Source organism: Bacillus sp. M5A3_1b (assembly GCF_053345335.1).
In genome coordinates, this window is sequence record NZ_JBKEZY010000005.1 from 1 (window position 1) to 57,671 (window position 57,671).

Below are 57,671 nucleotides of genomic sequence, written 5' to 3' on the forward strand. Positions count from 1 at the left end.
GATTATAGGAAAGAAAGTAGTTCATATTCAGTCTATTGGAGAAGTGAAAACAAGCCAACAACTACCAAGAAACAAAAAACCATCCAATCCAAGAGTTACATTTGATGGTCGTCACTGGTGGATTAGTGTAGGATTCCAAGAAGACTTTGAATCACAAGAACTAACCAATGAATCGATTGGTGTGGACATTGGTTTAAAAGAGTTGTTTGTAGCTTCTAATGGTACGAAAGAACGAAATATAAACAAAGATGCCAAGGTTAAAAAACTTTTGAAAAGGAAAAAGTCAGCTCAAAGAGATATGTCTAGGAGATTTAAAAAAGGTGTAAAAATTCAATCTGCCGGATATGAAAAAGCGAAAGCTGAGCACCTGCGGTTATCTAGGAAAATTACGAATATCCGAAATAACCATATCCATCAAGCAACAGCTAAATTGGTGAAAACCAAACCAATGAGGATTGTTGTGGAAGACTTACCTATCTCAAACCTGTTAAAAAACAAAAAACTATCGAAAGCATTTTCATTTCAAAAATTACACTTCTTCTTTCAATGTTTATCATACAAGTGCGAGAAGTATGGCATTGCGTATGTAAAAGCTGATAAATGGTTCGCCTCAAGCAAGATTTGCTCATGTTGCGGCGTAAAATACGACCATTCAGTTCAACCAGAAGGACAGTGGAGTTTAAAAATACGTGAGTGGCGTTGTGTCGAATGCAATAGCCATCACGATAGGGATGTAAATGCTGCGATAAATTTATCAAGATGGGTAAAATAAATGCTTGATAATAGGAGGTAACGATACTGCCTCGTGTGGAGTGTTATACCCCTCGTCCCTTTGGGGTTGCGAGAACACGATGAAGCACTAACTCGTGTAAATTTGATTGAATTGTATAGATTTAGTTAAGTTTATCGTATCGGTCAAGCAGGAAATTTATAATAGCGAAAAATGATAAAAATAAGTTTGTTGGTCTGCAAGGAACGTTCCAAAGTTTAAATAAAAAGAGCATTTGTTCATTATGTCATGGACATGAAGAAGTAGGGATGTTTTTAGTTGAAATTAAAGGTGATGTACAAGGAACTTTCGTTAAAAAGGGAAACTATATTTGCAAAGATGGTGTAGCTTGTAATCAGAATATGAAATCACTTGATAAATTGAACGATTTTATTGAACGATTGAAGAAATAAAGAAGGGACCTCTAGTATTTAAACTGGAGGTTTTTATTTTTTGAAGAAATAATAATAGGCTTCTTTTGTAGCTGTAAATTTATAAAAAAAGTCGGGTCATTTATAATGAAATTAGATAAAAATATCTATTTGGATACAGTTGTTTATATGCAAGGAGGTAAAACATGAATTACATTTCACCGAAAGAAGAAATGTTAAAAGTGAAACGGTGGCCTAAAGATACGATAGCGGCAGGTCGTGGTCATACAGTTGCTCTTAAATCGGATGGCACAGTTGTGGCAGTGGGGCGAAATAAAGAAGGAGAATGCAATGTAAGCGGTTGGTGTGATATTGAAGCAGTCGCAGCGGGCAATGTTCATATGGCGACGAACACGGGTAATGCTCATACAATCGCTCTTAAAAGTGATAATACTGTGGAAGCGGTGGGGTGGAATAAGCATGATCAATGTGATGTAAACGACTGGCATAATATTGTATCGGTTGCGGCAGGGTGGCGTCGTACCATTGGTCTTAAACCGGATGGTACGGTAATAGCGATGGGCCGAAATAAAGAAGGAGAATGTAATATAAGCAGCTGGCGTGATATTGTGGCGGTCACGGCGGGTGACTGGCATACAGTCGGTCTTAAATTGGACGGAACAGTGACGACTGTGGGGAATAATCGATATGGCCAATGCAATGTAAGTGGATGGCGTGCTATGGTGGAGTTGGCAGCAGGTTATCTTCATACTGTTGGTTTGAAATCGGGTGGCAAAGTGATGGCAGTGGGTAATAATAAACTTGGTCAATGCGATGTAGGCAGCTGGAAAGATATTATGGCAATAGCGGCTGGTACGAATCATACAATCGGACTTAAATCAGACGGTACCGTGGTGGCAGTCGGCTGGAATGAGTATGGTCAATGTAATGTAAGCGATTGGCGTGATATTGTAGCGATAGCGGCGGGTTGTGCGCATACGGTTGGTCTGAAATTAGATGGCACGGTGGTAGCAGTAGGTGATAATACATACGGTCAATGCGATGTAGGTAGCTGGCGTAACATCCGATTGCCTGGCAAATAGTTAATTCACAACAAATCACTAGTAATATTATTCTATTTTAGGAGTAATCATGGAATAGGATATGTAGATAAGAACCCCTTTTTAAAAGAGGTTCTTATTCTTTTTCCATAAAATGAGTGTCTAAATGGAATTTTTGAACAAACTTTATTTCAAAGCTACAGTAGAAAGTATAAATTACAAATAAAGCATAGGAGAGCTGAAGAAATGCTTAAAAAGTTTTTGCTTTCTTTACCGGATGTTTTACTTGTATGCATTGTTATCTACATGACATACACAACTACTTTTAGTTTTGTACAGATGTTAGTAATTTCAATTGCAATCGGAATCGTCGGTGGTCTTGTTATAAAAATTTGTAAGGATGTATTCACGTATATAAGGTGGACAATGAAACAGAGGAAATCTTGAATATGTTGTATTTCTATTAGGAGGAGAGGAAATGAATAAGAAAAAGAGTAGAGTGAAAAATGAAATCGCACTTTGGACATTGACAGCGGTTGTTCTCATCATTGTATGGTACTTTTTTCAAAGATAAAAATGCATCGTACTTAAAAGGTACGATGCATTTTTATTATTTTTTTTGCCAATTTTCTTTTATAAAGTCTTCACGGCCAGATTCTTTTTGCTCAGTAGCATATTTCTCCGGATTTTTTTTATAAAAATGTTGATGGTATTCTTCAGCCTCATAAAAAGGTGCAGCCGGGCGAATTTCAGTTACGATTGGCTCTTTAAACATACCGCTTTCTGCAAGAGCCTGTTTTGATTTTTCAGCAAGCTCTTTTTGCGTTTCATTATGATAAAAAATAGCAGTGCGATAAGAGGGACCGCGGTCAAAGAATTGTCCGCCATCATCAGTTGGATCGATTTGTGGCCAATATAAATCTAGTAATTTTTCATATGGAAAAATAGAAGGATCGAATGTAATTTGTACAACTTCTAAATGACCAGATGTACCAGCTTTTACTTGTTCATATGTTGGGTTTTCTACATGACCACCTGCATAGCCAGAAAGTACTTTATGAATACCAGGAAGTTCATCAAATGGCTTTACCATGCACCAAAAGCAACCGCCTGCGAAGGTTGCGAGTTCGTATGTTTTTTCGGACATTGTTGTAATCCTCCTAAATATATATGTTTTATATAGTATTATACATTCTTTTTTATTGCGCAATAAAAAAGATTTAGAAGTAAAGAAAAATTGAAATATATTTCTTTATAAAGTCTTTAAAATTCCTTCAAAGTTTCTTTTTTTCTGAGTGTTATGATGTAAATCGAAGTGAATATGTGAGGTGATAGGCAATGAATCTACGTATGAAAATTAATAGTTTACAACAAAAAATGAAAGAGAGACTAATATGAAAAAGGAATTTATACAAAGCGATTTAAGAAATATATTGATTGCGGCATGCTTACTATTAGGGTTAGTTATTTTTGGATATTTTTTAATAAATAATTACCCAGGTACAAATGAAAAAAAGAAGTTAACAGATGCAACATCTACTTCAGAATCAATTACATCTATTGCTAATTCAGATGCCAAAAAAAGGGTTACAAAAACTTTTAATATTACGGCGAAAGTAGCCAGTTTAGATTTGGGAGATGGGAAAAAGGTAGATGCATGGACTTTTGATGGAACATCACCGGGTACTCAAATTCGAGTTAAACAAGGTGAACGTATTGTTGTAAATTTGAAAAATGAATTGCCAGAACCAGTTACAATCCATTGGCACGGATTAGATGTTCCAGCGGCGGTAGACGGTGTTCCAGGTGTTACGCAAAATGCTATAAAACCAGGTGAAACATATACATATGCATTTAATGCTGATCAGGTGGGGACATATTGGTATGATTCACATCAAAAAAGTGCAATACAAACGGAGCGGGGACTATTTGGAACCATTGTTATTGAACCGAATAAACCAGCTGTAAAATATGAAAAGGATTATACAGTGGCGATCCATGAATGGAAAACAGGAGCCATAAAAACCCGTAAGCATAATGGCGAACAAGATAAAGATTGGGATAGCTACCCTAGCAATCATATTCGAAATGAAAAGGCGCAAACTTTAGAAGGCCCGTTAATGATGCCAAGTAATGATCAACTCAAAGATTTATCTGATGGAGATGATTACGATGTATTTACATTAAATGATACAAGTGAGGGACTACGATTGGATGCAAAACCAGGTGAAACAGTACGCCTTCGCTTAATTAATGCTGGGAATAATACGCATTTAATGACATTAGTTGGGGCGCCATTTCAAATTATCGCATTAGATGGTCGTGATATAAAAGGTGGGGACGAGCTAGATAAAGCAATTCTTCCGATGGGAGCTGCACAACGTTATGACCTTGTTTTTAAAATGCCGGAAACAACGAGTGTAAAACTTATTAATGTGGATCCATCTAAGAAAATGAATCGAATGTTAACGGCGACTATTGGGAATGGTTCTTTGCCGAAAAAACCTATTGATATAAAGAGTTATCCATGGTTTGATTTTACGAAATATGGAGAAAAAGAAGTTGGCAAGTTTACGATAGATTCAAAGTTTACAAAGGTCTATGATATGGATTTGGCAGAAGGTGTGAAAGATGTAAATGGACAAGAAAAATGGGTGTATACGATTAATGGAAAGACATCACCTGATATTCCACCCATTAAAGTAGAGAAAGGAGATAAAGTTAAGATACGCTTTAAAAATAAGGGAGAGGAAATTCATCCAATGCATTTACATGGACATACATTCCAAGTTATTTCTAAAAATGGTAAACCAATGGAGGGAAGTCCGATTTACTTAGATACAGTTAATGTTTTTCCGGGAGAAGAATATGAAATTGCTTTAGAGGCAAATAATAGTGGACTATGGATGGTTCATTGTCATCATCTCGTTCATGCGGAAAAAGGAATGCATACGATGATGAATTATGAGGGGGTAACTACTCCATTTTCTACCGGAGATCACTCAGGTAATCATCCAGAATAATAATACGGAGGTTTTCATGCTTTATAGAATGATAGTATTTATGTTAACAAGTGTAAGTATATTTTTATTTTCTCATAGTAGTGTATTTGCTCATACAAGTGTTGTAGGAGCCACCCCTAAAGAGGGGGAGGTTCTTACAGTACAACCGGAACAGATTATTCTTGAATTTAGTGAACCAGTTACAGGAAATGTAGTCAATATTGAACTGCTAGATTCAAGTGCAAAGAGAGTGCAAGTATCAAAGGTTGAAATATTAGATAACCCAACAAAAATAAAAGTGAAATTACCAAACTTAAATAATGGTACTTACACAGTAAGGTGGTCTATGATTTCTGCAGACGGACATCCGAGTGAGGGAGGCTATCCCTTTTCAATTGGAGAAGAAGTACAAACTAATGTAGTGGTAGAGGGAAATGCGAGTGGGAGTGGCTCAGTATTTTCAGATGTTATGATAGTAGCACTACGCTATATTGTAGAGGGAATGATTTTAATTGGAGCAGGAGTAAAGTGGCTCGATATGTTTGTTAAACGTTATAAATTACCGTCCATATTGCAAAGAATGAAGAATATGAAAAAGATTTTCTTCTCTATACTTGTAGTAGGATTAATAACCGAATTAATAGTATATAAGTCAGTTATTCCGAAGGGAAGTTTACTTATTCATTCGCCATTTGCAGTTGTTATTATGATTCAACTGCTATTATTAGTTCTTATGTCTTTGCAACATATGGGGAACGAATGGTATGCGCTAGTTTGGGGATTTCTTGTTGCGAGTTTTTCTTTCACAGGTCATGTATGGATTACTAATCCAAATTGGGCAGCAGTTATAATTAGAATGGTCCATGTTATGAGTATTGCAGTGTGGCTAGGAGCACTTATTTATTTAGTTCTTGTTATAGCGTGGACAACATTATACAAAATTACATTTGATCAAAAGCGTTTCCGTAAGCATTTTAGCATTATTGCTGGTATTTCATTTATTCTAGCATTTCTTTCTGGGGAATTAATTGTGTTTCTACAGACAAGGAATTGGGTACTTTTTAATTTTAATTCAATATGGACGAACCTTTTAAATATAAAGATTCTTACTGTATGTATAATTACAATTGTAGCATGGAGACAAACGAAAACATGGGGTAACGATATGGGAACAGTTAATCGCCGTTTATTGCTCTTAGAAATTGTTCTAGCTATACTCGTATTATTAGCTGGTATTTGGATGAGTCAAGTTTCGTTTCCGGTGAATTCTGTAACAAGCTAAAATTATAATGTTTATAGGAGTTCTGTAATGTCAATCCGTATTAGATTGCTGTTGTCGTATGTTGCGATGGTAATTATTCCAATCGTTTTTTGCGGTATAGCAGTTATGTTAATTAGTGTTACTTTATTTGGTGATATTCGTATTGCAAAAGCAATCATTGGTCTTAATCAAAATAGTCATTCTCTCATTGATAAAGAGCAGGAGGGAGCTATTCGTACAAAAGAAGATGAAGATGATATTTTTAGTAGGTTGAAAATTCTTTCATCTTATGCTCCAGATAAATTAGAGGATATACATTTTTTAAAGGAAACTGATAAAGAATTAAACGATAATCAAGCAGGATTACTAATTCGAAAAAATGATGAGCTTACATATTCATCCCCATATTTTAAAATCTCTTCGTTTGATAAATACCTACCCGCATTTGAAACGGAAGGACAAAGAAAGGGAATGGATGTGAAAATAGAGGGTAATTCTTTTTACTATAAGCAATTTGATTACTACGATGAAGAGAAGGATAAGATCAGTATTTTTGTATTTGAGTATGTAAATCCTTTAGAAGAAATGATTAGAGAATTTTTCCCGTATTTCGTATTCTCTTTAATACTTGGGTTAATTATTACGAATGGAATATTAACATATTTTATATCACGGAGTATTATTAAACCATTGCATTCATTAAAGCAGGCAACGGAAAGAATTCAAAAGGGTGATTTAGATTTTCAAGTAAAGCCACTTGCGAAAGATGAAATAGGTGAATTAAGTTTATCGTTTGAAGAGATGCGTGGCAGATTGAAAGAATCGGTCGAGTTGCAAATGCAATATGAAAAGAATCGTAAAGAGTTGCTTTCAAATATTTCTCATGATTTACGGACGCCAATAACGGCTATTAAAGGGTATGTACAAGGAATTAAAGAAGGTATCGCTCGAACTCCAGAACAATTAGATAAATATTTAACGATTATTTATCATAAAGTGTTTGATATGGATCAATTAATTGACGAGCTTTTTCTCTTTTCAAAACTTGATTTGAAAGAGGAACCATTTCAATTTGAAGAGGTTGAAATTAACCAATACTTATCTGATTGCATAGAAGAACTACAGCTTGAATTGCAAGATAAGGGAATTACAGTGAGATGGGATGCTCAAAAGGATACTTCTATTTTGGTAAAAGGTGATCGTGAAAAATTACGTCGTGTTATTACAAATATCATTTGGAATAGTGTGAAGTATATGGATAAAGAAGAAGGATATATAGGAATTCGCATGACCGAATCTATTGATTATGTAACGATTTACATAAAAGATAATGGGGTAGGAATAGAAGAGAAGGCGTTGCCTCATATATTTGAAAGGTTTTATCGTGCAGATCATTCTAGAAATTCTAAAACAGGTGGAAGCGGACTTGGTTTGTCAATTGCACATCAGATTATCACACAACATGGTGGTGATATTTGGGTAGAAAGCAAAAAAGGTAAAGGAACGACGCTGGCATTTACATTACAAAAAATCAATTAGAAAAAGGAGAGCATCTTGAAAAGAATTTTAATTATTGAAGATGAAGCTATTATAGCAGAGTTAGAAAAGGATTATTTAGAGGTTGCTGGGTATACAGTAGATATTGATTACTCTGGCGAAAAAGGTTTACAAAGAGTTCTTCTAGAGGATTATGACTTGTTAATTTTAGACATAATGTTACCGGGAATAGATGGATATGAAATTTGTAAACAAGTTCGATTGGAAAAGGACATACCAATACTTATGGTGTCCGCAAAACAAGAGGAAATCGATAAAATTAAAGGGTTAGGTTTTGGAGCAGATGATTATATTATAAAACCGTTTAGCCCGAGTGAAATGGTGGCACGTGTAAATGCTCATCTAGCTCGTTATGATCGTTTAACAGGAAAACGAGAACTAATAAAAGATGAAATTCGTATTCGAGGATTGTTTATTGATAAATCGGCCCGACGTGTATTTGTAAATGGAACTGAGGTCATGTTAACAGGAAAAGAATTTGATTTATTAACTTGTATGGCAGAACATCCAAATCAAGTATTTAGTAAAGATCGTCTCTTTGAAACTGTATGGGGGATGGATGTAATTGGTGATGCAGCAACGGTTGCTGTACATGTGAAAAATATTCGTCAAAAAATTGAACTCGATCCATTCGATAAATCATACATCGAAACAATTTGGGGAGTAGGATATCGTTTTACACAGTGAAAAAGGCCAGCAAAAATGCTGGCTTTTTTTGCGTAAGTAGATTAAGAAATTACAAACAAGATCCTCCGCTCACATCAATTAATTGTCCAGTAACCCAGCGGCTGTCTGGAGAAGCGAGAAATGCCGCGGTATCGGCAATATCTTCTACTTCACCTAAGCGATTAAAAGCGGAAATGGTAGTAGCGTACTGTTTCATCATTGGGTCGCTCAAGAGTTCCGCATTCATATCTGTTTTAATAAATCCAGGAAGTATTGCATTCACTGTTATTCCTCGTGCTCCGAGCTGTTTTGCTAGTGTGAAAGTCATTGTATTAATAGCGCCTTTCGTCATACTATAGGCAACGAAATCAGGTAAAGAAATACGAGTGGCAGCGGATGAAATATTAATAATTCGGCTATTGTCACGTAAACGAGATAGAGCTTGTTGGATGATAAAGAATGGTGCTTTTGCATTAACTGAAACCATTCTATCAAAAAATTGTTCAGTCGTTTCTTCAATAAAAGCACCAGGACCAATTCCAGCGTTGTTTATTAAAATATCAAATTTAGTACTACCAGTTCTTTTTTGTAATTCGCTATCTAAAGAACTATAAAGAGTTTCTACACCATGTAAAGATTCAAGGTTTGCACAGATAGAAAAAGCAGATCCGCCATTTGATTGAATTTCATAAACGGTTTCTTCAGCACCTTCTTTTCGATTTCCGTAATGAATAGCAACTAATGCACCGTCGTTTGCTAAACGTTTTGCAATAGCACGTCCAATTCCTCGGCTTGCTCCTGTAACTAATGCCACTTTTCCTTTTAACATAGTTTTCTCATCTCCTCAAAAAATTTTATATGTTATTAAGTTGTTTTTCTTTATGTAGTAATGCGAACATACTTAAGTAATATATGAGTATGTATAAGAAGTTCATTCCGATTTTGTTTTGAGAAAAAATAAATAGAATTCTCTTGAATTGATTGAATTTTATTTTTTTTCGGAAAAACATGTTGACAATGAAAAGAACAACGTCCTATAATACGTTTAACAAATAAAAGTTAATTAAGAATCTTTCAACTTTATATGTTACATATGCAAAGAAGAGGAAAGTAGATGGTTATGATCGTTTCAGAGAGCTGCTCCTAGGCTGTGAGAGTAGTAACAATCGAATCATTGAATATCACCTCGGAGCATCGCTTGCGAAAGGGAAACTGAGTAGAGGGCGACGGCATCGTCTCCGGTAAAAGGACGGGGGTCTAATTGGACCTACAAAGCTTATATTTCGTGAGAAGTATAAGGAAGCTGAGTGGTACCGCGAAACTCTCGCCTCAGCAATCAAAGCTACTAAATTGTAGTAGTTGATTGCTGAGGCGAGAGTTTTTATTTTAAAAAATAGAATACGATAATGCGTAGAAGAGGAGAGTAAATGAAGAAAATTGTTTCAGAGAGCTGCCCAGAAGCTGTGAGGGTGGTAACAATTTCATCATTGAAAATCACCTCGGAGTACTACTTTTGAAAACTAGTAAAAAGTAGCGGAGTTGTTTCCGATAGAAAAACAAAAGTCTAATTGGACTTGCAGAGCTTATATTTCGTGAGAAGTGTAAGGAAGCTGAGTGGTACCACGATTCCCTCGTCTCAGCAATGGATTGCTACAAGTATGTATGTAATCGATTGTTGAGACGAGTATATTTTTAAAGTTTATATACTGAATATTCTGTTAAAATAACTCATCTCAGCAATCGATATAGAAATAGATTGCAAAAATAGAGAGAAAAAAGAGGAGCGATGTGAGATGGGAAACCAGTATATTTATATGAATGGGGAATTTGTAGAAAAAGAAAAGGCAGTTGTTTCAGTATATGATCACGGTTTTTTATACGGAGATGGTGTATTTGAAGGGATTCGTAGTTACGGTGGAAATGTATTTTGTTTAAAAGAACATGTAAAACGATTATACGAATCGGCAAAATCTATTTTGCTTACAATCCCACTGACAGTTAACGAAATGGAAGAAGCAGTTTTACAAACATTGCAAAAAAATGAATATGCTGATGCCTACATTCGATTAATTGTTTCAAGAGGAAAAGGTGACTTAGGGCTCGACCCTAGAAGTTGTGTGAAACCGAGCGTTATTATCATTGCAGAACAATTAAAGTTATTCCCACAGGAATTTTACGATAATGGACTAAGCGTTGTATCTGTTGCATCGAGACGTAATACGCCAGATGCATTAGATCCACGTATTAAGTCAATGAACTATTTAAATAACGTGCTTGTGAAAATTGAAGCGGCACAAGCAGGAGTGTTAGAGGCCCTTATGTTAAATCAACAAGGATATGTTTGTGAAGGATCTGGAGACAATGTTTTCGTTGTGAAAGATGGAAAAGTGTTAACACCTCCTTCTTACTTAGGGGCGCTAGAAGGTATTACGAGAAATAGTGTTATCGAGCTATGTGAACGACTTAATATTCCATGTGAGGAAAGGCCATTTACTCGCCATGACGTATATGTAGCAGATGAAGTGTTTTTAACAGGAACGGCAGCAGAATTAATTCCAGTTGTAAAAGTTGATTCAAGAGAGATTGGAGATGGAAAACCAGGAAGTGTAACGAAACAATTGACAGAGAAATTTAAAAAGTTAACGAGAGAAAGAGGAGTACGTGTTCCAGGACTGGCGGAGAGCTTACTGTAGGTAGGGGAGAGGAGTTAATTAAAATGGAACAGCATACAACACGTGAGAAATTACAGTGTGAAGATGTGACAGGTGCCGGACATGTTATTCAATGCTTGAAAAAATTAGGTGTAACGACTGTTTTCGGTTATCCAGGCGGAGCGATTTTGCCAGTGTACGACGCGTTATATGGAAGTGGTTTGAAGCACGTTTTAACTCGTCATGAACAAGCTGCCATTCATGCGGCAGAAGGATATGCGAGAGCTTCTGGAAAGGTCGGGGTAGTCTTTGCTACCTCTGGACCAGGGGCGACAAATTTAGTTACGGGTTTAGCAGATGCTTATATGGATTCGATTCCTTTAGTTGTCATTACAGGGCAAGTCGCAAAACCTCTCATCGGAAAAGATGGATTTCAAGAAGCAGATGTTGTCGGGATTACAGTACCTGTTACGAAGCATAATTACCAAGTTCGTGATGTGAATCATTTATCACGTATTGTACAAGAAGCTTTTTACATCGCCGAAAGCGGGCGACCAGGACCAGTATTAATTGATATTCCAAAAGATGTTCAAAATGAAAATGTAACAAGTTTTTATAATGAAGTAATTGAGATTCCAGGGTACAAATTAGAGCCTATGCCAGACGGTAGGAAGCTTAGAGAGGTAGCTAAAGCAATTTCCGAAGCAAAACGTCCCCTTCTTTATATTGGAGGAGGGATCATTCATTCGGGTGGTTCTGATGAACTTATTCAGTTTGCGAGGGAAAATCGTATTCCTGTCGTTTCCACTTTAATGGGACTTGGTGCATATCCGCCAGGAGATTCGTTATTTTTAGGAATGCTCGGCATGCATGGAACGTACGCTGCAAATATGGCAGTAACAGAATGTGATTTATTACTTGCGTTAGGTGTTCGCTTCGATGATCGTGTAACAGGAAAATTAGAACTTTTTTCTCCGTATTCGAAAAAGGTACATATTGATATAGATCCTTCGGAGTTTCATAAAAATGTAACTGTGGAATATCCGATTGTTGGAGATGTGAAAAAAGCGTTACACATGCTGTTACATATGCCGATTTGTACACAGGCAGAAAAATGGCTTACGAAAATCGAGGAATGGAAAAGGGAATATCCTCTTTCTTATCATCAAAAAGAATGTGAGTTAAAACCACAGCATGTTATTAGTCTAGTAAGTGAATTAACGAACGGTGAAGCGATTGTTACGACGGAAGTAGGACAGCATCAAATGTGGGCTGCTCATTTTTATAAAGCGAAAAATCCACGGACTTTTCTAACATCTGGCGGACTAGGAACGATGGGGTTTGGTTTCCCAGCAGCAGTTGGTGCTCAGCTTGCAAAAGAGGAAGAACTCGTCATTTGTATTGCAGGCGATGCTTCTTTTCAAATGAACATTCAAGAACTGCAAACAATTGCTGAAAATAATATTCCTGTAAAAGTATTTATTATAAATAACAAATTTTTAGGGATGGTAAGGCAATGGCAAGAGATGTTTTATGAAAATCGTTTATCAGAGTCGAAAATTGGATCGCCAGATTTTGTGAAAGTGGCAGAAGCATATGGAGTGAAGGGATTAAGGGCGACAAATTCAACAGAGGCGAAACAAGTGATGTTAGAAGCATTTGCTCACGAAGGTCCTGTCATAGTTGATTTTTGTGTAGAAGAAGGTGAAAACGTATTTCCGATGGTTCCGCCAAACAAAGGGAATAACGAAATGATTATGAAGAGGTGGGAAGAATGAGTCATACTTTTTCACTCGTTATTCATAACGAGCCAAGCGTCTTATTACGTATAAGTGGAATTTTTGCTCGGCGTGGCTATTATATTTCTTCTTTACATTTAAACGAAAGAGATACTAGTGGCGTTTCTGAAATGAAACTCACAGCAGTTTGTACTGAAAATGAAGCGACATTACTTGTTGGTCAGTTGAAAAAATTAATTGATGTACTGCAAGTAAATAAATTATAAGGAGTGTATCGAATATGAAAACGTATTATGAAAAAGATGCAAATGTAGAGTTATTACAAGGGAAAACAGTTGCGGTAATTGGTTATGGATCTCAAGGTCATGCGCAAGCACAAAATTTACGTGATTCTGGTGTAGAAGTTGTAGTTGGTGTTCGACATGGTAAGTCTTTTGAAGTAGCAAAAGCAGATGGGTTTGAAGTAATGTGTGTTTCAGAAGCGGTTCGAACCGCGCAAGTCGTACAAATGTTATTGCCAGATGAACAGCAAGCACATGTGTATAAAACAGAAGTAGAAGAGAATCTCCGTGAAGGGCAAATGTTACTTTTCTCACATGGATTTAATATTCACTTCGGACAAATTAACCCGCCAAGTTACGTAGATGTAGCAATGGTAGCACCAAAAAGTCCAGGTCATCTCGTTCGCCGTGTATTCCAAGAAGGGAATGGTGTTCCGGCGTTAGTCGCAGTACATCAAGATGCAACAGGCACCGCATTAAGTGTAGCACTTGCGTATGCAAAAGGTGTAGGTTGTACACGTGCAGGTGTAATTGAAACGACATTCCAAGAAGAAACAGAGACGGATTTATTCGGAGAGCAAGCGGTACTTTGCGGCGGGGTAACTGCACTTGTGAAAGCTGGTTTTGAAACGTTAACAGAAGGTGGATATCGTCCTGAAATTGCATACTTTGAATGTTTACATGAATTAAAGTTAATTGTTGATTTAATGTATGAAGGTGGTTTGACGAACATGCGCCATTCTATTTCAGATACGGCTGAGTTCGGAGATTATGTAACAGGATCGAGAATCGTTACAGATGAAATGAAGAAAGAGATGAAACGAGTACTTACAGAAATTCAGCAAGGTGAATTCGCGAAGAAATGGATTTTAGAAAACCAAGCTGGGCGTCCAACATATAATGCGATGAAAAAAGCAGAGCACAATCATCAGTTAGAAAAAGTAGGGGTAGAACTTCGTGAAATGATGAGCTGGATTCATGCGCCGAAAGAATTAGTAAAGAAATAGAGTAAGTGATTGTATGTGAAAAATACGTAAGAGGGGATTTGACAAGATGAGAAGTGACATGATTAAAAAAGGTTTTGATAAAGCGCCGCACCGTAGTTTATTAAAAGCAACTGGTTTGAAAGATGAAGATTTTGATAAACCGTTTATAGCTATCTGTAATTCTTTTATTGAAATTATTCCAGGTCATAAGCACTTAAATGAGTTTGGAAAACTTGTTAAAGAAGCAGTGCGTGCAGCAGGTATGGTCCCATTTGAATTTAATACAATTGGAGTAGATGACGGTATTGCGATGGGGCATATCGGTATGCGTTATTCGCTTCCGAGTCGTGAAATCATTGCAGATTCAGTAGAAACGGTTGTAAATGCACATTGGTTTGATGGCATGATTTGTATTCCAAACTGTGACAAAATTACACCCGGTATGATGATGGCTGCACTTCGTATTAACATTCCAACTGTTTTTGTTTCAGGTGGTCCGATGGCGGCTGGAAAAACTTCAAAAGGAGACGTTGTCGATTTAAGTTCTGTTTTCGAAGGAGTAGGAGCTTATCAATCTGGGAAAATTTCAGAAGAAGAATTAAAGGATATTGAAGATCATGGCTGTCCATCTTGTGGTTCTTGTTCTGGTATGTTTACAGCGAACTCTATGAACTGTTTATGTGAAGTGTTAGGTTTAGCTCTTCCGGGTAACGGGAGTATTTTAGCCATCGATCCAAGACGTGAAGAATTAATTAAACAAGCAGCAGAGAAATTAAAGGTTTTAATTGAAAGAGATATTAAACCGAGGGACATTGTAACAGAAGAAGCAATTGATGATGCGTTCGCGCTTGATATGGCGATGGGCGGTTCGACAAATACAGTGTTGCACACATTAGCTCTCGCGCAAGAAGCGGGTTTAGATTACGATATGAATCGCATTGATGCCGTTTCAAGACGTGTACCACATTTATGTAAAGTAAGTCCTGCTTCCAATTGGCATATGGAAGATATTGATCGAGCAGGCGGGATTAGTGCCATTTTGAAAGAGATGAGCCGAAAAGAGGGAGTACTTCATTTAGATCGTATTACTGCTACTGGGCAGACGTTAAGAGAAAATATTGCTGGGGCAGAGATTAAAGATAAGGAAGTAATTCATTCACTCGAAAACCCTCATAGTGAAGAAGGGGGATTACGTATATTAAAAGGAAACCTTGCGAAAGATGGGGCAGTTATTAAAAGCGGGGCAACTGAAGTAAAACGATTTGAAGGACCTTGCGTTATTTTTAATTCACAAGATGAGGCTCTTGCGGGCATTATGCTTGGGAAAGTGAAGAAAGGCGATGTAGTTGTTATTCGCTATGAAGGACCAAGAGGCGGCCCTGGTATGCCGGAAATGTTAGCACCAACTTCAGCGATTGCCGGTATGGGATTAGGTGCAGATGTTGCGCTATTAACGGATGGTCGTTTCTCGGGTGCTTCACGTGGTATTTCAGTTGGGCATATTTCACCAGAAGCAGCTGCGGGGGGAACGATTGCACTTCTCAAGCAAGGGGATATCGTTTGCATTGATGTTGAGGAAAGATTGTTGGAGGTAAGAGTTAGTGATGAAGAATTAGATAAGCGTAAAAAAGAGTGGAAACGACCAGAACCGAAAGTGAAAACTGGCTGGCTTGGACGTTATGCGCAGATGGTAACATCGGCGAATACAGGTGCAGTTCTAAAAATCCCGGATTTTGATTGAGCCAATTAAAAAGAGATAAGGATGATATGAAATGGTGCAAAAGGTAAAGGAGAGAGTGAAAATTGAAGATATCTTAATGGCACATAATTGTATGAAAGATATCGTTATTAAAACACCGTTACAACGTGATACAGTTCTATCTGAGAAATATGATTGTGACGTTTATGTAAAACGAGAAGACTTACAATTGATTCGCTCTTTCAAAATTCGTGGTGCGTACAATTTAATTCAAAGTTTATCAAAAGAACAATTACAAAACGGTGTTGTTTGTGCAAGTGCTGGTAATCATGCGCAAGGAGTTGCTTATACGTGTAATTTATTGAAGATTCCGTCAAAAATCTTCATGCCAACAACGACGCCGAAACAAAAAGTATCACAAGTACAATTTTTCGGTGGTGATTTTGCAGAAATTGTATTAGTTGGTGATACATTTGATAGCTCTTTCCAAGAAGCACAGTGCTATTGTGAAGAAAATAGAATGACGTTTGTTCATCCGTTTGATGATCCGTATGTAGTTGCTGGTCAAGGAACAGTGGCAGTTGAAATTATGCATGATATGGAGAAACCAGTGGATTATATCTTTACAGCAATTGGCGGTGGTGGATTAGCATCAGGTGTTGGTACATATGTAAAAGGTGTTAGTCCTGCTACAAAAGTCATTGGTGTAGAGCCAATGGGAGCTGCATCTATGAAAGAGGCTTTTCTTCAAAATGAAAATGTCGCGTTAGAGAAAATAGATAGTTTTGTTGATGGGGCAGCTGTCAAAAAAGTAGGGAAGTTAACATTTGAAACGTGTAAAGATGTAATTGATGACATTGTTTTAGTACCAGAGGGGAAGGTTTGTACGACGATTTTAGAACTATATAAGAAAAATGCAATTGTAGCTGAACCGGCGGGTGCACTATCTATTGCAGCGCTTGATTTATATAGAGATGAAATAAAAGGTAAAACAGTTGTTTGTACGCTAAGTGGTGGAAATAACGATATTGATAGAATGCAAGAGATGAAAGAACGTTCGCTCATTTACGAAGGATTAAAGCATTATTTTATCATTGAATTTCCGCAACGTTCCGGTGCGCTAAGAGAATTTCTTGATAAAGGATTAGGGCCAGAAGATGATATTACGCGCTTTGAATACATTAAAAAGCATAATAAAGAAAATGGTCCAGCATTAGTCGGGGTAGAGTTAAAACATAAAGAAGATTATGAGCAATTAATTACTCGTTTTAAAGAAAATAATATTCAATTTATGGAGCTTAATAAAAATCCTGTTTTGTTTGATTTGCTTATTTAATAGAAGGAAAGAGTTAGCATCCAAATAAAAAAGATAGATACAAGCAAGGGAAATTCTGCTTGTTCTATCTTTTTTATAGTTAAACTATATACTTTCCATATTCAAGAAGGATAAAGCTAGTTAACCAAAAGAGTATCGCAATACGAATGATTACATACAGAGTAAATTCAAAGGTAGTAAGTTTTCGTTCTCGTTTTATTCTTTTTAGAAGCCTAACAGAGAAAAGTGAACATAAAAGTAGAACGGCTATAGATATTTTATAAATATTCTCTAATAAACTTACATTTTCTAATAAGTCTTTCAGCATGTTCATCACCTATTCTGTAAAGTATGGTACAGAGAAATCGATCTTGTTCTATCTAGCTTCGTTTATTTTTTATATTCCCTGCATCATCAATTTCTACATCAGTTGAAATTGTTTGTAAATATTGTAGAGCTTTTCTCTTTTCCTCCTCATTCACAGGGGAAACTTGGTTGTTACGAATGATGTAAGGATTGAATGACATTTGGACATCCTTTCCTTTAAAAGTTAAAGTTAATATGCCAGTTTCGGCGCTTTTCCCACTTACATAACTTGGGAATAAAAAGTTTCCTAATGAGTAAGCGATAGGAACGTTATTATAATATTCAAACCCTTGTAACCAATGTGGATGGCTTCCGACAATCGCATCGGCTCCGGCTGTAACCATTTTATTTACATATTGTTTTTGATAATCTACCGGACGGTTTGATTTTTCAACGCCCCAATGCATATAGATGATTAAATAGTCTACATCTTTTTTTTGCTCTTTAATTGTTTTTGTTACGAGATTTAAATCATATCCGTTCGCAACGCCAGGTTTATTGTCACCAGCTACCCAATTCGTATCAGGCATAAATCGAACGAAGGAAAGAAATTTGAACTTTTTCCCTTTTACAGTCATTTCTCGTGCAGTATATGCATCCTTTGCATTCTTTCCAGCTCCAATGTAAGGCAACTTTAATTTTTCTACGTGAGAGATTGTATCTAATAATCCCTCTTGCCCATAGTCAAGTGTATGATTATTCCCGATATTTACGATGTCATATCCGGTTTTTTTTATAGCTTGAAGCGTGGATGGATCACTTTTAATCCAAAACAGTTGTCCAGGAGCTTTCTTTTCTTTCGTTGTAAATGCTGACTCTAAATTAACGAAAGAAATATCAGCTTTTGTTATTTCTTCTTTTACATGTTGGAATGGATAATCAGCCCCGTTTTTTTCAATTACAGGACGTAATTGCCAATCGAACATTGTATCACCAGAGAAGGTGAGTGTAATTTCCGGGTCCTCTATTTTCTTTTCACTTGTTGAAGCGGTTTTACTAGATTTGTTTTGCAAATCGGGTTTGTCTTTCGCCTTTGAAGTAAAAGAGTGGTTAATTAATACAACAATTGGTGTAATACAAAAGGCTATTAACAAAAATCGTTTTAGTAAAGTTTTCATAAATACCTTCCCTTTTGAATTTATACCGCAATTTTTAGGCAATAAGACTTATGTTAATTAAAGTTTCGCATTATGTATAACTACAAAAAATTGCGTTTATGTTGCGGAAAATATTTGTTAATATTCTCAATATTAAGTTAACATATAGATAACCTGTAAATCAATGAATAAACCAAAATATAGAAATAAAGAATTCGAAGGGTGAAGAATGAGAAATGGTTATATTAGGAGCAGTTGTAAATGGGGTTTGTATTATATTTGGTACTTTACTAGGAAAATTATTTAGTAGAATTCCAGAAAGTATGAAGGGAACAATTATGCATGCAATCGGTTTAGCGGTTACTGTGCTTGGACTTCAAATGGCATTGAAAAGTGAAAATTTTCTTGTTGTCATACTAAGTTTAGTGATTGGTACCGTCATCGGGGAATGGCTACAATTAGAGGGAAAGTTAAAACAGTTAGGAGATTGGCTAGAAAATAAAGTTGGATCGAAAGGAGAAGGGAGCATATCAGAAGGTTTTGTAACAGCTACTTTAATATTTGCAATTGGTGCGATGGGCATACTTGGTGCACTCGACAGTGGGATTCGCGGAAATCATGATATTTTATTTACAAAGGCGATTATCGATGGGTTTATTTCTATTATATTAACGACAACTTTAGGAATTGGCGTAGTATTTTCGGCGATTCCAGTTATTTTATATGAAGGAGGGATTGCGGTTTTTGCAACACAAATTAATAGTTTGGTCCCGAAAGAATTAATGAATCAATTTATAGTGGAAATGACAGCTACAGGTGGTATTATGATAGCCGCTATTGGATTGAACTTACTTGGTATTATTAAAATTAAAGTGGCAAATTTACTGCCAGGTATATTGGTAGTTGGAATAATTGTTTCACTTATTTACGGTTACGGTTTAATAGTAAAGTAGTAGGGGATGGATATATATATATGGAGGAATTTCAATATACAAAACGTGTTCATAACATATTGAAGATTGCAGCAGAAGAGGCGGGAAATAATATTATTCAATCAACTCATCTGTTTATCGGAATGAGTAAAGAAGGCACTGGAGTTTGTAGCGAGTTGTATATGTATTTGTTTCGTAACTTGGGTACGGATTTTTTAGAAAAATTTTCAATACGAAAACAATACGATTCACCGTATCAAGAGTATAAAAAAATAGGACAATATAAGGTATCTTATAAGGTGCTAGAAATTTTACAAATAGCGAAGAAACGTATGGAACGTTTCCAGCAAGTAATAATAAATGAAGGGCATGTTATATATGCGCTATTCTGCACGGATACGTTTATTGGAAATGCACAAATACAAAAAGATATATTACGTATTATAGCTGAGCCAAGAGATTTGGCGGTCGATCTAAAATATTTTGTTCCTACTTATAATCATTTAATTTGTACTGTTAGAAAGGCTAGCCCTTCTGATTTTGAAAAATTAGCAAGTTTTGTTAATGAGGAATTTGGTGAACGTTGGTTACATTCAATAGAGTATGGATTTCGTACATATAAAGAAAATGTCCCTATTTATATAGCAGAACAAGAAGAAGTGATAGTAGGTTTCGCTTGCTATGATGTAGTGAGAGGAAAGAAGGGATTGTTTGGTCCAATGGGCACAGCGAAACAAAATCGCGTGAAAGGTGTAGGGAAGCAATTGTTACATCGTTGTTTACATAGTATGAAGCAAGAAGGATATGAATACGCAATTATTGGACAAGCAGGTCCGATTGAGTTTTATGAGCGATGTTGTAATGCGCGTTTAATACCGTTAGAGAATAAGTAACCAACTCCATATATGGGAGTTGGTTTTTTTATGAAAATAATGTAGAGACGTAGTGGTTTTCACTAGAAAATAGCGGGTTTTGTAGTAAATCTTACAAATAAAGCAAATTACTAAACTTTTTACAAGAAAGGGTGTAGAATGGGTATCTAAAGAAAGAAGGTGTGAAAATGGCCAGCTGGAAACGAAATTTAATGATTTGTTGGCTAGGTTGTTTTACCACTGCAGCCGGTATGAGTTTAGTAATTCCTTTTTTATCTTTTTATATTGAGGAATTAGGAGTAACTGGCACTTCTAGTATTGCACAGTGGTCGGGACTTGCATTTGGTATAACATTTTTAATGGGTGCGATCGTATCACCAATATGGGGAAAGCTTGGTGATATACATGGACGGAAATTGATGCTGATTCGTGCGAGCCTTGGTATGGCGATTATTATGACGCTTATGGGGTTTGTAACGGATGTGTATCAACTAGTCGCACTAAGGTTTTTGATGGGAGCAGTATCTGGTTTCCTTTCAACGGCGATGACATTTATTGCAGCAGAAACTCCGAAAGAGCATTCAGGTTGGGCAATTTCCACAATTTCAACTGGGGGCGTGAGCGGTTCTTTACTTGGCCCGTTACTTGGAGGATACTTGTCTGAGTTAATTGGAATGCGCCATGTTTTTCTTGTTACAGGAGCTTTTTTATTCCTTTCTTTTCTCATCGTTTTTTTCTTCCTACATGAAGAGAATCACTTCGCTCAAGCAAAAAAAGTACAACCGAAAAAAGTATGGACAATGGTTCCAGCAAAGCATTTAATTATTAGTTTGTTTGTAACGACATTTATTATTCAACTTGCGAACATGTCAATTCAACCTATTATTACATTGTATGTAAAGAATTTAGAAGGACCAGGAACAGCTCATATTGAAATGATTGCAGGCGCAGTCATGTCTGCGACAGGTTTAGCTATTATTATGGCAGCTCCTAAGTTAGGGAGATTATCAGATCGTATTGGACCTCAAAAAACGTTAGTTGTGGCATTATTTGCGGCAGGAATTATTTTTATTCCGCAAGCATTTGTAACCTCAGCTTGGCAACTATTAATTCTTCGCTTTTTATTAGGTATCGCACAAGCAGGATTATTACCTTCCGTACAAACTCTACTAAAACAACATACACCAACCCATGTAACGGGAAGAATATTTGGGTATAATCAATCGTTTCAGTTTTTAGGAAATATGATTGGACCAGTACTTGGTGGACAAATTGCAGCTCATGCAGGCTTCCAATATGTTTTCTTCTCTACTTCATCACTATTATTTATTGCGTGCATTTGGGTTTATTTTCACAATAAGAACGAAGAGGTATCAGAGAAACGACATTTGGAAGTTAGTTAACTAAGTGAATGAAAAAGAAAAGGATGAAGCAATGATTGCTTCATCCTTTTCTTTAAAATTGGAGACAAAGATAGCTTAATGTACCAAGCTCGTAACTGCGGTGAATGACTTCACCGTTATTTTCACCGCTTCCCATAGCGATAAATAAAGGAACAAAATGCTCTGCTCTTGGTACTGCTAATTGTGTATGAGGGGCATTGTCCTCCCAATTAAATAATGCATCTTTATCAGTAGTCTGCATATGTTTAATAATCCAATCATCAAATTCAATTGCCCATTGTTGGGGTGTAGTTTGATTCCATTTTAAAGCTCGTAAGTTATGAACGGTAACACCGCTCCCGATTACTAAAATATCTTCTTGTCCAAGTCCTTTTAGTGCTTCGCCAATCTTAAATTGCTCTTTTGCAGCAAGGAATGGATTGACTGATATTTGGACAACAGGAATATTTGCTTCTGGATACATGCGATGCAGAAGAGTCCATGAGCCATGATCTAAACCTCTCGTCATATTATGATGGACTGGAATACCTTTGTTTTTAAATTTTGTTTCTAACATAGATGCAATGTTAGAAGAGCCTTTCGCACGATATTTGATTTCGTATAACTCAGGAGGAAAACCTCCAAAATCATAAATTGTTTCATATTCGTTATCTGATGAAGAAATCGTTAATACTTCGCTTTCCCAGTGAGCGGTGAAAATAACAATTGCTTTCGGTTTGTATGTTTCGCCAAGTGTTTTTAAAAACCTTGTATAGTCTGTATCTTGAATAGCGAGCATCGGTGATCCGTGTGCTAAAAATAATGATGGCATCATAATAGAAACCTCCCAAAAATATAATAATTACTTTATGTAAGTAACTATATAATTTTATTTTCTGTTCGTCAATATATTAGTTTAAGAGCTAATTGGAAAAGTGGGTTATTTGTCATAATGAAGGCAATTGCATATAATACATAATAAGAATAATGAATGGATATTCATTTTTTGATATACATAATAGAGTTGGGGGCTGACGAAATGAACGTACAGGAAAGTTTCGTTACGGCATTGGATGGATCGGAAATTTATTTGCGTAAGTGGTTACCAGAAGGAGATCTGCGAGGGATTATTCAAATTGCACATGGTATGACAGAACATGCAGGTGTTTATACAGACTTTATTGCTGCCTTATTAGAAGCAGGGTATGGTGTTTATGCGCATGATCATAAAGGTCATGGGAAAACAGTGAAAAGAGAAGAAGATTATGGTCATTTTGAACCAGATGTAGGTTGGAGTGAGGCTGTGTCTGATGTTATTTTTGTATCAGAAACGATAAGAAAAGAGCAGACATGTCCGTTGTTTTTACTTGGACATAGTATGGGTTCTTTTTTATCAAGACGTGCTGTACAACTTAAAGGTGGATTATATGATGGATTCCTTATTTCAGGAACTGGTGGGAACCCGGGATTGTTAGGAGTCATTGGTCATAAAGTAGCGACAATCGAGATGAAACTACGCGGGGAAAAAACGAAAAGTCCGATGCTAAACTTTTTATCTTTCGGAAATTTCAACTCACACTTTAAGCCAAATCGTACGAAATTTGATTGGTTATCTTCAGATAATAATCAAGTTGATAAATATATTGCGGATCCGTTATGTGGATTTATTTGTACAACAAGCTTTTATCGCGAATTGTTTTCCGGTGTATTAGAAGTAAATAAACTAGAAGAGTTTAAGAAAACACCGAAAAATCTTCCAATACATATTTTTTCAGGAGATCGTGATCCTGTTGGGGATATGGGGAAAGGTGTAAAAGAAGTATATGAAAATTATAAAAAATGTGGCGTGAAAGATGTAACGCTGCGTTTATATGAAAAGGGAAGGCATGAAATGTTCCACGAAGTAAATAGAGATGAAGTATTTCAAGATTTGATTTCTTGGTTAGATGGGCATATTGTATGAGAAGGAACCTCACTTTTTTCAAGTGAGGTTTCTTTGAGGAAATGGAGGAATAGTTATGAGTGAATTTGTAAATAAAGAGTATATAGAAATAGATTTTCAAGATGTTTTGATTAAAGAAGAGGAATTGAAAAATTGTACCTTCATAAAATGCTCTTTTAGAGGGGTAGATGCAACGGAAGTTTCTACTGAAAATTGTAATTTCATAGAATGTGATTTTACCGGTGCTCTATTTAACGCTTCTATCCATCAAGGAACTACATTTGCAAATTGTAAGTTTGTTGGTGTGAATTTATTCGTATCGAAGTTTGAAGAATGTAAAATGACTGGCTCTGATTTTGAAGAAGCGAATTTAGACGGAATAACTATAATATCGGGCGATTGGTCATATACGAATTTAAGGTTCGCGAACTTAAGTAAACAAATGTTAAAGGGTATACGTTTAATTGAAGCTGACCTATATGAATGTAATTTAGAAAAAGCAGATTTACGTGAAGCAGATTTAACAGGTGTACAACTAGGGAAGGCGAAACTTAGCGGTGCAAATTTAAAAGGGGCGATAGTTGATAGAATTGATTTTACAAGTTTTGATTTGAAAAATGTGAAATTAGATATAGCGCAGGCAGTTGCAGTAGCAAGATGTTATGGGGCTAAGGTGAACTAAATTGTTTGTAAAACCGTTCAAATTGTTGAACGGTTTTACAAATCATAATAGTAGTATAATAGTGAATGAGGTGTTAATAATATGGAAGATAAAACATTAGGTATACTACTAGATGTTGTTGGGGAATTATTTTCAGATGAAATATCAATCGCTGTTTCGAACACGAAAGAATATATTTACTATCGGCCAAGTAAACGAATTGATTTAAAGATTAGCGCCGGGAATCCCATTAAGGAAGGAACGATTGCTCATAAAGCAATGGTAACGAAGCAAAAAGCCTCTGAGTTTATTAACCGAGATGTTTTCGGTATTCCTTATCATGGAATGGCCGTACCATTTTCAAATAATGGAAAGATTGAAGGTTGCGTGACGGCAATTTATCCCGCTTTAACGGATGGTAAGTCAGTCGTTACTTTAAAAACAACAGACGGATGGATTCCAGTTCCTTTTGCAAAGGTCATGTATTTAGAGGCTAAAGATAAAAAGACATATGTGAATTCAGAAGAGTTAACAGGAACGCATAAATACTCTCTACAAGAATTCGAATACTTGCTTCCGAAAGATTCGTTTATTAGATGCCATCGTTCCTTTATTGTAAATGTTAATCATATTAAAGCGATTTATCCTGATACCCATTCTACTTTTTTACTTTCTATGGATAACGGAGAGATGGTACCAGTAAGTCAATCATACGCCAGCTATTTTCGTAAGCTTCTAGGATTCTAAAATTTTCTGCTTTAGAACCTAGATTCGCTGTTTTATCTGAATTTTCGGCATTGTGTAAGAAAATCCCTATTTTGATGGTGTTAATGTGTAAAATAATTATGAATATTCATTGGGAGAGGGATTACATATGGAGAATAATTTAGATAGAATTAGGGATCAACGATTAAAAGATCGAGTAGTTACACCTGAAGAAGCAGCTTCATGGATTGAAAGTGGAATGACTTTAGGATTAAGTGGATTTACACGTGCTGGTGATGTAAAAGCAGTCCCATTTGCACTTGTAAACCGAGTTAAGAATGATAAATCTTTTAAAGTAAATGTTTATACAGGGGCTTCCTTAGGTTCGGATGTAGATAAATTATTTGCTGAGGCAGGAATTTTAGGGAAAAGATTGCCTTTCCAAGCAGATGCAACTATGCGAAAAGGAATTAATAACGGGGACTTTTTATTTGTGGATCAGCACTTATCTCATACAGCAGAGTTACTTCGTGCTGACGTTATGGATATAGATTTCGCTATCTTGGAAGCGGTTGCGATTACTGAAGATGGAATAATTATTCCAACCACTTCAATAGGAAATTCCTTAGCATTTTCCTTAAATGCTAAGTCCATTATTATTGAAATGAATATGGCCCAATCTGCGCAACTAGAGGGGCTGCATGATTTATATGAACCAGGTAAACAAGGGGAAAGGCTCCCAATTCCGCTCGTAAAAACGAATGATCGAATTGGAACAATTGGAATCCCGATTGATGCTGAAAAAGTGAAGGGGATTGTGTTTACGAATCAACTGGATTCACCATCGACAATTGTTCCTCCAGATGAAGAAACTGTTATTATGGCACAGCATTTAATAGAGTTCCTTCGAAAAGAAGTCGAAGTAGGTCGATTAACAAATCGTTTAGCGCCGCTACAATCGGGAATTGGTTCAGTTGCCAATGCAGTTCTTCATGGAATGCTAGATTCGGAGTTTGAAGATTTAGAAGTGTATTCTGAAGTTTTACAAGATGCGGTCTTTGATCTAATGGACGCTGGGAAAGTCAATTTTGCTTCCTGCTGCTCGATCACGCTTTCAGAAGAGAAAATGCAAAAAGTATTTTCTAACTTTGAAAAATATCGTGATAAATTAATGATGCGCCCGCAAGAAATTTCTAATCATCCTGAAATCATTCGTCGCCTTGGATTAATCTCAATTAATACTGCTTTAGAATTAGATATATATGGAAATGTTAACTCTACTCACGTTTTAGGTACGAAAATGATGAATGGTATTGGTGGTTCTGGTGATTTTGCGAGAAATGCCCGACTAGCTATCTTTGTTACGAAATCGATTGCGAAAGGCGGTAACATTTCAAGTATCGTTCCTTTCGTTTCACATGTAGACCATACGGAACATGATGTAGATGTTATCGTCACTGAACAAGGGTATGCGGACTTAAGGGGACTAGCACCAAGAGAAAGAGTGGAGCTAATTATTGAGAATTGCGTACATCCAATGTATCGTGACCAACTAAGAGCTTATTTCGAAGAAGCACAAACAAGAGGTGGACAAACTCCTCATGTTTTAGAAAAAGCTTTTTCTTGGCATACGAATTATGCTAAAAATGGAACAATGCTTGAAGAGGTAGTAGAAACTGTTTAGAAGTGCAAAAATGATTCTTAATATAATATGCCATAAAGGTTAAAAGAAAAAGAACGCCAATTTGCAGGAATGGCGTTTTTTCTTTTAAAAAATTGTTACCTATTATGAGGAATTATAAAAGTAATCTCTTATTTACGGAAATAAGAGGTTTTTTTAATTACTTTTCGAATCATTTTAATAGTTTATATATCAAAGGTGAGGAGAAAGAATCATGAAGATAAGAAAAGCATTATTAAGTGAAGCAAATGAATTAAGTGAACTCGCACTACATTCAAAAGCAACATGGAACTATAGCGAAGAATTCATACTTGCTTGTAAGGAAGATTTAACAATTACCGACGAGTACATAAAAAACAATTTTGTATATGTTTTAGAAAACGATAATACGAAGATTGGTTTTTTCTCATTTTTACGTAATGATAGCGCTCTTGATTTCCTGTACATTCATCCTCGTTACAAAGGAAAAGGGTACGGGAAAATACTTTGGGAGTATGTATTAGAAAAAGCAAATGAGCTAGGAATAAAAAGTTTTACAATTGATAGTGATCCGAATGCAAAAGGGTTTTACTTGAAGATGGGAGCAAAGTTAATAGGGGGTACAGCCGAGATACGTGTAAAAATAGGTCATAGCCTTACTTTTATTTCCAACTATGACCTGCTTCTTTTATAGAGGTATTTCTTCTTCTATTGGATGAGGGATCTTTTGTAAGTCAATTACATAATCACCAAATCGTTTTATATGTCTAGTTATATAGGGACTTAGCCTTTCTAAATCTTGACGTGAAAAGCGATAATCTTCATTTTTTAGTTGCCATAAAATTGTTGTGATATCTACTACATTTTGAAAAATTACAGAATTGGTGATTAACTCATTGTATTTTATACGTATTTCTTGTTCGATTGGATCATTTTCCGTAATAATACCATCGCCACCAAAGAACAGCCATTTCGAAAATCCATTATAGGCTTCGACTTTATTTGTACTAGCTGTAATTTGTTCACGTAGTTTCATATCCGAAATATATTGAAGAAGGAATATTGTCCGAATTACCCTTCCAAGCTCTTGAAATGCTTGATATAATCGATTTTTCTTGCTATTACTGCTTAATTTTCTAAGAAGTGTCGAAGGTAGTATTTTCCCCATTTTAATAGAAACAACTACTTGAAACAGGTCTTTCCAGTGGGTTTCAATCAGCCTCCAATCAATTACATCTTTAAATAAGGGGTCTATATGTTTATACTGCGAATGTTTATCTGGACGGAAAAATTTTAAATCTTTCCAATTACGAATTCTAGGCATCAGTTGAATTCCTAATAGATAAGATAAGGCAAATACAGGGGTGGACTGTCCTTGTGTATCCGCATGAAGGGTATCTGGTTGAATATCAGATTTATTTTTTAATAATCCATCAATAATATAGATTGCTTCCCAAACACCGCAAGGAATAAAATGACTAAAAAGAGCAATATAATTATCCGCAACATGATGATAGGCCAAAGCTCCATACCCACCATAACGAATATGATATTCTGATATTAAATTTTCTGTGTACATATCATGTTTTGTTCCATCAGCTGCAGCTATTTTCCCCGTTCCCCATAGTTTTGGTAAACTAAATGTATGATATTGATTTAAAACGTCCTGAAGTGCTGCATTTAATCTTGGAATATGAATATGTCTGCGATTCACAAAAGAAAGCATATGAGGTGTAATCGTATTACGCATATGTTTAGCTGTTTGTGTAGGACCTAAATTACATCCATATCCAAAGGTAGTCACAATGTAACGCTCCGTTGGATCTTCTAGTTTAGAATCTGAACCAGATAAAGGACCAAAATGTTTTGTCCAATGAGTCCAATGTTCTACATTACAAAGGATATCTAATACCGTTCTTTCAGGTAAGCGTTGTATAATTTCTTTTTCCAACAATTTGCTACTTATAGACACAGTTTTTCGTACAAAGCGTTTTAAAATGGGTTCCCCATCTTCTGTTATCATAACCTGGCCATGATTCGGATAATTTAAATCTACCGTATTCGCAACAGAAGTTAAGTTCTGTTTCAGTTGTTTAACAAATTGAGTAGGAGAGGAAGGGAAGTTAAGTTCTTTACAATATTCTTTAACTAACGGTTCACATTCTTCCCAAGATAATAACTGTTTCCTATAATCAGCGTATTTTTCAGAACCTTGTACACTCACATCACCTGTCTTTAATTCTGAAGCTAAATAGGAAAATATACAGATTTCAAGCCGTTTACGATACAATAAATTAGAACCTTTTCCAACTCGAAGAGTTTGTTTCCATTGCTCGTTAGCAAATGATAAATCAATACTAGTAGGAAGGTGTTCTACCCTTCGATTTTCATTTAACAATAAAAATTGTAACGCTTTTATGAGAGAATCATCCTGAGTTGTTGAATCTAATTTTAATAATGAAATCAATCGAAATAAGGTCTTTCTATGACTGTTATAAAACTTTTCTAGTAGAGGAAGACAGTTATTCCCGTTATACGAAGAAAGGGCTAAACAATCTTGTTGTAAAGAATCTATACCACCCCTTCTTTCGAATAATTCTGTTATTTCACTTCCTATTATATTTGTATCATCATGCATATGAGTCGTATGTAAAGCTTCACTCAATATAGAAATAAGATTTTCACTTATCGAGCGCTGTTTTTCTCGCAAAAGAGCTAATTCTTCTTTTCCCTTTTTATGTATCCTAGCAATCCTTTTTAAAAACATATCTATGCTAACCAGGCTCTTTCAGGATCTTGTCAAAAACGGACGAAAAGCACGAAGGTATAAGTGTCGTACGCCGTTCGATATCCTTAGTATCACTCAAGAATGTACGAAAAGACTTCACAAAGCCGTATAAAAAATACGAAATCCAGAGAGTCTTATTTTTTAAACTTGATGGCTATGGCCCATATGGACAGCTTATTTACATAATTATCGTTAGCGGAAGTTCCATTTTTCAAAACGACTCCATTAAATATGATTGGATGTATAAAACACATTAATAAAGAATTATACTTGACTTTGGTCTACCGCAGATGCTTTCTCTTAATCATCGATATGAATAAATGACTTACTTATGATCAATTTGTAGTTGTTGTTTTTCGTTAAAACACATTGAGAATTGTGGATGTTTTTCTGCTTCTTTCTTTGTTCCTATAAAGAATTGCGAATATGTCAATCCAGCTTGCGATGATACTGATGTATTGTGAATATCTTTGCCTTCTTCTAACCTCTTAATTTGGTTTCCGCTTTTGTCTACATAATAGTATTTTACATTACCCCATCCAGAATCAAGGTCACTTTTCCTACCAATCCTTTCATTCGATGATGTTTTTAATAGTCCATCTTTAGTTACTTGATATATAATTTTCTTATCTTCAATTTTTAGGGGTGGTGCATCCTTGATGTTATAAAGGACACCCACACATCCTTTGTAACCATCAGGTATTAAAAAGACCTTCTTAGCGAAAGAATTATACATATCATATATCCAAGCAATAGGGGTACCTAGTATGATAACAGACAAAGAAAAGGCTATTCCTGCATAAGCATATTTATTCTTACGGATAAAATACCATGCCAAAAATATAAACAATAAGAAAAGTGGTATTGCTTGAATGAAGAGAACTCCTTTTAAAAAATCAAGTTCAGTACTGTCTGGAGGGTCTGTTGTCATCCCGCCTATAAACAATGCTAATGGAGCTGTGATGAGATTCAATCCTAAACTAAGATAAATCAATAACAACAGGTTTTTATTTTTATTTTTTGGTACTTCATCCATCCGAATTCCTCCTACACTTAATTCAATGAAATTCATGTTGCACCGTAAATCCTATCCCATTTTGAGGGAGACATGATCTGCTCTCAATATTTTTTCTTTTTAAGCCGATAAAGCCCTTCAGATTGGTTCCCAGTGCAATCAAATTCATAACGATATAGATACTTAGGGAAGTAACCTGATTTGGAATCAAATTAGCAAGGTTTGCCCAAAGTAATGCAATGCTTGCTAGCCATTTTAAACGGATGATATAAGACCAACCTGTTCACTTCCCTTTTCCTAATTGTACCATTTGGGGCAATCGATTTGTTAGGATTTTTGAATGTATATTCTATACATGCTCGGTTAACATAACGTCTCATTATTGATAGCAAGAAAAAAGTGGATCCCTACTCTCACAAGGAATCCACCTATTCATTATATGCTTCTATATTTGTTTTGTTTTCTTTGCTAGTGCCAACTTCAAAAAAGCTGCAAGTAGTATGAGAAGCGGTATTCCCCGAATGAAGAGAAATCCTCCCTAAAAATCAAGTGCAGTACTATCTGGAGGGGCTGTTGCCATCCCGCCTATAAAAAAAAGCCATTGGACTTGTGAGTAGATTTATCCCTAAACAGACCATTATCAACGATAGGTTTTTAGCCTTAATTTTTGGTGAACCAGACTTAAAAAATAAGAATATTGCAGTACCGAATATAAGAAACAGTGTTACATAAAAATTTAACATAATATCCCTCCATGACTTTTTTACAAATGGCTGTATTTACGTCTGCATACAGTAATTTTAGAATGGCTTATCTGTTCACTAAACAAAAAACATAAGAGGCCTCACCATACATGTCCATCTCCCGAAAAGAGGGAATAAGAAAAAATAACGTTTTTTTGTACTTAGGGGTAGTGAAAATTCTTAAGTTGATGGCGATGTATGGTGACCCCTAATACAACGATTATTGTATTTTAAATAAGGAACGACTTCTCACAAGAGAGTCCCTTTTTCATCTTTAAAAATGGTAAAATGTAGTTTAAGGAAGGGTAAGAATGAAAAATGAACATAGGGGGATTTAAATAAGGGATGGGAAAAAACCCTAACTATGATTGTATGAAGTATATAATAGAAAAGGGAGAACTTGAATGAGGAAACCAAAAGTAACTGTTTTTATCTTTTTACTGAGCATACCACTATTCCTATTAAGTGGTTGCTCTACAGACACAAAACTATTAGAAAAACCAATAGGAGATTATTTGTCCGAAAACTACGGGATAAAGAATGGGGATTTTAAAATTCTTTCTACTGATAGTGGGTTTGGAGCTTCTAATCAACAGACTTACGTGGAAATAAAAAAACCATACCGCACTCTTGCTTATTTACTTGTAGACAAAGAATCATATGAAATAGTTAAAAATGGAAGCGATGATGTTTTTCTAGAAATATTTAAAGGAGCTTATGTTGAACAACATCGTGATGTTTTGAAACAATCCGATAAGATAATAAAAAAGTATAACTTATTAAGTGAATTCTCCTATCGTAAAAATAAACCAAATTTCTATTACTATTTAGATATACATATAGATAAAGAAAAAGAAGAGGAATTAATTGAAAATTTCAAACGTGATCAAAAAATAAACACTGACAATATAATGAAAATGTTAAAAGATAGTAAAACTAGAGATCATGCTAATTATATAGGAGTTATCAATTTTAATTACTATTACAATACCTACAAAAATAGTGAAACTGTTCCCAATGCTCAAAGTATTATGGATGATTTCGAAAAGAGCCACGTGCTAACAGAGGGCATTTATAAGATAGCTGTTGTGACCATGTATTCCAGCCCTAATGAAACAACCATAGGAGGAACGGACAGTCGTAATAATAATGTCATGTTTACCGTGGATAAACAAGGGAAATTTGAAATATTAAAAACAACTGTAGATTCTTGATAAAATACGTCAATTGTTGTGTTTTAAAAAAGGGTCGACTTCCCACAAGGAAGAGGAGGCACTGAAAAAGTCCTCATGGTTTAAAAAGTGAAACCGACTTATGAGCAGCCCTTTCCTTTTTGAGGATACAAAAAAAACCGCCCATCCATCTTTAAAGAAATAAAAAAACCAGCTATATTATGCAAGGCTCTGGTGCAAAAATAGAATAAAAGATAATAAAGCGCATAGATTCCTAACGGAATCATATCTTATGTTGCAAGTCCAAACAATTGATGGATGAATTCTTTCTGATTTTGGACAGAATGATCCTGTAAATCAACCTGTTCTTTTTTAATCATATGCATGGCTTCTACTCCAGAAAGAATGGATGTAGCTGTGTCAAAACATTTGAATCCTAGCATAGAGCGTACTCGTTTCTTAATAAAACGATGATCTTGTTCCACAATGTTATTCAGATATTTTATCTGCCTGATTTGGATGCCTAGTGGCATCTTTTTTTCTTCCTTCAATTTTTCTATGGCTATTGGATAAGCTGGATTTTTATCAACTGTAATCACACGAAGTTTAGAGGCATGGAAAGACCGCAAAGCTTTCTTGAAGAATCGCTTTGCAGCCTTTTGGTCTCTTGTTTTGCTTAGATAAAAATCGATTGTGTTTCCTTTCGAATCAACAGCACGGTACAGGTACATCCATTGCCCTTTAACTTTGATATATGTTTCATCGACTCTCCAAGAGTCATTGGTTTGCTTGAGGTGACGACGAATTCGTTTGTCCAATTCAGGACCATACTGATGAACCCAACGCATAATCGTGGTATGAGAAATAGATAAGCCCCGTTCCTCCATCATTTCCACCAAATCACGAAAGCTTAGGTTGTACCGTAGGTATCATCTTACCGTTAATAAGATAATATCAGTCTGATAGTGCTTCCATTTAAACGGATTTTCCTTTTCCATACTGATCAAGCACCTTTTTTAGAGTTATACTATCAGTATGTCCAAGATTAGGAGATTACTTGCAAGGATTTTGGAGTTTTTGCACCAGAACCACCACTTTAATTTAAATAATTTATATTGAACTCCCATTCAAGTATTATTTTTCCTAATGAATAATTGGTATATTCTGTCTTACTCCACCTTTTCGGGGGATGGGCAAAAACACCCATATAGTGTCTCATTATCAGTAGCAAGAAAAAAGCGGATCCGTACTCTCAAAAGGAATCCAATCTCTCTTTTTCTATAACTATATTTTTATATGGGGTAGCACCCCATCGCTATCAAGCTAAAAAGGATGGGTTACCTCAAAACAATAAAAACGAGCATAATACACAAAATTTTCGTTTTGGGGTATTTCAAAATTTTAAGTTGATGGGCATGTGCCGTACCCCTATTAAAGTGGAAATTTCTCAAACGAAACTTTAATATATATAATTAATATACTATTCATATTAAAAAATTGAAAAGAGGTGGCACTTTGAACAAATGGGCTATATTATCTTTATTGAGTGTACCCTACGCTCTTTTAACTATAATAAATGAGGATACATTAGAGATAGGTGGATCAGCAAATATCTTTTGGAAAATTGGTTTATTTGCACCACTTATAGGCGTTTTATTTTCAGCTGGAGCCAGTAAGACTTACCAACGCGTTATGCTTGCAATATTTAATTTAGGTTACTATTTTGGGCTTTACATCTATATGCTATACACTTTTTAAAATACTCTTTTTATATTCGTTTTGTAAAAATATATTTAGGGGAGAAAACAATGAAAAAGAAAATATACTATTTATCAATAATTTTCACAAGTCTTGTTTTTTTATTTTTATTCATAAAAGCATTAGGATTTATCTTCTGGATAAATGGTGCACCAATAGACAAATGGGTAGCTTGGGTTAGTTTATTTGCTATTCCCACTTTCATTTACTACTCTTTCCCAGGACAAAACTTCAAAAAAATACAAAAAACGGTAACCATAATTATCATAATAGTTCAAGTAATATGGCTAAAATGGGCAATTAATCAACCTAAATATTATGTATATATTAACAATGATAACATTCTCCCATCTCCATATATAATTCAGGAGACTCCAAATTCGGATACTCCTATTTATCTTAGCCAAATAATTTTAACTAACTATACATCTTATAAATCAATTAATTCATATCTATTTGTAAAAGAAAACGTTACAGAAAACAATCGAGGCTTGGTTGATTGGATAAAAAATTTTGGTGGCGAAGTAAAAGAAAAAGAAGACGGGCGCATTTATATAGACACTTATAAGGGATATTTATTTTTCAAGTAAATTGTAAAAGGGAGAAATCGGTGTGAAATCTCCCTTTTACGACTCTCAATCGCTATAGGATAGGCCTGATTTTTGTCTACTGTAATCACACTGGGTTTTGGAACATGAACAGATTGCAAAGCTTTCTTAAAAAAAGCCATTGATAATAGCTATTATTTTTGGAAAAACAACTTACAAAAAAGATAATTATAAAAAGTCGATTCCTTATCTCAAATAAGGAATCGACTTTCAAATAAATCATATACTCGTTCTGGTGTCGATATGTATTTATTACAAATTACCTTTAACTTTTCCAACGATCTCGTTTATCGTATTTCGATCTAGCTTGTCACTAATTTCGAATAGCTCACGATCTCCTACTAATTGTACGCCTACGATGTCGTTGCGGTCTTTACCGTATTGCACTTCAATAATAGATCCGCGCTCTATTTGTTTCCAAATGTAACCAGCTTCATCTTTATTGTCTAAAGTAATACAGTCCTCAATGTTTTCATTGATTCCAATCAACATATTATCGTCAATATACCCAATCTCGTATTGTTGACGCTCTTTCGCTTTGCCGCTTACTAAAATACCCGCACGACCATATGAGTAATCCCAATAGTCTGCTTTCGGCTCTTGTGCCTCAGCTTTTTCAGTAGTGCCACAACCGGTAATAAGACCAATTGGCATAACTGCAATTAATACTACTCTAGTAAATTTCTTTATCATCTAAAACCAACCTTACATGTTTAAGTGAAAATTCCATTTATTCCCTCATTAAAGGATAACATGATACTACGGGGAAAGCAAAACGAAAAAATGAGCTGACTTCTCAAAATAACTAACTATAGAGAAAGAAAATTTTCATTTAGGGGGTACTTCAAAATCTTAGTTTGATGGCAATGCGATTTTACTTCCGCCTGCTAAAAAACATTCGTAATGATTGTTAATATTTGTTAACATTAAACAAGAAGTGCTTGTGAAGGATAACATTCCTTTCATAATAGTGCTTTTTGTTTTTTGATTTATTTTATAAGGATAAGAGGGAAGATATATGCGTTCTAAGAAGTACAACACCATAGCATCAAGCTGTCTAATTTTGTTTCTTGTTTGTTGGATCCTGCTATCTACATATGGTAAATACAATTATACTGTTGGTGATTTCACTCCAGCTGATGTGAAATTAACCGTTGGACTGGATATTTTACAGATGACTCTCCTTTTTATGTCTTTGGTCTTCGGCTTGATAGCATATGCTTTACAAGACGAAGGAGGCTACGCAGGGATTAATATTATAATATCCCTCGCTTTGTTTGTTTTAACAGGTATGAGTGATATTTTAACAATTTATATACTGTTTACTGAGCCTGTCCATTTACAAATGTTATTTAAGTAATAATCTTACTTGAGCTTGAATTACCTTACCGACATGAAGAAATAGAAGTACTATAAATGTACAGAGATAATAAAGTTGTTTTAAAAATACCGGTCATTTTATTCAGTAATTGGGTCAGATTATGAAGTGATTTTATTAATTGTTTCGTTAAGAATGTAAAGAAGTGGACTTTAGCCAACCTGGCAGTTTAGTTGAATGGGAATGTTATAATATTATTAAAATTTTAGAAATGTAGGGTAAAAAAATGAAGAGTACTAAAAGATTGATTCAAGTTATCTTAGTAAGTACACCAATCCTAATTCTTAGTGGATGTTTCTCTAGTTTCTCTAAAGATGATCTGAATCAACCAATACAAGAATATTTAAAAACAAACTATGGAATACAAGGTGGGTTTTCTGTTGTTGAGACAGATAATTATTGGTTTCAAGGGGTTGACCATCAAACTTATGTAGAAGTGAAAAAGCCATATCGTGCTTATCCGTTTCTAATGATTGAAAGAGGTACTTGGAAAATTTTAAATGATGACAGTGACGATATCTATCTTGAACAATTCAAGGGTGCATATATTGAGCAACATCCAGAAGTAGTTCAAGTAATTGAACAAATCATAAAAAAATATGGATTAGTGAAATATCCTAATAAATTTATTTCGGTAGAGAATGGTCCTGTTTATATATTTCCTTACGACAACCTTGAGTTTAATATAATTTATTCTTAAGAACTACTTGATGATTTTAAAAAGACCCAAAAGATAGATACTACTAAACTTTTACCTACATTAATACCAAGTGACCCCCGACGTGAAAATTATAATGTCAGGTATTTAGGTGTAGTAAATTTTCTATTTAAATTTGACATGTCTAAAACTATTCCAAAGGCCCAAGATCTAATTGAGGACTTTCAAAAAAGTGGAGTATTAACAAAAGGGATATACAACATAGATATGTTAGTAGATGATTCAAATGGGGGATCGGAATATAATAATGTAGCTTTGTTTGAAGTTGATGAAAATGGTAAATACACTATAATTGCTTCTCCTAAATACGGTGAGTTAGAGAACACTTACTTTTATGGTGATTATGCAGCAAAAAAATATAAAATAGAACTTTAGGTTGAATTATCCCAAAGTCCAATCGCTTATTTAATTATGTAGACGAAATAATTATTTTCCCTAAAAAATATTGGGGACTTAAGGGGATAGAATGAATCTTCTTTAACAATTGGGCGCTATTTTTGAATAAACCTTAGATTTTCAAACGACTTTATTGTTATATTTTTGAGTAAAGTTAAGTATCTTATATCGAAAATTAAAAAACTATATTTTAACCCCGTCCTAAATTTTGAACGGGGTTATGCTTGTTTTAGGTTTAAAAATTTAATAACTTTGTTGTCTTTTTACAATAAAGGGTACCGCCCACATGCCCATCAACTTACGAAAAATAAAAGCCAAAACGAAAAAAATTAGCTGACTTCTCAAAGTAACTACCTATAAGGGGGCACCATATCATTTAATGTTAAGACTTGTAGCGCTTAACCATAAATACACATAAAAAGAAACCAGGCGGTAGTGAATATCAAAAATATTACGGAAAAGTGTATATTAGGAACCAACAATTTTGCGTGATCTTTATTTTTTTTCAATGCCATAGTTGAAAAAATAATGGCGATAACTAATGGGAGCATTAAGGCATAAATTATATATGTGAGATCACGTCCAGTATCTAAATATGGTTCACCAGGGTGAATATAAATAAGTTCATAATGATAAGTAAAATAAATATACAAAGCTATACAAAATATGAAATTTGCTCCTACGGCAACCCCAAAAGTTGTATTGTTTAATCTTTTCATCTGTCTACTCCTTTAAGTAATCCCTTCCTAATATTACAGCAAATAAGAAAATTTTACATCGTAATATTATGTTAAATTCAAATAAAAAAGGGTTCAGTCGAGATGCGTGTAATTTAAGGTTATGGGCTATATTTTATTTCCATTATCAGATTTCGGTGTAACAAAAAGCTGTTTTACTAATAATGTTACGAATTATTTTTGATACAGTATTTTGTTACAGCTAGTTCAACAATTAGGATATTTCATATTTTCAAACACAAAACGTAACAATAACGAACGCGTTTATGTTACAAATGTCTCTGAAAAATAACGTCTGGAAAAAAATGTATCACTATGACCTATTTTTACACGTATCTCGGCTGTACCCCAATAGGAGAGACACCATCAACGGTTTTTAAGGATCGTTTACTGCCTCTTTTGCAACATGATGTGTAAAACAATTAATAGTAGGAGAAGCTGAAAATTGAAATTATCTTTTGACTCTTAATCTTTAATAAGTTACTATAATGGTGGTAACTTATTAAAGGGAACTTCATAGAGTTGAAAGGGGAAATACTTTTGAAAACAACTTATGTAAACGCTACAATCGTAACAATGAATGAACAAAACGAAGTGATAGAAAATGGATATATCATTGTAGAAAATGATCAAATTATAGATGTGAATAGCGGAGAATTCGCTAATGATTTTGAAGTAGATGAAGTAATTGACATGAAAGGAAAGTGGGTTTTACCGGGGCTTGTAAATACACATACACACGTTGTAATGAGTCTCTTAAGAGGTATTGGCGATGATATGTTATTACAACCATGGCTTGAGACGAGAATTTGGCCACTTGAAAGTCAATTTACTCCCCAAATTGCGGTCGCTAGTACGGAATTAGGATTACTTGAAATGGTGAAAAGTGGCACAACATCATTCTCTGATATGTTTAATCCAATTGGAGTAGATCAAGATGCAATTATGGAAACGGTATCAAAGAGTGGAATGCGAGCTGCTGTTTCAAGAACTTTATTTAGCTTCGGAACGAAAGATGATGAAAAGAAAGCCGTTGAAGAAGCTGAAAAATATGTGAAGCGTTACTATAATGAAAGTGGAATGTTAACTACGATGGTTGCACCGCATAGTCCATATACATGCAGTACAGAACTGTTAGAAGAGTGTGCACGTATTGCAGTAGAAAATCAAACGATGGTTCATATTCATCTTTCAGAAACAGAGCGTGAAGTACGTGATATTGAAGCACAGTACGGAAAACGTCCAGTAGAATATGCAGCAAGTTGCGGGTTATTTAAACGCCCAACAGTTATTGCACACGGTGTAGTATTAAATGAAAATGAACGTGCATTTTTAGCAGAACATGATGTTCGAGTAGCTCATAACCCGAATAGTAATTTAAAACTAGGATCTGGTATAGCGAATGTAAAAGCAATGTTAGAAGCAGGAATGAAAGTAGGAATTGCAACAGATAGTGTGGCATCTAACAACAATTTAGATATGTTTGAAGAAATGCGTATAGCAACATTATTACAAAAAGGCATTCATCAAGATGCAACAGCACTACCAGTTGAAACAGCCCTTACACTTGCGACTAAAGGAGCTGCTGAAGTAATCGGCATGAAACAAACAGGATCACTTGAGGTTGGAAAGTGTGCCGATTTTATTGCGATTGACCCATCTAATAAGCCACATTTACAACCAGCAGACGAAGTATTATCGCACCTTGTATATGCTGCTAGTGGAAAAGATATAAGCGATGTTATTATTAACGGAAAACGTGTCGTTTGGAATGGCGAATGTAAAACGTTAGATGAAGAGCGTATTATATTTGAAGCGAGTCGTTATAAACGAGGTTTGCAAAGATAGGTAATTATATGTAGTTGAAAAAGCGATCCTTTTTTAAAAGGATCGCTTTTTTCTTGAACGAATAAATATTCAAAAGAATGTCGCATCTTTCTGTTAGTATTTCTGCTATAATATATTACGCTTTATAATATTTTATATTTAAGGAGAACAACTCATGAAGCGAAAAAAGAGCCATTTAATGGTAATGGCACTTGTTACATCTTTATTATTAACAGCTTGTAATAATAAAGCGAATAAAAGTGACACAGAGGCAAAAAAACAAGTATTAAATGTAACAGTATCTGAAGAAATTCCTTCTCTTGATACTGCGAAAACGATGGATGGTACATCAGCACACGTTATGCAAAACATATTTGAAGGGTTATATGTATTAAATGATCAAGATCAGCCTATTCCAGCGGTAGCAAAATCGTTTAAAAGAAGTGAAGATGGTAAAAAATATACATTTGATTTGCGTAAAGATGCAAAATGGTCAAATGGAGACAGTGTGACAGCAAATGATTTTATGTTTGCATGGAAACGTGCAATTAACCGTGAAACAGCGTCTCAATATGCGTACATGCTCTTTCATGTGAAAAATGCGAAAGAGATAAATAAGGGAACAATGCCTCTTGATGAACTTGGGGTTAAAGTTATAAATGATTATAAGTTAGAAGTGGAACTCGAACAGCCAATTCCGTATTTTTTACAGTTGTTAGCACTGCCGATTTACTTGCCACAGCATGAGTCATTTTTGAAAGAACAAGGAAACAATTATGCATTGGAACCTAGTAATCTCATATATAACGGCCCATTTGTATTAGAGAAATGGAAACATGAACAAGAGTTTCAATTAAAGAAGAATGCTACATATTGGGATGAAAAGAAAGTGAAATTAGACGAGATAAACTTTCAAATTGTAAAGGATACAATGACTGCTGTTAATTTATACGAAGCTGGTAATTTGGATCGAGTGCCTATTAATTCTCAATTTGTAGACAAGTATAAAGGGAATAAGGAATTACATATGTCGAGCGATCCTGGAATTGCTATGCTACGTTTTAATGAAAAAAATAATGTGTTAGCAAATAAGAAAGTGCGTCAGGCTATTTCATTCGCGTTAAATAAAGAAGATTTCGTTGCTCACTTTATAAATAACGGGTCAAAACCTGCAAGCGGGCTTGTACCAGTTGGTCATGTAAATGAAGTGACCGGTAAAGATTTTAGAAAAGAAAACGGAGATCTTTCTTCATATGATTTGCAAAATGCGCAAAAGATTTGGGAAGAAGCGAAAAAAGAGCTTGAAGTAGAGCAAGTAAACCTCGGGTTTTTAACGTTTGAACAAGATAATGCAAAACGGATGGCAGAATATATAAAAGGTGATTTAGAAAAGAATTTGCATGGACTCGCGATACAAATTAAACAACAGCCATTTAAGCAAAAATTACAGTTAGAACAAACAGGTGATTACGATATAACTATGGCAAATTGGGGACCTGACTATAAAGACCCAATTAGTTATTTAGAGTTATTTACGACAGGGAATCCAAATAATAAAATGAATTATTCTAATGTTCATTACGATGAATTAATAAAGAAAGCGAAAACGGATTTTGTACTAGATACGGAAAACCGATGGGAAGCGTTGCGAGAAGCCGAGCAGGTATTATTAGAAGATGCTGCGGTCGCGCCGCTTTATCATATTGGCTCAGCATATGTACAAAAGGATTATGTAAAAGGAATTGAAAAGCATCAATTTGGTGGTATTTATACTTATAAGAATGCTTATATTGCTAATGAATAAATACAAAAAACCTTACTTTTTAAAAGTAAGGTTTTTTACACATGAATTCTATTAAACCGATTTTAATAAAGCGTAAAAATTCGTATCATATGGGATATCATCTTGATACATATAATTTTTTAGAACGCCTTCTTTTTCAAAGCCTAATTTTAATAGTACTTTATTGGAAGCTTCATTTTCAAGAAATACAATTGCTCCAATCCGCTTTAAATGAATCGTATGGAAACCGTATGATATAACCTCAGAAACAGCTTCAGTCGCATATCCTTTTCCCCAGTGTTCAGGCAAAAAGGCATAACTTATATTGGCTCGTTTATGCTCAGAAGACCAATCGTGAAAACCAATGGTACCGATGAGTTCTTTCGTGTCTTTTAATTCGATTCCCCATTTTATACCGCTTCTTGCATTGTAACTGAGCTTAAAGTTATGAATGATTTGTTTCACTTGATCAACATCTTGTAACGGTTTTTGGCCATAATAGCGCAGTACATTAGTATTAGAAAAGCATTGTAGTATACGTGGTGCATCTTTTTCGGTAAGTTCTCTTAAAATGAGTCGGTCGGTTTTCAATATAGGAAACATGCTTTCACTCCATTTCTTATGAAACTAGAATGTGTTGTTATTATATAATTTAGTCTGAAAATAAAGATTATTCAAGAGGGAAGTATGGTTTTAATTTATGATAAAATTAATTGTGGAATATATTTCAAAAAGAGGTTTGTATATGGAGAAAAACTCAATTTTAATTGTAGATGATGATCAAGATATTGTTCGATTTGTTAACGCGAATTTAATGCAAGAAGGTTTTAAAGTTTTAAGTGCTCATAACGGAGAAGAGGCTTTAAAAATAATAAATAATAACAGTATTCAACTTGCTATATTGGATATTATGATGCCACACATGGATGGGATAGAATTGTGTAGAAGGATTAGAGAGCAACATAGTTTACCAATTATGTTTTTAAGCGCAAAATCATCGGATGTAGATAAAGTAATAGGATTTAGTACTGGAGCAGATGATTATATTGTGAAGCCGTTTAGTACAATTGAATTTATAGCGAGAGTGAAAGCTCAATTAAGAAGGTATACATATTTCAATCAAAATGCTGTCCAAGTAATAGAAAAAAAAATAAGTATTAGAGGTTTAGAAATAGATGAAGTGTCTAGAACAGTAATGTTATACGGAGAAACAATCAATCTTACGAAAACTGAATATGATATTTTGTACTTAATGGCGGCTGCAAAGAATCGTGTGTTTACTATTGAAGAAATATATGAGAGCGTTTGGAAAGAAAGAGCCCATGAAAGTAATAATACAGTAATGGTTCATATTGCAAGATTAAGAAATAAAATTGAAGAGAATCCAAAAGAGCCGAAGTTTATTCAAAATGTTTGGGGAGTCGGATATAAAATTGAAGATTAAATCATTACAAGGCATTAGAGCTAAGTTTTTTATCGCATTCATATGTAGTATTTTGCTAGCAACTGTAAGTATAATAGCGTTTCAAATTGTAATTGGAAATATATATAGTCATGTTACTGCGTTAGAGGAAAAATATTCATTTTTATATTTTATAGTTTTTTTAATTTTTACTACAACATACTTTGCATTCATGACAAAAACAATGATGAAAAGGTTATCTGAAATTAACAAGAGTGTGAAGGAAATAAGTAATGGTAATTTTGAAATACATATACCTATTTCAAAAAATGATGAGATTGGTGAATTAGCAACGAATGTTAATAGAATGGCCAAAAGTTTAAAAGAGTCTATCGAAAATGAAAAAAAATCGCAGGAAATGAAAAATGAAATGATTAGTAATATTTCTCATGACTTACGAACACCTGTAACATCTCTAATCGGTTACGCGGACCTGTTAGGAAATCAGCTTCATTCAAATAGAGAAGAATGTGAACAGTATGTAAGTATACTAAAGCGAAAAAGTTATGAATTAAAAAATCAAGTAGATGATTTATTAGAATATTGTCAAATAAATTATAGAGAGATCGAATTACATAAAAGTGTAGTAAATATGAAATCGTTCATTGAACAAATCATGATTGATTTTGTACCACAACTAGATGATGCCGATATGAGCTTTTGTATTAATGGTGATAAGGAGTTACATGTGGAAATAGATGTAGCGCTTATGGTGAGGCTATTCGAAAATGTAATTAGTAATAGTATTATGTACGGGAAAGACGGAAAGGATATTTTAATTCAAGTTTCTAAAAAAGATATGAATGCTGAAATAGAAATTAAAAATTTTGGACAATGTATTCCGGATGAGAACCTTCCTTACGTTTTTGAGAAGTTTTATCGCGGTGAAAAATCACGTAGCTCTCATACGGGTGGAAAAGGAATGGGACTTGCAATTGCGAGAAGTATAGCAGAGCTTCATAAAGGGGATATCACTGTGTGCAGTAACGAGAAAGAAACTGTTTTCACTATCGTTTTACCGCATTATAAAGAATTGTAAGAAAGTCGTAAGTATTTCTTTTATATGTCGTAATTTTCACTTCGTATGATGTAGTACAAGGATAGGAGAGTGGGAATACAACATGTGTAAGAAATATGTATTAGTAATTTTAATTGCTATTCTAATTGCAGGTTGGAGTGTAGTTTATTTAGCTACAGGTTTTATATCAGTCATTTTTTGGTGGAGTATACAAGCTTTTAGCTTAGTATCAATCTTTATTTTGATAGGATCAGCATTACTATTTGTGTGGAAAGGCATTTTCAGAAAGCGAGTAGATAGAATATTACTCTTCATCGTTCTTTTCTCAATAATTGGAGCTTGGCCTTCAGGATGGTTTGCTAACATAGGGGGACTTGCTTACCCAGCAGATGTACATTCTATGAATCCTAAAGCAGTCGTTCGCTTTCCTTTGAATGAACGAGCATTAGTGGGCTGGGGTGGTGATCGATTAGAAACGAACTATCATGTTATAAAACCAAATGAACGATGGGCATATGATATTCTTATTCCGCCTGCTGAAGTGAAAAGTAGTAAGTTAGAGGATTATGGAATATATGGAGCGAAAGTAATGGCACCAGCTTCAGGAACAGTTGTATCAATCAATAACGATGAAAAAGATTTAGTTCCCGGATCGGATAATTTTGAGTCAATGGCGGGGAATCATATTTATTTGCAACTAGATGAATCAGAGACATTTTTGATTCTTGCCCATTTAAAAAAAGGATCAATTAAAGTGAGGGAAGGCCAACATGTAAATGAAGGAGAGGTACTTGCTCAAGTTGGTAACTCAGGAAATTCAAGTGAGCCGCATTTACATATTCATCATCAAAGGCAGGATCCATCCAAGGTGAGCATATTTCTTTCGGAAGGATTACCACTTTACTTTCGAACTGAAAAAGGTACGATAATGCCAGAAAGAGGTACATACATAAGTGGTAATGAAAAAAGGTATTCCAGTTTTATTGGAATACCTTTTCTCATTACCCTACAAATGTTTGATAAAGTAAGAAAATATTTAAAATGATAACAAGTGCAGCGATGATCCAAGCGATAAAGGTTGTTATGCGGTGATTAACGAGCGCACCCATAATTTTTTTATTGCTTGTAAACATAATAAGTGGCACTAATGCAAAAGCAATACCGAATGATAAGACGACTTGGCTCATGACTAGTGCGTAAGTTGGATTTACACCTAAAGCGATAATAACTAATGGTGGAATCATTGTAATGAAACGTCGTAAATATAACGGAATATGCATTCGAATGAAACCTTGCATAATAATATCACCTGACATTGTACCGACAGACGAGCTAGATAGTCCTGCTGATAAGAGCCCAATTCCAAATAAAGCAGCTGAGACAGGACCGACTAAAGTACTGAACTGGTTAAAAGCAACATCAAGGTCTTCAACATGTAAGCCATTTTTAAAGAATAGTGCGGCAGCAACAATTAACATACTCGCATTGATTGCTCCAGCGATAACCATTGCGATAATGATATCAATAAACTCGAAACGGAAAATTTTTTTCTTTTGTTCATCAGTTGTTCCGATCACGCGGCGTTGTGTCAATGCAGAATGTAAATAGATTGCATGTGGCATAACTGTCGCACCTAATATCCCTGCTGCAAGTAATATACTGTCTACACCTTGGAATTTTGGAATAAATAGTCCTGAAAGAAGGGGACTTAATTCTGGTTTTGCATAAAAAACTTGAATCCCAAATGCTATTACTACGATAAAAATCATCCCTGTAATAATAGCTTCTAGTGGGCGAAATCCTCTGCGTTGAAACTCAAGAATAATAAATGATCCGACTGCTGTAATTAAAGCAGCTGGTAACATCGGAATTCCAAATAATAAATACAATCCGAGTGCTGCCCCGATAAATTCCGCTAAATCTGTAGCCATAATAACGAGTTCACCTTGAATCCATAAGCCAATAGACACAGGTTTTGGAAAGTGTTCGCGAGCGATTTCAGGTAAATTATTTCCCGTAGCAATTCCTAATTTAGCTGATAAAGTTTGAATTAATACTGCCATTAAGTTAGAGGCGAATATAACCCATAATAGTAAATATCCATATTGTGAACCAGCTGCGATATTTGTAGCAAAGTTACCAGGGTCAATATAAGCTACGGATGCGATAAAAGCGGGTCCTAAAAACGGTAACAGTCTTTTCCATCCTTTCGTTTCTCCACTTAAAGCTAAGTGTGCTGATTGAACAGTTGTACTTTGAGAAGGGACTTGTTCATCTTTTGATATATCTTTATTCATAGTAGTTTTCCCCTTTGAAATGTTAACTTGATGAAATTATTGTAAGTATTCTTATTGTTTATTTCAATACATTTAAATGTATGAGATGATATTTTTATCCCGCTTTAATGGGCAGTAAGACCCCCACCTCAAAATTCAGCGAAAGCAAAGAAGTTAGGAGGGGGTCGGGCTGCCCATAAAAGTCCGATTGGTTCAACTAATAATCAGTGGGGGATGAAGAAAACCTCCACTGATTAAAGTTTCACTTTATTTGAACACAAATGTTTCCTTAGTGCAAATTATATGCCTTGCTACAATAGATGGTGTCGTGTTATAAAAAAATGGGAGTTTATGGTGTGATCACATGGGGAAACATAATGAATTAAAGGACTAATTTTGAAATTTATGTGAACATAGAGCCTATATTACAGCATATTAATTGATGGAAATGAAATTGTATGATATATAATATATTGGGATTACAACATAACCATAGTGTTTTGTGATGTAATCTTGTTTTTATTTTCGTTAACTTATAGAAAAAATTGTAAATAGAAGAAAATAGGCTAAGTACAATTTAGTATGTATTTTCTTATTATATATGTTTTGATATGAACGTTAACTTATACATGATTTTAAAATTTAGATAGGTGGTAGAAATAAATTGGCAACTACAAAACCATATAGAGTATTACTATATTACATGTACACAACAATTGAAAATCCAGAAGAATTTGCTGAACAACATTTAGAATTTTGTAAATCACTTGAGTTAAAAGGAAGAATTCTTGTAGCAAAAGAAGGTATTAACGGAACTTGTTCTGGTACTGTAGAACAAACAGAGAAATACATGGAAGCGATGAACAACGATCCACGTTTTGACGGTATCGTATTTAAAATAGATGAAGAAGAGGGGCATGCATTCAAGAAAATGCACGTGCGTCCTCGTCCAGAATTAGTTACACTTCGTCTAGAAGATGACATTAACCCACACGAAGTTACTGGTAAGTATTTAGAGCCAAAAGATTTTTATGAAGCAATGAAACAAGAAGATACAGTTATCATTGATGCACGAAATGATTATGAATTTGATTTAGGTCACTTCAAAGGCGCAATTAAACCTGATATCGAATCATTCCGTGAATTACCAGATTGGATTCGCGAAAATAAAGAAGTACTTGAAGGCAAAAAGATTTTAACTTATTGTACAGGCGGAATTCGTTGTGAGAAGTTTTCTGGTTGGTTAGTTCGTGAAGGTTACGAAGATGTAGGTCAGCTTCACGGCGGTATTGTAACGTACGGAAAAGACCCAGAAGTACAAGGTGAGCTTTGGGATGGACAATGTTACGTGTTCGATGAGCGTATCTCTGTACCAGTAAACCAAAAAGAGCATGTTATCGTTGGTAAAGACCACTTTACAGGTGAACCTTGTGAGCGCTATGTAAACTGTGCAAATCCAGAATGTAATAAGAAAATTTTATGTTCTGAAGAAAACGAAGCGAAACATTTACGTGCATGTTCTCATGAATGTCGTGTACACCCACGTAATCGTTATATCGTTCAACACGAATTATCTGAAGAGCAAGTAGCTGCTGCATTAGAGAAAATCGAAGCAGGGAAGTAAGCTAAATTATTGTAATAAAAAAGTACTCCAAATTTTATTTTGGAGTACTTTTTTTACTATGTGTTTTTTATCAGTTTTTGTCGGTAAGTCGATATATCTTAAAAATCGCTGATAAAAATTTCATTCACTGAAATGCTCTACGTATTTGTAATTTGAAAATCACCCTTTTTAATGTTTATCATCTTTCTCTTTAACAGCAGAAAGTACAGTTTGTTTTACCCATGATTTTCTTCGTTTATATTGTAGACTCCATTGGTATAAACTTTGCGCACCTAAAATAAGTGAAATGACTATGCCGCTAATTGCTATTAAAAGCGCGAAAAATTCAAGTGGCGACGAGATTTTGTTTGAATCGGTGTTTCTTAAAAGATCAATCATAGTAAACCCTAACATTTGGCCTACTACAGAGTAGAGCGTTAAAATTAATAATAATAGACTATCTTTTTTAGAGGCGACATTTTCTTGATATTTAAACAAACTGTCAAGATTTTGTTTTGCATTCGAGTATAGTACCTCAATATTAAATAGTTTTCTTAAGCGGAAGAAAATATCTTCACTCTGTGATTGGGATACTAACTCTAAAGAAAAGTAATTTGCTGTAAATGAATTGATTGAATAAATTAATTGCTCTATTTCATTTGTATCTTGTTCAATGTTTAGTTCAGCATAAGCGTTGGCCATCTTTAATAAAACAACTTTATGAAATAAGTTTAATAATAAAGCGTAATAAAACTCCCCGTACATTTGACTAGCAAGTTTAGCGATTGCTTGTTCACCTTCATTTGTTATACATGTAAAAATATGTTCTTCCATAACAAAGTAGCGATTAGGAGCCCATCTTTGATAAGAATGTTTTATTAAATAATCTTGAATATAAGGAACATTATTTGCGCTAATATACGGCTTACCATCGTCTGTTAATCCGGAAAGGCTGGAAGTACGATAAACATCCACTTTATTCAGGTCCATATCTTCTTTTATAGATAATAACGTTTGTACATACATTCTTTGGTCTTCAAAGAAAGGAAAGGTTTGAAAGTAAGAGCTCCGCAATCTCTTTTTCTCAAAGAAGTCTGTTACACCATGAAATAAATCACCGAATATAAGTTTTTCCACTTGTGAGTATTGTTTTCCGTTACATTCAATACAAATAGTCTCGTTTGTATCATTCTTAGTCTCGAGTACACGGAAGCGGGCGGCGAATTCGATTGCTTCTGATAATGTCATGTTTGGAGCGGTTTCTACTTCTGTCCGAATTGTTAAGAAGCCAAGCTCATACGGGCAAAGTGTTACATCAATAGAATGAATCTTGAATGGAACAGAAATCAAATTTGTTGTTAAATGTCCAGTTAAGTTAAGGTCTTTAGAATAGCGTTGTAATCCTTTTTGATGCTCTGAGTGAGGAAATAGAATTTTATTTGTAAATGAAAGATAGTACGCTTCCATATTTTGATGTGAAACTTGAAACTTTCCGTAGTATGTATTTTCATTTTCAAGATGATCGAGTCGAAAAGGGCGGAAATCATTTTTCTGTAAGAAAGGGAACATATTTTGTTCATATCCGGTTTTAAAAGAAAAAGGGAATATAAATTGAAATATAGCTGTTGTTACATCTTTTTCCTCGATTGTTTGTATTGCCTCCATTTACATTGTTTCCTTTCCATATATGCTATAAAAACAACATACCCAAATTTATTTGAAAATAACCACTGTTTTATACTCGATTAAGAATGAAAATTCAGCTTATTTAGTAGGGGACATGTATAATGTTATGTATATTAAATATTATAAAATTGTATTTTGAAAAGGGGGATGTTGTATGCGTATTTTAGTATTAGGAGCTGGTGGCGTCGGAGGCTTTTTTGGAGGTCGATTAGTCGAAAAAGGAGAAGATGTTACGTTTCTTGTCCGCAGTAAAAGAAAACAGCAATTAGAGGAAAAGGGACTTGTTATTCGTAGTGTTAACGGGGATTTTTCCTTCCAACCGAAATTAATAACGAAAGAAGATCGAACTTCTCCATTTGACGTTATTTTATTTTCAACAAAAGCGTATCACTTAAACGAGGCGATTCAAGATTTGAAGCCGTTTGTAGGTGAAAATACTGTCATCATTCCACTGTTAAATGGTATTGCTCATTTATCACTATTACAAAAAGAATTCGGCGTGGAAAAAGTAATTGGCGGTTTATGCTTTATCGAGACGACGTTAAACGATCAAGGAGAGATTGTACAAACGAGTGTTGCCAACAGACTTGTCTTTGGAGAAATGAAGTCTCAAGATTCAGAGAGAATAAAGCATATTTCTAAAGCATTTGCAGGTACGAAATCTAGTTTTGTTTTAAGTGAAAATATTATGCAAGATATGTGGCATAAATATTTATTTATTACTGTAATGTCGGGTGTGACGACATTAATGCGTGCACCGATAGGACCGATTCGCGAAAGTGAAGGTGGACGCGATTTTATCCAAAACTTATTTGAAGAATGTGTGCAAATCATGAGATCTATGAAAGCTCCAGTTAAGGATGGAATTGCCCAAGAACATATGAAAACAATCGATAAAATTTCGTATGATATGAAGTCATCGATGCAGCGTGATATGGAAAAAGGTTCGTTCATTGAAGGCGAGCACTTACAAGGATACTTACTAGATGTAGCGGAACAATTTTCTATAGAAGCACCATTATTAGGGGCAGTATATCAAAATTTGAAAGTGTATGAAGAAATGACCTTTCACAGATCAGCAATACAATTGGATGTATGAAAAATAAAAAAGAAAGCAATATATAAGTGTATTGCTTTCTTTTTTATGACAAATTATTTATTTCTTTTCGTTCTATCTGTCAAATTTATTTCCTGTTCACGTTTACCGTATAATTGATTAATTTCATTTGCTAATGCATCTAAATAGGAATCGGAAAAAATAGGCTTCTTTTCTTTAGACATATGAGTCTCCTTTATCGATTTTTTAGTATTCATTATGTATATTTACCAGCGGATTATGCGCAATCATTTAAATTTTTTCTTTTTAAAAATTTTTGTTTACATTTTGAAAATAAAGGAGTATTATAATCCACAGTTTCAATTTTCTAAATCGCTGAAACCGCATGGTGCGGGGGACCCGTTCTTATGGATTAGTACTTAATCCAATGGGGTGAATCCTTGAAAAAGGTAGGGCTACTCATAGGCCCGAATCCGACAGCTAACCTCGTAAGCGTTATATTGAGAAGGAAGGTGGAGCTTGTGCGACAAAAAAAAATAATGTCTACAAGTCTATTTCGTTATGGCTTGTAGACATTTTTTGTTTTCTGAAGAAATCGTTTACCCGCTGTAACTAGCAGAAAAGTTCGTACAAAATTATTGGAGAGTGGACAGCAGTGGTTTCATCAATCAAAAGGTTTTTAATTGGAAGGCCGTTAAAATCAACTGAGTTAGGAGAGCAAAAGCTTAATAAAACGAAGGCGTTAGCTATTTTATCTTCTGACGCATTGTCATCGGTTGCATACGGACCAGAGCAAATATTAATCGCACTAGCAGGCCTAGGAGCAGTAGCTTATTGGTATTCTATTCCTATCGCTGTTGGGGTATTAGTATTATTGACAGCCCTTATTTTATCTTATCGACAAATTATTTTTGCTTATCCGCACGGCGGTGGCGCATACGTAGTATCAAAAGAAAATTTAGGGATGAATCCAGGGCTAATAGCTGGAGGATCTTTATTAGTTGATTATATTTTAACTGTTGCAGTAAGTGTATCAGCAGGTACAGATGCGCTTACATCAGCTTTCCCTAGTTTACATGCACATAATGTAATCATTGCGATTATATTTGTTATATTGATTACTATTTTAAATTTAAGAGGGGTAACGGAATCAGCTTCCGTTTTAGCATATCCTGTTTATTTATTCGTTTTAGCACTCTTTATATTAATTGGTGTAGGTATTTATAATATTATAACTGGTCAAGTTTCACCGACATTACATTCACCGATTGGAACACCAGTTGCAGGAATTAGTTTATTTTTACTGTTACGAGCATTTGCTTCAGGAAGCTCTGCTTTAACGGGTGTTGAGGCAATATCTAACGCAATTCCAAACTTTAAGGATCCTGCACCTAACAATGCAGCGAAAACATTGCTCGCAATGGGGGCATTACTTGCAGTTTTATTTTCAGGAATTGTTTTCTTAGCTTATTATTACGGAATTAATCCAAGTAAGGAAGTAACAGTTGTTTCACAAATTGCTGAACAAACTTTTGGACGTAATTTCATGTACTATTTTATACAGGGTACAACTGCTTTAATATTAATTCTTGCTGCTAACACAGGGTATTCTGCATTCCCGCTATTAGCAGTTAACCTTGCAAAAGACAAATTCATACCGAGAATGTTTACGATTAGAGGAGACCGCCTAGGTTACTCAAACGGTATTATTATACTTGGAATTGCTTCGATTATTTTAATTGTAGCTTTCCAAGGGCAAACAGAACATTTAATTCCGTTATATGCAGTAGGTGTATTTATTCCGTTTACACTCTCTCAAACGGGGATGGTATTAAAATGGCTTCGTGACAAACCTGAAGGATGGGCTTTGAGATTAACGGTCAATTTAGTTGGTGCAGTCATTAGTTTTATTGTAATGAGTATGTTCTTTTTAACTAAGTTCGCACAAGTTTGGTCAATCCTTATTTTCTTACCTGCCATCATCTTCTTGTTCCATAGAATTAAGAAGCATTACGATGCAGTGGGTGATCAATTAAGTTTAAAAACTTGTGAGCCACTTGTTCCAATTGAGGGAAATGTAATTGTTGTTCCTGTAGCTGGTATGACGCATGTAGTAGAAAATTCATTGAACTATGCGAAGGCTCTTTCGGCAGATCAAGTTATTGCTGTATATGTTGCTTTTGACAGAGAAGAGGAAAAGAAATTTGAAGAGAAATGGAAGAAGTGGCAACCTGAAGTAAGGCTTGTTACCTTACATTCTCATTATAGAAGTATTATTCAGCCGCTAACAAAGTTTATTGATACAGTACAATATAAAGCGAGTGAGTCAAATTACCGAGTTACTGTCGTTATACCACAGTTCATTCCGAAAAAAGGTTGGCATAACATTCTTCATAATCAGTCTAGTTTACTCATTCGTGCGTATTTACTCTATAAAAGAAATGTTGTTATTACGACAGTTCCATATCATTTGAAAAAGTAAGAAGATTTTTTAAGGATAGCTTTACGAAAGTGAAGCTATCCTTTTTGTGTATACACTATGCATAATTGCATATGGGTCTAAAAGATATATCAATATAATTTTTGCATCTATGAATAAGTAGAGACTTTTGTTGTGATATATGGATATTTCAATTGGGAAAGTGAAGTGGATTATATTTTGAAATAAGGACAGGAAAGCTTGGAAATAAAGGGAATGAAAATACTTCTTTACGTTATATAAATAGCTGTGTTTAAATGACCTTACAGTACAAAACTTACATGAAAACAAAACGGAATTTCATATTTACGTACGTTATTTAGTTTAAAATGAATAATATTTTTATGTAATATATTCACTGTGTGAATGTGAGAATGGTTATAAAATAGAAATTTTATACAATATTATTCATACTAATCATATATGAAATGTTTTATAACAATAAGTAAGTACTGTAGCAATAAAGGTTGGGAGAGGTGGTTCGTACATGGATCGCGGTGAGAACGTTCTCTATTTTAACCATCTCAAACTATATGCAAGAAAATAGAATGATAAAATGCGATAGTAATAGTTGCTAATACATAGGAGGAGTTAAAGTGAAAAAGACTTTAATTACAGGGTTATTGGTTACAGCAGTATCTACGAGTTGTTTTATTCCTGTAAGCGCTTACGCTAAGGAAGGGCAAACAGAAGTGAAAACAGTATATGCACAAAATGTAATTGCTCCAAATACATTATCCAATTCAATTAGAATGTTAGGATCACAGTCACCGCTTATACAAGCATATGGACTAGTGATTTTACAGCAGCCAGACATTAAGGTGAATGCGATGAGTAGTTTGACGAATCATCAAAAGTTTGCAAAGGCAAATGTAAGAGAGTGGATTGATGAATATAATCCGAAGCTAATCGACTTAAATCAAGAGATGATGAGATATAGTACTAGATTTAATAGTTATTATAGTAAGCTCTATGAACTAGCAGGAAACGTCAATGAAGATGAACAGGCAAAAGCAGATTTTACAAATGCATATGGAAAATTACAATTGCAAGTACAAAGCATCCAAGAGAGTATGGAGCAAGATTTATTAGAGTTAAATCGATTTAAAACGGTATTAGACAAAGATAGTAGCAACTTATCACTTAAAGCTGATGAAGCAATAAAAACACTGCAAGGATCAAGTGGAGATATTGTGAAATTAAGAGAAGATATTAAAAGAATTCAAGGAGAAATCCAAGCGGAATTAACGACTATTTTGAATAGACCTCAAGAAATTATTAAAGGTTCTATTAATATCGGTAAACAAGTATTTACAATTACAAATCAAACTGCGCAAACGAAAACAATTGATTTCGTTTCTATCGGTACTTTAAGTAATGAAATTGTAAATGCTGCAGATAGTCAAACGAGAGAAGCGGCTCTTCGTATTCAGCAAAAGCAAAAAGAGCTATTACCACTTATTCAAAAGTTATCACAAACTGAAGCAGAGGCGACTCAAATTACGTTTGTTGAAGATCAAGTAAGTAGCTTTACAGAACTAATTAATCGCCAAATTTCAACTTTAGAAACGCTAATAACGGATTGGAAAGTTTTAAACAGTAATATGATCCAAATTCAAAAGAATGTTGAAGAAGGCACGTATACAGACAGTAGTTTACTTCAAAAACATTTCAATCAAATTAAAAAAGTAAGTGATGAAATGAATAAACAAACGAATCAATTTGAAGATTATGTTACAAACGTTGAAGTACATTAAAAATAAGTAACGATATAGGGAGAGAAGAAAAATGACAAAAAAACCTTATAAAGTAATGGCTCTATCAGCACTTATGGCAGTATTTGCAGCAGGAAATATCATGCCAGCTCATACGTATGCAGCTGAAAGTATAGTGAAACAAGCTCCAATTCATGCGGTAGCAAAAGCTTATAATGACTATGAAGAATACTCATTAGGACCAGAAGGCCTAAAAGATGCAATGGAAAGAACAGGTTCAAATGCTTTAGTAATGGATCTGTACGCTTTAACAATTATTAAACAAGGGAATGTTAATTTTGGTAATGTATCCTCTGTTGATGCGGCTCTAAAAGGGAAAGTGATTCAGCACCAGGATACAGCTAGAGGAAATGCGAAACAATGGTTAGATGTATTAAAGCCGCAGCTTATTTCAACGAATCAAAATATCATTAACTACAATACGAAATTCCAAAACTATTATGATACGTTAGTTGCTGCGGTGGATTCGAAGGATAAAGCGACTCTTACGAAAGGGTTAACTAGATTATCAAGTAGTATTAATGAAAATAAAGCGCAAGTAGATCAGTTAGTAGAAGACTTAAAAAAATTCCGAAACAAAATGACGTCCGATACGCAAAACTTCAAAGGTGATGCAAATCAAATTACATCTATATTAGCAAGTCAAGATGCTGGGATTCCGCTTCTGCAAAATCAAATTACAACGTACAATGAAGCAATTAGTAAATATAATGCAATTATTATCGGTTCATCTGTTGCAACAGCACTAGGACCAATTGCAATTATCGGAGGTGCAGTAGTTATTGCTACAGGTGCAGGAACGCCGCTAGGAGTCGCATTAATTGCAGGTGGTGCCGCAGCTGTAGGCGGTGGTACAGCTGGAATCGTATTAGCGAAGAAAGAACTTGATAATGCACAAGCTGAAATTCAAAAAATAACAGGACAAGTTACAACTGCTCAATTAGAAGTAGCTGGGTTAACGAACATTAAAACACAAACGGAGTATTTAACAAATACAATTGATACTGCAATTACAGCGTTGCAAAACATTTCAAACCAATGGTACACAATGGGATCAAAATACAATTCTTTACTTCAAAATGTAGATTCAATTAGTCCAAACGACCTTGTGTTCATTAAAGAAGATTTAAACATTGCGAAAGATAGCTGGAAAAACATTAAAGACTATGCAGAAAAGATTTATGCTGAAGATATTAAAGTAGTAGATACGAAAAAAGCATAATCGGATACGAATCGTTAGAGCGTTAAGTATTGATGAGTGATTTGAAGCTCCTGTTCAGTTGTGAGCAGGAGCTTTTCATACCCTTATAAAGAAAATAGGTGAAAAGTATGCAGAAACGATTTTATAAAAAATGTCTTTTAACGTTAATGATTGTTGGAGTGGCAACGAGTAACGCATTTCCTTTACATCCTTTTGCTGCAGAACAAAACGTAAAAGCATTGCAAGAAAATGCGAAAAATTATTCTCTAGGGCCAGCTGGATTCCAAGATGTTATGGCCCAAACGACATCGAGCATATTCGCAATGGATTCATATGCAAAATTAATTCAAAATCAGCAAGAAACTGATTTAAGTAAAATAAGTTCCATTAATAGTGAGTTTAAAGGAAATATGATTCAGCACCAAAGAGATGCAAAAACTAATGCAACGTATTGGTTAAATTATATGAAGCCTCAAATTATGAAAACAGATCAAAATATTATTAATTACAATAATACTTTTCAAGCGTATTATAATAGCATGCTAATAGCGATTGATCAAAAGGATAGCGGAAAATTAAAAGCGGATTTAGAAAAGTTGTATGCAGATATTGTAAAGAATCAAAATGAGGTAGATGTATTACTAAGTAATTTGAAAGCTTTTCGCGATAGAATGGCGAAAGACACAAATAGTTTTAAAGAAGATACAAATCAATTAACAGCGATATTGGCAAGTACGAATGCTGGCATTCCAGCTCTAGAGCAACAAATAAATACATATAACGATTCAATAAAAAAGAGTAATGATATGGTCATTGCTGGTGGTGTACTTTGCGTAGCGTTAATAACATGTCTTGCTGGCGGACCGATGATTGCCATTGCGAAAAAAGATATCGCAAATGCAGAAAGAGAAATAGCCAATTTAAAAGATAGAATTTCTGGCGCACAAGCAGAAGTTGCAATTTTGACTGATGTGAAAAATAAAACAACAAACATGACAGAAACAATTGATGCAGCAATTACAGCACTGCAAAATATATCAAATCAATGGTATACGGTAGGGGCAAAATACAATAATTTACTACAAAACGTAAAAGGAATCAGTCCTGAAGAATTCACCTTCATAAAAGAAGATTTAAATACAGCAAAAGATAGCTGGAAAGACGTAAAAGATTATACAGAAAAATTGCATGAGGGCGTGGCGAAGTAAACAGTGGA

Annotated in this window: 48 protein-coding genes, 6 pseudogenes, 1 riboswitch and 2 other annotated features; of the genes and pseudogenes, 38 read left to right on the forward strand and 16 right to left on the reverse strand. The window is 34.8% G+C overall.

Going from position 1 to position 57,671, the window contains the following annotated elements; all coding sequences use genetic code 11:
* The 4 genes and pseudogenes from ACLBWW_RS15020 to ACLBWW_RS15035 form a co-directional block, all read left to right on the forward strand.
* Window positions 1-772: RNA-guided endonuclease InsQ/TnpB family protein (locus tag ACLBWW_RS15020; RefSeq protein WP_447614105.1), on the forward strand; the 772-nt coding region annotated here is incomplete at its 5' end.
* 143 nt (window positions 773-915) lie between these two features.
* Window positions 916-1,182 (forward strand): annotated as a pseudogene (locus ACLBWW_RS15025) (FusB/FusC family EF-G-binding protein); the annotation flags it as partial.
* A gap of 164 nt (window positions 1,183-1,346) precedes the next feature.
* Complete coding sequence (locus ACLBWW_RS15030) at window positions 1,347-2,243, forward strand: RCC1 domain-containing protein (RefSeq protein WP_098080532.1); 897 nt, start codon at window positions 1,347-1,349, stop codon at window positions 2,241-2,243.
* Window positions 2,244-2,447: 204 nt separating this feature from the next.
* Window positions 2,448-2,648, forward strand: a complete 201-nt coding sequence (locus ACLBWW_RS15035; protein ID WP_098080534.1) for a hypothetical protein — start codon at window positions 2,448-2,450, stop codon at window positions 2,646-2,648.
* Between the two features lie 163 nt (window positions 2,649-2,811).
* Here ACLBWW_RS15035 and msrA read toward each other — a convergent pair whose 3' ends face one another.
* Entirely contained in the window at window positions 2,812-3,348 is a 537-nt protein-coding gene (gene msrA / locus ACLBWW_RS15040) for a peptide-methionine (S)-S-oxide reductase MsrA (RefSeq protein ID WP_001291868.1), read from the reverse strand.
* Window positions 3,349-3,595: 247 nt separating this feature from the next.
* On the opposite strand from msrA, the gene ACLBWW_RS15045 reads away from it, so the two are divergent.
* The 4 genes from ACLBWW_RS15045 to ACLBWW_RS15060 are packed head-to-tail and all read left to right on the forward strand — an operon-like array spanning window position 3,596 to window position 8,708.
* Complete coding sequence (locus ACLBWW_RS15045) at window positions 3,596-5,224, forward strand: multicopper oxidase family protein (RefSeq protein WP_447614106.1); 1,629 nt, start codon at window positions 3,596-3,598, stop codon at window positions 5,222-5,224.
* 16 nt (window positions 5,225-5,240) lie between these two features.
* Complete coding sequence (locus tag ACLBWW_RS15050; RefSeq protein ID WP_048543288.1) at window positions 5,241-6,485, forward strand: copper resistance CopC/CopD family protein; 1,245 nt, start codon at window positions 5,241-5,243, stop codon at window positions 6,483-6,485.
* 27 nt (window positions 6,486-6,512) lie between these two features.
* A complete protein-coding gene (locus ACLBWW_RS15055; protein WP_048543287.1) occupies window positions 6,513-8,003 on the forward strand; it encodes a sensor histidine kinase in 1,491 nt (496 codons plus the stop codon).
* 15 nt (window positions 8,004-8,018) lie between these two features.
* Window positions 8,019-8,708 (forward strand): response regulator transcription factor, encoded by a 690-nt coding sequence (locus ACLBWW_RS15060; protein ID WP_000821645.1) that lies wholly within the window; start codon window positions 8,019-8,021, stop codon window positions 8,706-8,708.
* Window positions 8,709-8,757: 49 nt separating this feature from the next.
* Here ACLBWW_RS15060 and ACLBWW_RS15065 read toward each other — a convergent pair whose 3' ends face one another.
* Entirely contained in the window at window positions 8,758-9,516 is a 759-nt protein-coding gene (locus ACLBWW_RS15065; RefSeq protein ID WP_048543286.1) for an SDR family oxidoreductase, read from the reverse strand.
* Window positions 9,517-9,776: 260 nt separating this feature from the next.
* Window positions 9,777-10,022, forward strand: a binding site (T-box leader).
* A 67-nt stretch (window positions 10,023-10,089) separates the two neighbouring features.
* Window positions 10,090-10,329 (forward strand) — a binding site (T-box leader).
* A gap of 151 nt (window positions 10,330-10,480) precedes the next feature.
* Between ACLBWW_RS15065 and ilvE the strand changes: the two genes are divergently transcribed.
* From ilvE to ilvA, 6 genes are read left to right on the forward strand one after another with little or no spacing between them, the layout of a single operon-like run.
* Window positions 10,481-11,380, forward strand: a complete 900-nt coding sequence (ilvE, locus tag ACLBWW_RS15070) for a branched-chain-amino-acid transaminase (protein WP_447614107.1) — start codon at window positions 10,481-10,483, stop codon at window positions 11,378-11,380.
* A 23-nt stretch (window positions 11,381-11,403) separates the two neighbouring features.
* A complete protein-coding gene (ilvB, locus tag ACLBWW_RS15075) occupies window positions 11,404-13,116 on the forward strand; it encodes an acetolactate synthase large subunit (protein ID WP_098633588.1) in 1,713 nt (570 codons plus the stop codon).
* The gene (locus ACLBWW_RS15080) at window positions 13,113-13,343 is read left to right on the forward strand and encodes an ACT domain-containing protein (RefSeq protein ID WP_000019914.1); all 231 of its coding nucleotides are present in this window, start codon (window positions 13,113-13,115) and stop codon (window positions 13,341-13,343) included. The genes ilvB and ACLBWW_RS15080 overlap by 4 nt, the downstream gene beginning before the upstream one ends.
* A gap of 14 nt (window positions 13,344-13,357) precedes the next feature.
* Complete coding sequence (ilvC, locus tag ACLBWW_RS15085; protein ID WP_447614108.1) at window positions 13,358-14,365, forward strand: ketol-acid reductoisomerase; 1,008 nt, start codon at window positions 13,358-13,360, stop codon at window positions 14,363-14,365.
* Window positions 14,366-14,411: 46 nt separating this feature from the next.
* Complete coding sequence (gene ilvD, locus ACLBWW_RS15090; RefSeq protein ID WP_098049289.1) at window positions 14,412-16,085, forward strand: dihydroxy-acid dehydratase; 1,674 nt, start codon at window positions 14,412-14,414, stop codon at window positions 16,083-16,085.
* Window positions 16,086-16,116: 31 nt separating this feature from the next.
* Complete coding sequence (gene ilvA / locus ACLBWW_RS15095) at window positions 16,117-17,379, forward strand: threonine ammonia-lyase IlvA (protein ID WP_098049288.1); 1,263 nt, start codon at window positions 16,117-16,119, stop codon at window positions 17,377-17,379.
* Window positions 17,380-17,458: 79 nt separating this feature from the next.
* Here ilvA and ACLBWW_RS15100 read toward each other — a convergent pair whose 3' ends face one another.
* Window positions 17,459-17,686, reverse strand: a complete 228-nt coding sequence (locus ACLBWW_RS15100) for a hypothetical protein (protein WP_098049287.1) — start codon at window positions 17,684-17,686, stop codon at window positions 17,459-17,461.
* A gap of 52 nt (window positions 17,687-17,738) precedes the next feature.
* Window positions 17,739-18,842: a CapA family protein gene (locus ACLBWW_RS15105; protein ID WP_447614109.1), complete on the reverse strand. Its 1,104-nt coding sequence runs from the start codon at window positions 18,840-18,842 to the stop codon at window positions 17,739-17,741.
* Window positions 18,843-19,057: 215 nt separating this feature from the next.
* Here ACLBWW_RS15105 and ACLBWW_RS15110 point away from each other — a divergent pair, with 215 nt between their 5' ends.
* From ACLBWW_RS15110 to ACLBWW_RS15120, 3 genes are all read left to right on the forward strand, one after another.
* Entirely contained in the window at window positions 19,058-19,774 is a 717-nt protein-coding gene (locus ACLBWW_RS15110; RefSeq protein ID WP_098049285.1) for a DUF554 domain-containing protein, read from the forward strand.
* Window positions 19,775-19,794: 20 nt separating this feature from the next.
* Complete coding sequence (locus tag ACLBWW_RS15115; RefSeq protein WP_098221737.1) at window positions 19,795-20,646, forward strand: GNAT family N-acetyltransferase; 852 nt, start codon at window positions 19,795-19,797, stop codon at window positions 20,644-20,646.
* A gap of 167 nt (window positions 20,647-20,813) precedes the next feature.
* Window positions 20,814-22,028, forward strand: a complete 1,215-nt coding sequence (locus ACLBWW_RS15120; RefSeq protein ID WP_048543276.1) for a multidrug efflux MFS transporter — start codon at window positions 20,814-20,816, stop codon at window positions 22,026-22,028.
* A 52-nt stretch (window positions 22,029-22,080) separates the two neighbouring features.
* Here the strand turns inward: ACLBWW_RS15120 and ACLBWW_RS15125 are convergent, their stop codons facing one another.
* Window positions 22,081-22,842 carry a DODA-type extradiol aromatic ring-opening family dioxygenase gene (locus tag ACLBWW_RS15125; RefSeq protein WP_447614110.1) on the reverse strand — a complete coding sequence of 254 codons (762 nt, stop codon included), beginning with the start codon at window positions 22,840-22,842 and terminating at the stop codon, window positions 22,081-22,083.
* A gap of 204 nt (window positions 22,843-23,046) precedes the next feature.
* On the opposite strand from ACLBWW_RS15125, the gene ACLBWW_RS15130 reads away from it, so the two are divergent.
* The 5 genes from ACLBWW_RS15130 (at window position 23,047) to ACLBWW_RS15150 (ending at window position 27,669) form a co-directional block, all read left to right on the forward strand.
* Complete coding sequence (locus ACLBWW_RS15130; RefSeq protein ID WP_048543274.1) at window positions 23,047-23,970, forward strand: alpha/beta hydrolase; 924 nt, start codon at window positions 23,047-23,049, stop codon at window positions 23,968-23,970.
* 55 nt (window positions 23,971-24,025) lie between these two features.
* Window positions 24,026-24,631 carry a pentapeptide repeat-containing protein gene (locus tag ACLBWW_RS15135; RefSeq protein WP_098068174.1) on the forward strand — a complete coding sequence of 202 codons (606 nt, stop codon included), beginning with the start codon at window positions 24,026-24,028 and terminating at the stop codon, window positions 24,629-24,631.
* An 81-nt stretch (window positions 24,632-24,712) separates the two neighbouring features.
* On the forward strand, window positions 24,713-25,357 hold the full coding sequence (locus ACLBWW_RS15140; protein WP_098078308.1) for a LytTR family DNA-binding domain-containing protein: 645 nt from the start codon (window positions 24,713-24,715) through the stop codon (window positions 25,355-25,357).
* 127 nt (window positions 25,358-25,484) lie between these two features.
* The gene (locus ACLBWW_RS15145; protein WP_098068176.1) at window positions 25,485-26,999 is read left to right on the forward strand and encodes an acetyl-CoA hydrolase/transferase family protein; all 1,515 of its coding nucleotides are present in this window, start codon (window positions 25,485-25,487) and stop codon (window positions 26,997-26,999) included.
* Window positions 27,000-27,210: 211 nt separating this feature from the next.
* The gene (locus ACLBWW_RS15150; protein WP_223265751.1) at window positions 27,211-27,669 is read left to right on the forward strand and encodes a GNAT family N-acetyltransferase; all 459 of its coding nucleotides are present in this window, start codon (window positions 27,211-27,213) and stop codon (window positions 27,667-27,669) included.
* Here the strand turns inward: ACLBWW_RS15150 and ACLBWW_RS15155 are convergent.
* The 3 genes and pseudogenes from ACLBWW_RS15155 to ACLBWW_RS15165 form a co-directional block, all read right to left on the reverse strand.
* Window positions 27,664-29,748 (reverse strand): annotated as a pseudogene (locus tag ACLBWW_RS15155) (Tn3 family transposase); the annotation flags it as partial. The gene ACLBWW_RS15150 and the pseudogene ACLBWW_RS15155 sit on opposite strands and share 6 nt — an antisense overlap.
* A gap of 340 nt (window positions 29,749-30,088) precedes the next feature.
* On the reverse strand, window positions 30,089-30,799 hold the full coding sequence (locus ACLBWW_RS15160; protein ID WP_098338417.1) for a DUF6843 domain-containing protein: 711 nt from the start codon (window positions 30,797-30,799) through the stop codon (window positions 30,089-30,091).
* A 424-nt stretch (window positions 30,800-31,223) separates the two neighbouring features.
* Window positions 31,224-31,521, reverse strand: a pseudogene (locus tag ACLBWW_RS15165) (hypothetical protein).
* Between the two features lie 404 nt (window positions 31,522-31,925).
* On the opposite strand from ACLBWW_RS15165, the gene ACLBWW_RS15170 reads away from it, so the two are divergent.
* Complete coding sequence (locus tag ACLBWW_RS15170; protein ID WP_098633592.1) at window positions 31,926-32,735, forward strand: hypothetical protein; 810 nt, start codon at window positions 31,926-31,928, stop codon at window positions 32,733-32,735.
* 248 nt (window positions 32,736-32,983) lie between these two features.
* Here ACLBWW_RS15170 and ACLBWW_RS15175 read toward each other — a convergent pair.
* A pseudogene (locus ACLBWW_RS15175) lies at window positions 32,984-33,691 on the reverse strand (IS6 family transposase).
* A gap of 517 nt (window positions 33,692-34,208) precedes the next feature.
* Between ACLBWW_RS15175 and ACLBWW_RS15180 the strand changes: the two are divergent.
* Entirely contained in the window at window positions 34,209-34,451 is a 243-nt protein-coding gene (locus ACLBWW_RS15180) for a hypothetical protein (protein ID WP_098129141.1), read from the forward strand.
* Between the two features lie 50 nt (window positions 34,452-34,501).
* Window positions 34,502-35,041 (forward strand): hypothetical protein, encoded by a 540-nt coding sequence (locus ACLBWW_RS15185; protein ID WP_447614112.1) that lies wholly within the window; start codon window positions 34,502-34,504, stop codon window positions 35,039-35,041.
* A gap of 29 nt (window positions 35,042-35,070) precedes the next feature.
* Here ACLBWW_RS15185 and ACLBWW_RS15190 read toward each other — a convergent pair.
* Window positions 35,071-35,175: pseudogene (locus ACLBWW_RS15190) on the reverse strand (IS6 family transposase); the annotation flags it as partial.
* 136 nt (window positions 35,176-35,311) lie between these two features.
* Entirely contained in the window at window positions 35,312-35,752 is a 441-nt protein-coding gene (locus tag ACLBWW_RS15195; protein ID WP_000591645.1) for a hypothetical protein, read from the reverse strand.
* A gap of 325 nt (window positions 35,753-36,077) precedes the next feature.
* Here ACLBWW_RS15195 and ACLBWW_RS15200 point away from each other — a divergent pair, with 325 nt between their 5' ends.
* Both ACLBWW_RS15200 and ACLBWW_RS15205 read left to right on the forward strand, forming a co-directional pair.
* Window positions 36,078-36,419, forward strand: a complete 342-nt coding sequence (locus ACLBWW_RS15200) for a hypothetical protein (RefSeq protein WP_001256766.1) — start codon at window positions 36,078-36,080, stop codon at window positions 36,417-36,419.
* Window positions 36,420-36,663: 244 nt separating this feature from the next.
* A pseudogene (locus tag ACLBWW_RS15205) lies at window positions 36,664-37,530 on the forward strand (hypothetical protein).
* A gap of 419 nt (window positions 37,531-37,949) precedes the next feature.
* Here the strand turns inward: ACLBWW_RS15205 and ACLBWW_RS15210 are convergent.
* Window positions 37,950-38,270: a hypothetical protein gene (locus ACLBWW_RS15210; RefSeq protein ID WP_447614113.1), complete on the reverse strand. Its 321-nt coding sequence runs from the start codon at window positions 38,268-38,270 to the stop codon at window positions 37,950-37,952.
* 540 nt (window positions 38,271-38,810) lie between these two features.
* On the opposite strand from ACLBWW_RS15210, the gene ACLBWW_RS15215 reads away from it, so the two are divergent.
* Together ACLBWW_RS15215 and ACLBWW_RS15220 are read left to right on the forward strand one after the other, a co-directional pair.
* Window positions 38,811-40,136: a bifunctional S-methyl-5'-thioadenosine deaminase/S-adenosylhomocysteine deaminase gene (locus tag ACLBWW_RS15215; protein WP_116442954.1), complete on the forward strand. Its 1,326-nt coding sequence runs from the start codon at window positions 38,811-38,813 to the stop codon at window positions 40,134-40,136.
* Between the two features lie 154 nt (window positions 40,137-40,290).
* Complete coding sequence (locus ACLBWW_RS15220; RefSeq protein WP_048543268.1) at window positions 40,291-41,919, forward strand: peptide ABC transporter substrate-binding protein; 1,629 nt, start codon at window positions 40,291-40,293, stop codon at window positions 41,917-41,919.
* A gap of 51 nt (window positions 41,920-41,970) precedes the next feature.
* Here the strand turns inward: ACLBWW_RS15220 and ACLBWW_RS15225 are convergent, their stop codons facing one another.
* Window positions 41,971-42,501 (reverse strand): GNAT family N-acetyltransferase, encoded by a 531-nt coding sequence (locus ACLBWW_RS15225; RefSeq protein ID WP_048543267.1) that lies wholly within the window; start codon window positions 42,499-42,501, stop codon window positions 41,971-41,973.
* Between the two features lie 142 nt (window positions 42,502-42,643).
* Between ACLBWW_RS15225 and ACLBWW_RS15230 the strand changes: the two genes are divergently transcribed.
* The 3 genes from ACLBWW_RS15230 to ACLBWW_RS15240 all read left to right on the forward strand — a co-directional run bounded on the left by ACLBWW_RS15230 (window position 42,644) and on the right by ACLBWW_RS15240 (window position 45,423).
* Window positions 42,644-43,342 carry a response regulator transcription factor gene (locus tag ACLBWW_RS15230; RefSeq protein ID WP_048543266.1) on the forward strand — a complete coding sequence of 233 codons (699 nt, stop codon included), beginning with the start codon at window positions 42,644-42,646 and terminating at the stop codon, window positions 43,340-43,342.
* Window positions 43,332-44,399, forward strand: coding sequence for a HAMP domain-containing sensor histidine kinase (locus ACLBWW_RS15235; RefSeq protein ID WP_048543265.1), 1,068 nt, complete (start codon window positions 43,332-43,334; stop codon window positions 44,397-44,399). The genes ACLBWW_RS15230 and ACLBWW_RS15235 overlap by 11 nt, the downstream gene beginning before the upstream one ends.
* Before the next feature lie 82 nt (window positions 44,400-44,481).
* The gene (locus ACLBWW_RS15240) at window positions 44,482-45,423 is read left to right on the forward strand and encodes a peptidoglycan DD-metalloendopeptidase family protein (protein ID WP_447614114.1); all 942 of its coding nucleotides are present in this window, start codon (window positions 44,482-44,484) and stop codon (window positions 45,421-45,423) included.
* Here ACLBWW_RS15240 and ACLBWW_RS15245 read toward each other — a convergent pair.
* On the reverse strand, window positions 45,380-46,675 hold the full coding sequence (locus ACLBWW_RS15245; protein WP_048543263.1) for an Nramp family divalent metal transporter: 1,296 nt from the start codon (window positions 46,673-46,675) through the stop codon (window positions 45,380-45,382). The genes ACLBWW_RS15240 and ACLBWW_RS15245 overlap by 44 nt on opposite strands.
* 643 nt (window positions 46,676-47,318) lie before the next feature.
* Here ACLBWW_RS15245 and trhO point away from each other — a divergent pair.
* Complete coding sequence (gene trhO, locus ACLBWW_RS15250; protein ID WP_048543262.1) at window positions 47,319-48,278, forward strand: oxygen-dependent tRNA uridine(34) hydroxylase TrhO; 960 nt, start codon at window positions 47,319-47,321, stop codon at window positions 48,276-48,278.
* A gap of 168 nt (window positions 48,279-48,446) precedes the next feature.
* Here trhO and ACLBWW_RS15255 read toward each other — a convergent pair whose 3' ends face one another.
* Window positions 48,447-49,922 (reverse strand): hypothetical protein, encoded by a 1,476-nt coding sequence (locus ACLBWW_RS15255; RefSeq protein WP_048543261.1) that lies wholly within the window; start codon window positions 49,920-49,922, stop codon window positions 48,447-48,449.
* Between the two features lie 175 nt (window positions 49,923-50,097).
* Here ACLBWW_RS15255 and panE point away from each other — a divergent pair, with 175 nt between their 5' ends.
* Window positions 50,098-51,042 (forward strand): 2-dehydropantoate 2-reductase, encoded by a 945-nt coding sequence (gene panE / locus ACLBWW_RS15260; protein ID WP_048543260.1) that lies wholly within the window; start codon window positions 50,098-50,100, stop codon window positions 51,040-51,042.
* Between the two features lie 53 nt (window positions 51,043-51,095).
* Here panE and ACLBWW_RS15265 read toward each other — a convergent pair whose 3' ends face one another.
* Entirely contained in the window at window positions 51,096-51,224 is a 129-nt protein-coding gene (locus ACLBWW_RS15265; protein ID WP_000031869.1) for a hypothetical protein, read from the reverse strand.
* Between the two features lie 139 nt (window positions 51,225-51,363).
* Window positions 51,364-51,510, forward strand: a riboswitch (cyclic di-AMP (ydaO/yuaA leader).
* A 145-nt stretch (window positions 51,511-51,655) separates the two neighbouring features.
* Between ACLBWW_RS15265 and ACLBWW_RS15270 the strand changes: the two genes are divergently transcribed.
* From ACLBWW_RS15270 to nheC, 4 genes are all read left to right on the forward strand, one after another.
* Entirely contained in the window at window positions 51,656-53,482 is a 1,827-nt protein-coding gene (locus tag ACLBWW_RS15270; protein ID WP_048543259.1) for an APC family permease, read from the forward strand.
* 593 nt (window positions 53,483-54,075) lie between these two features.
* Window positions 54,076-55,236 carry a non-hemolytic enterotoxin NHE subunit A gene (gene nheA / locus ACLBWW_RS15275; RefSeq protein ID WP_048543258.1) on the forward strand — a complete coding sequence of 387 codons (1,161 nt, stop codon included), beginning with the start codon at window positions 54,076-54,078 and terminating at the stop codon, window positions 55,234-55,236.
* Window positions 55,237-55,267: 31 nt separating this feature from the next.
* Complete coding sequence (gene nheB / locus ACLBWW_RS15280; RefSeq protein ID WP_048543257.1) at window positions 55,268-56,476, forward strand: non-hemolytic enterotoxin NHE subunit B; 1,209 nt, start codon at window positions 55,268-55,270, stop codon at window positions 56,474-56,476.
* Between the two features lie 107 nt (window positions 56,477-56,583).
* Window positions 56,584-57,663 (forward strand): non-hemolytic enterotoxin NHE subunit C, encoded by a 1,080-nt coding sequence (nheC, locus tag ACLBWW_RS15285; RefSeq protein ID WP_447614115.1) that lies wholly within the window; start codon window positions 56,584-56,586, stop codon window positions 57,661-57,663.
* Window positions 57,664-57,671: the final 8 nt, after the last annotated feature.

Excerpts from the sequence above, each read along its gene's own strand:
- ACLBWW_RS15125 (WP_447614110.1), bottom strand. The coding sequence starts at position 22,842 with ATGATGCCATCATTATTTTTAGCACACGGATCACCGATGCTCGCTATT.
- ACLBWW_RS15065 (WP_048543286.1), bottom strand. The coding sequence starts at position 9,516 with ATGTTAAAAGGAAAAGTGGCATTAGTTACAGGAGCAAGCCGAGGAATT.
- ACLBWW_RS15150 (WP_223265751.1), top strand. The coding sequence starts at position 27,211 with ATGAAGATAAGAAAAGCATTATTAAGTGAAGCAAATGAATTAAGTGAA.
- ilvD (WP_098049289.1), top strand. The coding sequence starts at position 14,412 with ATGAGAAGTGACATGATTAAAAAAGGTTTTGATAAAGCGCCGCACCGT.
- ACLBWW_RS15120 (WP_048543276.1), top strand. The coding sequence starts at position 20,814 with ATGGCCAGCTGGAAACGAAATTTAATGATTTGTTGGCTAGGTTGTTTT.
- ACLBWW_RS15245 (WP_048543263.1), bottom strand. The coding sequence starts at position 46,675 with ATGAATAAAGATATATCAAAAGATGAACAAGTCCCTTCTCAAAGTACA.
- ACLBWW_RS15170 (WP_098633592.1), top strand. The coding sequence starts at position 31,926 with ATGAGGAAACCAAAAGTAACTGTTTTTATCTTTTTACTGAGCATACCA.
- ACLBWW_RS15255 (WP_048543261.1), bottom strand. The coding sequence starts at position 49,922 with ATGGAGGCAATACAAACAATCGAGGAAAAAGATGTAACAACAGCTATA.
- ACLBWW_RS15030 (WP_098080532.1), top strand. The coding sequence starts at position 1,347 with ATGAATTACATTTCACCGAAAGAAGAAATGTTAAAAGTGAAACGGTGG.
- ACLBWW_RS15130 (WP_048543274.1), top strand. The coding sequence starts at position 23,047 with ATGAACGTACAGGAAAGTTTCGTTACGGCATTGGATGGATCGGAAATT.
- ACLBWW_RS15240 (WP_447614114.1), top strand. The coding sequence starts at position 44,482 with ATGTGTAAGAAATATGTATTAGTAATTTTAATTGCTATTCTAATTGCA.
- nheB (WP_048543257.1), top strand. The coding sequence starts at position 55,268 with ATGACAAAAAAACCTTATAAAGTAATGGCTCTATCAGCACTTATGGCA.
- ACLBWW_RS15210 (WP_447614113.1), bottom strand. The coding sequence starts at position 38,270 with ATGAAAAGATTAAACAATACAACTTTTGGGGTTGCCGTAGGAGCAAAT.
- ACLBWW_RS15115 (WP_098221737.1), top strand. The coding sequence starts at position 19,795 with ATGGAGGAATTTCAATATACAAAACGTGTTCATAACATATTGAAGATT.
- ACLBWW_RS15220 (WP_048543268.1), top strand. The coding sequence starts at position 40,291 with ATGAAGCGAAAAAAGAGCCATTTAATGGTAATGGCACTTGTTACATCT.
- ilvC (WP_447614108.1), top strand. The coding sequence starts at position 13,358 with ATGAAAACGTATTATGAAAAAGATGCAAATGTAGAGTTATTACAAGGG.
- ACLBWW_RS15045 (WP_447614106.1), top strand. The coding sequence starts at position 3,596 with ATGAAAAAGGAATTTATACAAAGCGATTTAAGAAATATATTGATTGCG.
- panE (WP_048543260.1), top strand. The coding sequence starts at position 50,098 with ATGCGTATTTTAGTATTAGGAGCTGGTGGCGTCGGAGGCTTTTTTGGA.
- ACLBWW_RS15145 (WP_098068176.1), top strand. The coding sequence starts at position 25,485 with ATGGAGAATAATTTAGATAGAATTAGGGATCAACGATTAAAAGATCGA.
- ACLBWW_RS15105 (WP_447614109.1), bottom strand. The coding sequence starts at position 18,842 with ATGAAAACTTTACTAAAACGATTTTTGTTAATAGCCTTTTGTATTACA.
- nheC (WP_447614115.1), top strand. The coding sequence starts at position 56,584 with ATGCAGAAACGATTTTATAAAAAATGTCTTTTAACGTTAATGATTGTT.
- ilvA (WP_098049288.1), top strand. The coding sequence starts at position 16,117 with ATGGTGCAAAAGGTAAAGGAGAGAGTGAAAATTGAAGATATCTTAATG.
- ilvE (WP_447614107.1), top strand. The coding sequence starts at position 10,481 with ATGGGAAACCAGTATATTTATATGAATGGGGAATTTGTAGAAAAAGAA.
- ilvB (WP_098633588.1), top strand. The coding sequence starts at position 11,404 with ATGGAACAGCATACAACACGTGAGAAATTACAGTGTGAAGATGTGACA.
- ACLBWW_RS15200 (WP_001256766.1), top strand. The coding sequence starts at position 36,078 with ATGCGTTCTAAGAAGTACAACACCATAGCATCAAGCTGTCTAATTTTG.
- ACLBWW_RS15195 (WP_000591645.1), bottom strand. The coding sequence starts at position 35,752 with ATGATAAAGAAATTTACTAGAGTAGTATTAATTGCAGTTATGCCAATT.
- ACLBWW_RS15055 (WP_048543287.1), top strand. The coding sequence starts at position 6,513 with ATGTCAATCCGTATTAGATTGCTGTTGTCGTATGTTGCGATGGTAATT.
- ACLBWW_RS15035 (WP_098080534.1), top strand. The coding sequence starts at position 2,448 with ATGCTTAAAAAGTTTTTGCTTTCTTTACCGGATGTTTTACTTGTATGC.
- ACLBWW_RS15135 (WP_098068174.1), top strand. The coding sequence starts at position 24,026 with ATGAGTGAATTTGTAAATAAAGAGTATATAGAAATAGATTTTCAAGAT.
- msrA (WP_001291868.1), bottom strand. The coding sequence starts at position 3,348 with ATGTCCGAAAAAACATACGAACTCGCAACCTTCGCAGGCGGTTGCTTT.
- ACLBWW_RS15185 (WP_447614112.1), top strand. The coding sequence starts at position 34,502 with ATGAAAAAGAAAATATACTATTTATCAATAATTTTCACAAGTCTTGTT.
- ACLBWW_RS15080 (WP_000019914.1), top strand. The coding sequence starts at position 13,113 with ATGAGTCATACTTTTTCACTCGTTATTCATAACGAGCCAAGCGTCTTA.
- ACLBWW_RS15230 (WP_048543266.1), top strand. The coding sequence starts at position 42,644 with ATGGAGAAAAACTCAATTTTAATTGTAGATGATGATCAAGATATTGTT.
- ACLBWW_RS15140 (WP_098078308.1), top strand. The coding sequence starts at position 24,713 with ATGGAAGATAAAACATTAGGTATACTACTAGATGTTGTTGGGGAATTA.
- ACLBWW_RS15100 (WP_098049287.1), bottom strand. The coding sequence starts at position 17,686 with ATGCTGAAAGACTTATTAGAAAATGTAAGTTTATTAGAGAATATTTAT.
- ACLBWW_RS15160 (WP_098338417.1), bottom strand. The coding sequence starts at position 30,799 with ATGGATGAAGTACCAAAAAATAAAAATAAAAACCTGTTGTTATTGATT.
- ACLBWW_RS15225 (WP_048543267.1), bottom strand. The coding sequence starts at position 42,501 with ATGTTTCCTATATTGAAAACCGACCGACTCATTTTAAGAGAACTTACC.
- ACLBWW_RS15265 (WP_000031869.1), bottom strand. The coding sequence starts at position 51,224 with ATGTCTAAAGAAAAGAAGCCTATTTTTTCCGATTCCTATTTAGATGCA.
- ACLBWW_RS15050 (WP_048543288.1), top strand. The coding sequence starts at position 5,241 with ATGCTTTATAGAATGATAGTATTTATGTTAACAAGTGTAAGTATATTT.
- ACLBWW_RS15110 (WP_098049285.1), top strand. The coding sequence starts at position 19,058 with ATGGTTATATTAGGAGCAGTTGTAAATGGGGTTTGTATTATATTTGGT.